Source organism: Embleya sp. NPDC005575, assembly GCF_040605455.1.
Lineage (GTDB): Bacteria > Actinomycetota > Actinomycetes > Streptomycetales > Streptomycetaceae > Embleya.
In genome coordinates, this window is record NZ_JBEXCV010000073.1 from 1 (window position 1) to 41,385 (window position 41,385).

The 41,385-nt window shown below is 71.0% G+C and carries 29 protein-coding genes and 3 pseudogenes; 15 read left to right on the forward strand and 17 right to left on the reverse strand.

All coding sequences use genetic code 11. From position 1 onward, the window contains the following. A pseudogene (locus ABZS54_RS23645) lies at positions 1–246 on the reverse strand (hypothetical protein); the annotation flags it as partial. Here ABZS54_RS23645 and ABZS54_RS23650 point away from each other — a divergent pair. The 3 genes and pseudogenes from ABZS54_RS23650 to ABZS54_RS23660 all read left to right on the forward strand — a co-directional run. Beyond that, positions 209–1,102, forward strand: a pseudogene (locus ABZS54_RS23650) (DNA translocase FtsK); the annotation flags it as partial. The pseudogenes ABZS54_RS23645 and ABZS54_RS23650 sit on opposite strands and share 38 nt — an antisense overlap. Further along, a pseudogene (sucB, locus tag ABZS54_RS23655) lies at positions 1,090–2,088 on the forward strand (2-oxoglutarate dehydrogenase, E2 component, dihydrolipoamide succinyltransferase); the annotation flags it as partial. The pseudogenes ABZS54_RS23650 and sucB, both read left to right, overlap by 13 nt. A 94-nt stretch (positions 2,089–2,182) precedes the next feature. After that, positions 2,183–3,076 carry a TIGR01777 family oxidoreductase gene (locus ABZS54_RS23660; protein WP_355539435.1) on the forward strand — a complete coding sequence of 298 codons (894 nt, stop codon included), beginning with the start codon at positions 2,183–2,185 and terminating at the stop codon, positions 3,074–3,076. 68 nt (positions 3,077–3,144) lie between these two features. On the opposite strand, the gene ABZS54_RS23665 is transcribed toward ABZS54_RS23660, so the two are convergent. Beyond that, positions 3,145–5,121 carry a serine/threonine-protein kinase gene (locus ABZS54_RS23665; protein ID WP_355539438.1) on the reverse strand — a complete coding sequence of 659 codons (1,977 nt, stop codon included), beginning with the start codon at positions 5,119–5,121 and terminating at the stop codon, positions 3,145–3,147. Positions 5,122–5,470: 349 nt separating this feature from the next. On the opposite strand from ABZS54_RS23665, the gene ABZS54_RS23670 reads away from it, so the two are divergent. Both ABZS54_RS23670 and ABZS54_RS23675 read left to right on the forward strand, forming a co-directional pair. Further along, positions 5,471–5,983 carry a hypothetical protein gene (locus ABZS54_RS23670; protein WP_355539441.1) on the forward strand — a complete coding sequence of 171 codons (513 nt, stop codon included), beginning with the start codon at positions 5,471–5,473 and terminating at the stop codon, positions 5,981–5,983. Next, positions 5,980–6,615, forward strand: a complete 636-nt coding sequence (locus tag ABZS54_RS23675; RefSeq protein ID WP_355539444.1) for an HAD-IA family hydrolase — start codon at positions 5,980–5,982, stop codon at positions 6,613–6,615. The genes ABZS54_RS23670 and ABZS54_RS23675 overlap by 4 nt, the downstream gene beginning before the upstream one ends. A gap of 197 nt (positions 6,616–6,812) precedes the next feature. Here ABZS54_RS23675 and glnA read toward each other — a convergent pair whose 3' ends face one another. Beyond that, positions 6,813–8,222 carry a type I glutamate--ammonia ligase gene (glnA, locus tag ABZS54_RS23680; protein WP_355539447.1) on the reverse strand — a complete coding sequence of 470 codons (1,410 nt, stop codon included), beginning with the start codon at positions 8,220–8,222 and terminating at the stop codon, positions 6,813–6,815. A 245-nt stretch (positions 8,223–8,467) separates the two neighbouring features. On the opposite strand from glnA, the gene ABZS54_RS23685 reads away from it, so the two are divergent. Then, entirely contained in the window at positions 8,468–8,926 is a 459-nt protein-coding gene (locus ABZS54_RS23685; protein WP_355539450.1) for an RDD family protein, read from the forward strand. Positions 8,927–9,102: 176 nt separating this feature from the next. Here the strand turns inward: ABZS54_RS23685 and ABZS54_RS23690 are convergent, their stop codons facing one another. From ABZS54_RS23690 to ABZS54_RS23710, 5 genes are all read right to left on the reverse strand, one after another. Then, positions 9,103–9,789, reverse strand: coding sequence for a DUF4191 domain-containing protein (locus tag ABZS54_RS23690; protein ID WP_355539453.1), 687 nt, complete (start codon positions 9,787–9,789; stop codon positions 9,103–9,105). A 140-nt stretch (positions 9,790–9,929) separates the two neighbouring features. Further along, on the reverse strand, positions 9,930–10,193 hold the full coding sequence (locus ABZS54_RS23695) for a hypothetical protein (RefSeq protein ID WP_355539456.1): 264 nt from the start codon (positions 10,191–10,193) through the stop codon (positions 9,930–9,932). A 90-nt stretch (positions 10,194–10,283) separates the two neighbouring features. After that, positions 10,284–11,255, reverse strand: coding sequence for a lipoyl synthase (lipA, locus tag ABZS54_RS23700; RefSeq protein WP_355539459.1), 972 nt, complete (start codon positions 11,253–11,255; stop codon positions 10,284–10,286). 266 nt (positions 11,256–11,521) lie between these two features. Beyond that, entirely contained in the window at positions 11,522–12,316 is a 795-nt protein-coding gene (gene lipB / locus ABZS54_RS23705) for a lipoyl(octanoyl) transferase LipB (RefSeq protein ID WP_355539462.1), read from the reverse strand. Positions 12,317–12,344: 28 nt separating this feature from the next. Continuing rightward, entirely contained in the window at positions 12,345–13,046 is a 702-nt protein-coding gene (locus ABZS54_RS23710; protein WP_355539465.1) for a hypothetical protein, read from the reverse strand. Positions 13,047–13,593: 547 nt separating this feature from the next. Between ABZS54_RS23710 and ABZS54_RS23715 the strand changes: the two genes are divergently transcribed. Continuing rightward, complete coding sequence (locus tag ABZS54_RS23715; RefSeq protein WP_355539468.1) at positions 13,594–14,964, forward strand: regulator; 1,371 nt, start codon at positions 13,594–13,596, stop codon at positions 14,962–14,964. Between the two features lie 175 nt (positions 14,965–15,139). Here the strand turns inward: ABZS54_RS23715 and ABZS54_RS23720 are convergent, their stop codons facing one another. Continuing rightward, positions 15,140–16,384 carry an NAD(P)/FAD-dependent oxidoreductase gene (locus ABZS54_RS23720; RefSeq protein ID WP_355539471.1) on the reverse strand — a complete coding sequence of 415 codons (1,245 nt, stop codon included), beginning with the start codon at positions 16,382–16,384 and terminating at the stop codon, positions 15,140–15,142. Between the two features lie 451 nt (positions 16,385–16,835). Here ABZS54_RS23720 and ABZS54_RS23725 point away from each other — a divergent pair, with 451 nt between their 5' ends. Next, positions 16,836–17,123: a hypothetical protein gene (locus tag ABZS54_RS23725; RefSeq protein WP_355539474.1), complete on the forward strand. Its 288-nt coding sequence runs from the start codon at positions 16,836–16,838 to the stop codon at positions 17,121–17,123. Positions 17,124–17,334: 211 nt separating this feature from the next. Here the strand turns inward: ABZS54_RS23725 and ABZS54_RS23730 are convergent, their stop codons facing one another. Further along, on the reverse strand, positions 17,335–19,197 hold the full coding sequence (locus ABZS54_RS23730; RefSeq protein ID WP_355539477.1) for a hypothetical protein: 1,863 nt from the start codon (positions 19,195–19,197) through the stop codon (positions 17,335–17,337). Between the two features lie 605 nt (positions 19,198–19,802). On the opposite strand from ABZS54_RS23730, the gene ABZS54_RS23735 reads away from it, so the two are divergent. Next, entirely contained in the window at positions 19,803–20,723 is a 921-nt protein-coding gene (locus ABZS54_RS23735; protein WP_355539480.1) for a phosphatase PAP2 family protein, read from the forward strand. Here ABZS54_RS23735 and ABZS54_RS23740 read toward each other — a convergent pair. Next, entirely contained in the window at positions 20,687–23,704 is a 3,018-nt protein-coding gene (locus tag ABZS54_RS23740; protein ID WP_355539483.1) for a bifunctional [glutamine synthetase] adenylyltransferase/[glutamine synthetase]-adenylyl-L-tyrosine phosphorylase, read from the reverse strand. The genes ABZS54_RS23735 and ABZS54_RS23740 overlap by 37 nt on opposite strands. A gap of 242 nt (positions 23,705–23,946) precedes the next feature. Between ABZS54_RS23740 and ABZS54_RS23745 the strand changes: the two genes are divergently transcribed. Continuing rightward, positions 23,947–24,573, forward strand: a complete 627-nt coding sequence (locus ABZS54_RS23745; RefSeq protein WP_355539486.1) for a TetR/AcrR family transcriptional regulator — start codon at positions 23,947–23,949, stop codon at positions 24,571–24,573. A gap of 81 nt (positions 24,574–24,654) precedes the next feature. On the opposite strand, the gene ABZS54_RS23750 is transcribed toward ABZS54_RS23745, so the two are convergent. Then, entirely contained in the window at positions 24,655–26,016 is a 1,362-nt protein-coding gene (locus ABZS54_RS23750; RefSeq protein WP_020553044.1) for a glutamine synthetase family protein, read from the reverse strand. A 469-nt stretch (positions 26,017–26,485) separates the two neighbouring features. Between ABZS54_RS23750 and ABZS54_RS23755 the strand changes: the two genes are divergently transcribed. Continuing rightward, a complete protein-coding gene (locus ABZS54_RS23755; RefSeq protein WP_355539489.1) occupies positions 26,486–28,252 on the forward strand; it encodes an NAD+ synthase in 1,767 nt (588 codons plus the stop codon). Positions 28,253–28,333: 81 nt separating this feature from the next. Here ABZS54_RS23755 and ABZS54_RS23760 read toward each other — a convergent pair whose 3' ends face one another. From ABZS54_RS23760 to ABZS54_RS23770, 3 genes are all read right to left on the reverse strand, one after another. Continuing rightward, on the reverse strand, positions 28,334–29,389 hold the full coding sequence (locus tag ABZS54_RS23760) for an endonuclease/exonuclease/phosphatase family protein (protein WP_355539492.1): 1,056 nt from the start codon (positions 29,387–29,389) through the stop codon (positions 28,334–28,336). Between the two features lie 114 nt (positions 29,390–29,503). Further along, a complete protein-coding gene (locus tag ABZS54_RS23765) occupies positions 29,504–30,112 on the reverse strand; it encodes a TetR/AcrR family transcriptional regulator (RefSeq protein ID WP_355539495.1) in 609 nt (202 codons plus the stop codon). Positions 30,113–30,305: 193 nt separating this feature from the next. Next, positions 30,306–31,889 carry an MFS transporter gene (locus ABZS54_RS23770; RefSeq protein ID WP_355539498.1) on the reverse strand — a complete coding sequence of 528 codons (1,584 nt, stop codon included), beginning with the start codon at positions 31,887–31,889 and terminating at the stop codon, positions 30,306–30,308. A 249-nt stretch (positions 31,890–32,138) separates the two neighbouring features. On the opposite strand from ABZS54_RS23770, the gene panB reads away from it, so the two are divergent. Both panB and ABZS54_RS23780 read left to right on the forward strand, forming a co-directional pair. Beyond that, positions 32,139–33,020, forward strand: coding sequence for a 3-methyl-2-oxobutanoate hydroxymethyltransferase (gene panB, locus ABZS54_RS23775; RefSeq protein WP_355539501.1), 882 nt, complete (start codon positions 32,139–32,141; stop codon positions 33,018–33,020). A gap of 62 nt (positions 33,021–33,082) precedes the next feature. Further along, positions 33,083–33,889 carry a site-2 protease family protein gene (locus ABZS54_RS23780; protein ID WP_355539504.1) on the forward strand — a complete coding sequence of 269 codons (807 nt, stop codon included), beginning with the start codon at positions 33,083–33,085 and terminating at the stop codon, positions 33,887–33,889. Here ABZS54_RS23780 and ABZS54_RS23785 read toward each other — a convergent pair. Both ABZS54_RS23785 and ABZS54_RS23790 read right to left on the reverse strand, forming a co-directional pair. Beyond that, a complete protein-coding gene (locus ABZS54_RS23785; RefSeq protein WP_355539507.1) occupies positions 33,862–35,067 on the reverse strand; it encodes an AI-2E family transporter in 1,206 nt (401 codons plus the stop codon). The genes ABZS54_RS23780 and ABZS54_RS23785 overlap by 28 nt on opposite strands. A 138-nt stretch (positions 35,068–35,205) precedes the next feature. Then, complete coding sequence (locus ABZS54_RS23790; RefSeq protein WP_355539510.1) at positions 35,206–35,403, reverse strand: DUF3046 domain-containing protein; 198 nt, start codon at positions 35,401–35,403, stop codon at positions 35,206–35,208. 88 nt (positions 35,404–35,491) lie between these two features. Here ABZS54_RS23790 and ABZS54_RS23795 point away from each other — a divergent pair, with 88 nt between their 5' ends. Beyond that, complete coding sequence (locus ABZS54_RS23795) at positions 35,492–40,096, forward strand: ATP-dependent helicase (protein WP_355539513.1); 4,605 nt, start codon at positions 35,492–35,494, stop codon at positions 40,094–40,096. 341 nt (positions 40,097–40,437) lie between these two features. Beyond that, the gene (locus ABZS54_RS23800; protein WP_355539516.1) at positions 40,438–41,271 is read left to right on the forward strand and encodes a DNA-formamidopyrimidine glycosylase family protein; all 834 of its coding nucleotides are present in this window, start codon (positions 40,438–40,440) and stop codon (positions 41,269–41,271) included. The last annotated feature ends 114 nt before the right edge of the window (positions 41,272–41,385 follow it).

Sequence of the window (41,385 nt, forward strand, 5' to 3'; positions counted from 1 at the left end):
GACGAGCACGTAGTACCCGTGCCCGGCCAGTTCGTGGGCCAACTCCCGCAGCACGGGCCGGATGCCGAAGCCGTCCGCGTACATCAGCACCCCTGCGAACGACGCGGGCCTGGTCGTACCGCCGGCGCGCTCGCGCAAGGCCGCCGCCGCCCGGGTGGTGACCGATCTGCGGGCCCGCGCCGCCGATGCGCCGGCGCACACCCCCGCGCCGCCGCGCAGCGAGCAGTTGAGGCTGTCCGGCGACATCACCTACCACCTGCCCGGCCCTTCGCTGCTCAAGAAGGGCCCGCCGGCCAAGGCCCGCAGCAAGGCCAACGACGACGTGGTCGCCGCGCTGTCCAAGGTGTTCGAACAGTTCAACGTGGACGCACAGGTCACCGGCTTCTCCCGGGGCCCGACGGTGACCCGCTACGTGATCGAGCTGGGCCCGGCGGTCAAGGTCGAGCGGATCACCGCACTCGCCAAGAACATCGCGTACGCGGTGGCCAGCCCGGACGTGCGGATCATCAGCCCGATCCCGGGCAAGTCCGCGGTCGGCATCGAGATCCCCAACACCGACCGCGAGATGGTCAGCCTGGGCGACATCCTGGCCTCGGAGACCGCGGCCGGCGACGCGCATCCGATGATCGCCGCGCTCGGCAAGGACGTCGAGGGCAACGACGTGGTGGCCAACCTGGCCAAGATGCCGCACCTGCTGGTGGCGGGTGCCACCGGCGCGGGCAAATCGAGCTGCATCAACGGCCTGATCACCTCGGTCATGATGCGCGCCACGCCCGAGGAGGTGCGGATGGTGCTGGTCGACCCCAAGCGGGTCGAACTGACCACCTACGAGGGCATCCCGCACCTGATCACGCCGATCATCACCAGCCCGAAGAAGGCCGCCGAGGCGCTCCAGTGGGTCGTGCGCGAGATGGACATGCGCTACGACGACCTGGCCAACTTCGGCTTCCGGCACGTGGACGACTTCAACGTCGCGGTGCGTGCGGGCAAGCTCAGGATGCCGCCGGGCAGCGAGCGCGAGGCGCAGCCGTACCCGTATCTGCTGGTGATCGTCGACGAGTTGGCCGACCTGATGATGGTTGCCCCGCGCGACGTCGAGGACCCGAGCGACCTGGTCGACACGACCCGCCGGCCGAGGCGGACGGCGCGTACGTCACGCCGCTGGTGCGCAAGCTGGCCGCCGAGCACAACGTGGACCTGGGCTCGATCGCGGGCACCGGCATCGGTGGTCGGATCCGCAAGCAGGACGTGCTGGAGACGGCCCGCAAGCAGCAGGCGGCCCAGGCCGCCGCCGCGGCATCGGCTCCGGCCGCCGCCCCGGCCGCGCCCGCCGCCAAGGCTTCGGCCGCGATCGAGCCGTCACCGCTGCGCGGTCGGACCGAGAAGCTCTCGCGCATGCGTACGGTGATCGCCAAGCGCATGGTCGAGTCGCTGCAGACCTCGGCCCAGCTGACCACGGTCGTGGAGGTGGACGTCACCAACATCGCCCGCCTGCGCGACCGGGCCAAGAACGACTTCGTGGCGCGCGAGGGCGTCAAGCTGTCGTTCATGCCGTTCTTCGCGAAGGCGGCCGTCGAGGCGCTCAAGATCCACCCGGTCCTGAACGCGTCGATGGACCTGGACGCCGGCACCGTGACCTACCACGACGCCGAGCACCTGGTGATCGCGGTGGACACCGACCGCGGCCTGATGGTCCCGGTCATCCACAACGCGGGCGACCTGAACATCGCGGGCCTCTCGCGCAAGATCTCCGACCTGGCCGAGCGCACCCGTACCAACAAGGTGAGCCCGGACGAGCTGGCGGGCGGCACGTTCACGCTGACCAACACCGGTTCGCGCGGCGCGCTGTTCGACACGCCGATCTTCCCGCAGCCGCAGGTCGCGATGCTCGGCACGGGCGCGGTCGTCAAGCGCCCGGTCGTGGTCAACGACCCGACGCTCGGCGAGGTCATCGCGGTCCGCTCGATGGTGTACCTGGCCCTGTCCTACGACCACCGCCTGGTGGACGGCGCGGACGCGGCCCGCTTCCTGCAGACGGTGAAGACCCGTCTCGAGGAAGGCGCCTTCGAGGGCGACCTCGGCCTGTAGGAAACACTGCGGTGGGCACGTTGCGAAGGCGGCCCGGACATCCCGTCCGGGCCGCCTTCGGCATTTCCGCGGCCCGGTGGGCAAGGATGGCGGTATGCGCATCGCCGTCACCGGTTCGTCCGGCCTCGTAGGGTCCGCCCTCGTCCGCTCGCTGACCGCCGACGGGCACCGGGTGGTCCGGCTCGTCCGCCGGGCCCCCGGCGGACCGGACGAGGTCCGCTGGGACCCGCACGCGGGCACCGTGGACACCGCCGCACTCGGCCCGGTGGACGCGGCGGTACACCTGGCCGGCGCGGGCATCGGCGACAAGCGCTGGACGGCCGCGTACAAGCGCGAACTGCGCGACAGCCGGGTCCTGGGCACCGCGGCCGTCTCACGCGCGTTGGCGGCCCTGGAACCCGCGCCGCGCGTACTCCTGTCCGGTTCCGCGATGGGCTTCTACGGCGACACCGGCGACCGCGAGGTGGACGAGTCCTCCCCGGCCGGCAGTGGCTTCCTGGCCGACCTGTGCACCGAATGGGAGGCCGCCACCGCACCCGCCGTGGAGGCCGGCATCCGGGTCGCCCACCTGCGCACCGGCCTGGTGATGTCCCGTTCCGGCGGCACGCTGAGCCGAATGATCCCGCTGGTCAAGGCCGGTCTGGGCGGCCGGCTCGGCTCGGGCCGGCAATACTGGAGCTTCATCTCGCTCGCCGACGAGGTGGCCGCGATCCGCCACGCCCTCGACCACCCCGAACTCGCCGGCCCGATCAACCTGACCGCACCGCACCCGGTCACCAATGCCGAGGCGACCAAGGCACTGGGCAAAGCCCTGCACCGCCCCACCGTCCTGGCCGTACCCGCCTTCGCCCTCCGCACCGCCCTCGGCGGCTTCGGCACCGAAATCCTCACCGGCCAACGCGTCCTCCCCAAGGCCCTCCTCACCTCCGGCTTCACCTTCCAGCACCCCACCATCGAAACAACCATCACCGCAGCCCTGGCCGACTGAGATCATCCTGACCAATCCCGTCGACCAGCTTCATGGTCCCGACCCTTGCAGCGATCAGGATGCGACTGTCAGGGCAGCTTCCACAGTCGGACGGCTTCCTGGGCGGCGCCGGGACCGCCACGGAGCGCGGACGTGGCTGCGGCGAGAGTCTTGCCGTCGGGACTGAACACCAGCGATGGCACGGACGCCATGTAGGCGGTGAGGGTGGCGGTCTTGGTCTGAGTGGAGGGCTTCCACAGCTCAAGGGCGCCGTTGTTGTCGCCGCTGGCGAGGGTCCTGCCGTCGGGGCTGAACGCCACCGACGTCACTCTGCGGGAGGAGGGGTTCGTGAAGATCACGGCTTTGGCGGACATGGTGCGGGCATCCCACAACTGGACGTTGGGAACAGTCGCGGTGGTGTAGTAGCGGGAGTCATCGCCGCTGCCGCAGGCCAGGGTCTTGCCGTCGGGGCTGAACGCCAACGAGAACACCTGCCCGGTGGAGCTGTGGAGCGTGGCGGTCGTGGTACGGGTCGCGACGTCCCAGAGGAGGACGTTCTCGTCGTATTTGCTGTCGCCGGACCTGCGACCGCCGCAACTGGCGAGGGCCTTGCCGTCGGGGCTGAACGCCACGGACGGCACGCCGCCGGTGTGACCGGTCAACGTGGCCGTGTTCGACCCTGTTGCGAGGTCCCACAGTCGGGCGGTGCTGTCGTCGCTGCCGCTGGCGAGTGTCCCGCCGTCGGGGCTGAACGCCAGGCAGTTCACCGTGTCGGTGTGCCCGGCGAGGGACCCGAGGGCTCTCTTGGTGTTGAGGTCCCACAGGTGGATGGCGCCGCTTCGGCCGCCGATCGCAAGGGACTTGCCGTCCGGGCCGAGTGCCACGCGGCCGAAGCCGTCGGGCTCGGAGACGGCGCCGGTGGAAGTTCCGGTCTTGAGGTCCCACAGTCGAATTTCGCCCGCGCTGCCGCCGATGACGGTCTTGCCGTCGGGAGTGAACGCCACTGACGACACGGATTCGGTGTAGCCGCCGAAGGTGCGCCAGGGGGACAGGTCGACCGGGTCGTCGTCGTCGGCGAGGTGTAGTGCCAGGAGTGATCCGCCTGTTGCCGCCACCAGGGTGGATATCCCGCCGAGAACGACGGCACGGCGGCTCGGTCGGCGGCCCGGCCGCCGTGTCGGTTCACGAGGGGGTTGACGGCGCGTACGCGTGGCGGTGGCGTCGGGTCCTTGGGTGCCGGTGTCGTGTAGGTCGAGCGTCGCGCGCAGGCGCCGGGCTGCGGTCGCCGCGTCCGGGCGTGCGGAAGGAAGCTTGGTCAGCAGGGCGGCGAGGAGTTCGCCCAGCGGTCCCGCGTGCGGTGCCGAGGGCGGCGGTCCCGTCCGGATGGCCTCGCTGATCTCGGTCCATGTCCGGCCGGGGTAGGGCGGATGTCCCTCCACGGCGGCGTACAGCGTCGCGCCGAGGGCCCACAGGTCGGCCGGCGCCTCCGCCTGGTCTCCGGCCAGTTGTTCCGGGGCCATGAACCGCGGGGTGCCCATGATGACGCCGACACTGGTCAACGGGCCCGAGGCGTCGAGGATCCGGGCTATGCCGAAGTCCGTGATGACGGTGCGATCCCCGTCCATCAGGACGTTGTCGGGCTTGAGATCCCGGTGGACGATCCCGGCGGCGTGCGCGTGCGCAAGCGCGTCCGCGACATCCGCGCCGAACGCGGCGACCCGTCCACGATCGAGCCGGCCCTCGTGGGCGATGAGCGCGGCGAGGGATGGCCCGGGCAGTAACTCCATGACGATCCACGGCACCCCCTCGTGCAGCGTCACGTCGTGGACGGTGACGATGCCGGGGTGACGCAGCCGGGCCGCGGCCTGTGCCTCGCGCACGGTCCGGGCGATCTGCCGCTCGCGCGCCGTGCTCGGCAGGTCGTCCGACAACAGGACTTCCTTTACCGCGACTTCGCGGTCGAGGCGCTCGTCGCGACCGCGCCAGACCCGGCCCATCGCGCCCGCTCCGACTGCTTCAAGCAGTCGGTAGCGTCCATCCACCAGCAATCCTGCGACCCCCGTCATGGCGATCACCCTACGACAATGCACCCCAGCCGACGGTCGACGACGACCTGCAGCCCGGGGCCGGCCGTCTGTCGACCGGCACGTGCCCAGCGGTCCAAGTCGGCACTCTGGCAGGGAGTCGGTCCGTGACGGGACCGGCTCCCGTGGCCGGTCCCGTCACCACACGTAGGTACCGGCGAACATTCCGTCGAAGCCGAGGCTAGCGAGGGTGGTGGCGAGTGCGGGCCAGGCGGGGTCGATGAGGATGCGTGTGGCGTGGGCGGGAAGGGTGTGGCGGACCGTGTCGGCGAACCGCTCGGCCGTGTCCGGGCCGGGGGTGCGTCGTGCCGCCTCGGCCAGGTGGCGACCTGTGCGTAGGCGGCGCGTAGCCGGGCGAGGGCCCACCGGCGGCTTCGGCCTGTTGTTCGTGTTCGCGTTGCTGGTGCCGGCGGACGGCCGGGACGGCGACCAGGACCATCGTCGACAGCAGGGTGCCCAGCACCGCGCCGTCGGCGGTTCCGGCGTGGGCGAGTTCCTTGACGATCGCGCGGAGCGTGGATGCCGTGCGCTGTTCGGCGCGTTGGCGACCATCGGAGCTCTGACCCCGTCCCCCTGGCTCTTCCCCGGCGGCCGACCCGGACGGCCGATCAGCACCGGGCAACCGACCAAGCGGCTCAACAACCTCGGGATCCACCCCAACCGGGCCCGCAACACCGCGCTGTTCCAACTCGCCACCGAGATCCCCGCCGCGATCCTCGCCCGTACCCTGGGCATCCACACCGATGTCGCCGTGGCCTGGCAACGACTTTCCGCGGGCGACTGGGCTACCTACGCAGCCCGAGTCAGCGCGCGGACAAGCGCCGCCAAGGAGTCCTCATCATGACCGCACGTCCCTACGACGCCGTGCTCTGCGACATCGACGGTGTCCTTCGGCACTGGCCCACCGCCGATGGCCTCGAAAGTATCCATGGACTCCCCGCAGGCGCACTCGCAGCAGCGGCCTTCGCGCCGGCCCGCCTGCACCCGGCGATCACCGGGGAGATCACCGACGAGCAATGGCGCTCTGCGGTGGCCACAGACCTCGCTGAAATCTGTGGGTCGATGGACCGGGCCCACGCCGTGGTCACCGCCTGGTCCGATCTGGTGCCACGCGTCGATCACGAGGCCGTATCCCTTCTCGCCCGGGCCCGCACGGTCGCAACCGTGGCCCTGGTCTCCAACGCGACAACCCGGCTGGAGCGGGATCTGGCTCGGCAAGGGCTCGCCGACCTCGCCGACACCGTGGTGAACACCTCCCGCATCGGCGTCATCAAGCCTGATCCGCGCGTCTACCTCATGGCCGCCGCACGGGCCGGCGCCCCCGTCCACCGCTGCCTGTTCGTCGACGACACCGCCGCCAACGTCAAGGCGGCCCGCGAGGTGGGGATGACTGCCCTCCACTACCGGCGGATCGAAGATCTCCGCGGTGCCCTCGCGCCACTCCTCAGCGCACCACCGGACACACAGCGCACATGATCGGCAGGGGCATTCGGACAGTTCCGATATCCGACGTCACCAGCACACCTCATGCCTGCCGGCGAAGAGCGCACGAAGAAGGCCGTCGACCGCGCTCTTGAAGCAGCGGTCGACGGCCTTGTCCTTCGGGGGAGTGCCCTCGTTGTGCCCTCTCGGGCCGCTTAAGGGGTAAACCCGCAGGTCAGCGCCACCTCGACTTAAATGTCGAAGTAGAGCTCGAACTCGTGCGGGTGGGGGCGGAGGCGGACCGGGTCGATTTCCTTGGTGCGCTTGTATTCGATCCAGGTGTCGATCAGGTCCTGGGTGAACACGCCGCCTTCGAGGAGGTATTCGTGGTCGGCTTCGAGGGCGTCGAGGACCTCGGCGAGGGTGCCGGGGACCTGGGGGACGGCCTGGTGCTCGTCGGGGGCCAGCTCGTACAGGTCCTTGTCGACCGGCTCAAGCGGCTCGATCTTGTTCTTGATGCCGTCGAGGCCGGCCATCAGCTGGGCGGCGAAGGCCAGGTACGGGTTGGCCGACGGGTCCGGGACGCGGAACTCGACGCGCTTGGCCTTCGGGTTGCTGCCCGTGATCGGGATACGGATGCAGGCCGAGCGGTTGCGCTGCGAGTAGACCAGGTTGACCGGTGCCTCGAAGCCCGGGACCAGACGGTGGTACGAGTTCACCGTCGGGTTGGTGAAGGCGAGCAGCGACGGGGCATGCTTGAGCAGGCCGCCGATGAAGTAGCGGGCGGTGTCGGACAGGCCCGCGTAGCCCTGCTCGTCGTAGAAGAGCGGCGTGCCGTCGGTCCACAGCGACATGTGGCAGTGCATGCCCGAGCCGTTGTCACCGAAGATCGGCTTCGGCATGAAGGTCGCGGTCTTGCCGTTGCGCCACGCGACGTTCTTGACGATGTACTTGAACAGCATCAGGTCGTCGGCCGCGGCCAGCAGCGTGTTGAACTTGTAGTTGATCTCGGCCTGGCCGGCGGTGCCCACCTCGTGGTGCTGGCGCTCGATCTCCAGGCCCGCGGCCTCGAGCTCCAAAGAGATCTCCGCGCGCAGGTCGGCGAAGTGGTCGACCGGCGGGGTCGGGAAGTAGCCGCCCTTGTAGCGCACCTTGTAGCCGCGGTTGTTCTCCTCCGCACCGGTGTTCCAGGCGCCCGCCTCGGAGTCGATGTGGTAGAAGGACTCGTTCGCGCCGGTCGCGAAGCGCACACTGTCGAACACGTAGAACTCGGCCTCGGGGCCGAAGTACGCCGTGTCGGCGATGCCGGTGCCGGCGAGGTAGCGCTCGGCCTTCTTCGCGACGTTGCGCGGGTCGCGGCTGTACTCCTCATCCGTCAGCGGGTCGTGGATGAAGAAGTTGATGTTGAGCGTCTTGTCCTTGCGGAACGGGTCGAGTCGCGCCGTGGACAGGTCGGGGCGAAGCGCCATGTCCGACTCGTGGATCGCCTGGAAGCCGCGGATCGAGGATCCGTCGAACGCCAGCGTCTCACTCGGGTCGAACGTCTTCGCCGGGACCGTGAAGTGCTGCATCACGCCAGGCAGGTCGCAAAAACGAACGTCGACGAACTTGACGTCGTTGTCGGCGATGTATCGCGACACCTCATCGGCGTTGTTGAACATCAATCCTCCTCGACCCGGCGCCAGGCGCGGGTAGTTGCGTTCGCGGGGAGCGGCCTCCTCCCCGGTGGCCACTAGGCCTCGAAGGTAGGCGGGAGCGGTTTCCCGTCGGTGTCCCTCGTGTTTCCGGGATGTTACGCACGCACCCGTACGGTCTAGCCCGTCTTGCCTGGATGCATGCCCATGATCAACGTGCTCACGCACACCCCGGGGCGGGTGAATCGGCCCGGCTCGTCTACTTTGGAAGGGTGGACGAGAACACGACCGCATCGCGGAACCAGGCCCCCGGGACGGCGGGCGAAGACTTCGGCTACCGCGGCAAGCGTCTCGGGCTGCCCGAGGACGGGCCCAACTCGCCGGCGCCGACCGGGCGCAGGCTGATCGCCCTGCTCATCGACTGGGGCATCTGCTACATCATCGCGCTGTCGTTCCTGGGCGGCGGCGACCTCAACGACCCCGGGACGAGCTGGGGCACCCTCGTCCTGTTCGCCGCCGAGAACCTGCTCCTGGTGAGCACGATCGGCTGGACCTTCGGCAAGCGCATCATGGGCATCCGGGTGGTTTCGGTCACCCGCGACACCCTGTTGCCGCTCGCGGTCGTGGTGCGCACGTTCCTGCTGTGCCTGGTGATCCCGCCGGCGATCTACGACCGGGACGGGCGCGGCTTCCACGACAAGGCGGTCGGCACCGCAGTGGTGCTCGCGTAGGCGGCAGGCACCGCGGTGGCGCGTGCGCAGTTCGTAACACGACGAGTGCGGGTGACGCACAACGAAAGACAACGGAAAGAGCGGCGGCGATCCGGTTCGGATCGCCGCCGCTCTCGTGATCGGGTGGGGACGGGTGTTGCGGTCGCGTCGCGCGCGGTGGGTGTACCGCCGGAGGGTCAGCCGCGCGGGCCGCGCGGCATGCGCGCGCCCTTGGGCATCGGGCCCTTGGGCACCGGCATGTTCTTCATCAGATCGCCGACCGCGCGCAGGCGGTCGTTGACCACCGCGACCTCGGGCTTGGCCATGGTCGGCGTCAGCTTCATGATGTGCCGTTGCAGCTTGAGCAGCGGGACCTGACCCTCGTCGTTGCCGACGATGATCGTGTGCACCACGGTGCTCGCCACCAGGCGGGACATACGCTTCTTCTCATCGGCCAGCAGTCGCGTCACGCGACCGGGCTGGCCCTCGCCCACCAGGATGATGCCGGGGCGACCCACGGCGCGGTGAACGACATCCTGCTGGCGGGTGATGGCCACGGTGGGGGTCACGACCCAGCCACGCTTGAGTGACTGCATGACCGCCAACGCGGCGCCGGGCTGGCCCTCCATCTGGCCGAGCACCGACTTCTCGGCTCGTCGTCCGAAGATGAAGGCCGCCGCGAGCAGACCCACGAGGGCACCGAGGATGCCCAGGTAGATCGGATGTCCCCACCAGAAGCCGATGGCCAGGAGTACTGCGAATACGCCCAGGCCCCAGGCCGCCACAATCAAGCCGACCCACGGATCGGCCTTCTTCGTCTGCTGGTAGGCGAGCCGGATCTGCTTCAGCCGGCCGCTCTTCTCGGATGGTTCCTTGCTCGCCATATGAAAAGGATACTGGCGTGTCGTCCACCCCGGACAATGGCTGCCGACAGCTTGTCCGAACCTTCATGCGAGCGGCGCAACGGTACGGCCGTCCGACCGAAGGTGAACCTGCGGTGAACGGCCGTACGGCGCAACGCGTGTCAGTGCGAGCCGGTACCCGGGGCCGGGTTGACCGGGGCGAGCCGGGCCAGGATGTCGGAGGCCTCGGCGCGGGCGCGGGCACGATTGCGGTCGGCACAGACAGCCGCCCACGCGTTGCGTCGTGCGGTGCGCTGACCGCCCTCGAACATCAGCACGGTCTCGACGGCCCGGAAAACTCGGCCCACGGTCGCCCGGCGGACCGCGAAGCCGCGATCGAACGCGCCTCGCAGCACCGAGGCGTTGCCCTGCTGCGTGTCCTGCATGACGTCGTCCCCCTACCTGTTCTGGTGCGAACGTTCAGCGCACTGCGGTCGACTCTCGCAACAATGTGTTACCAAATGATGACGTCAAGGTCAAACCGACGTGAAAGTCTGCATACCTTCACCCGAAGCGGAGCGGGATTCGCGCACCTCGAGTGCCTGGCGGTACAGCCGGCCCGCGCGGTACGAGGAGCGGACCAGGGGGCCGGAGAGCACGCCCGCGAAGCCGATCTCCTCGGCCTCCTCGTTCAGCTCGACGAACTCCTCCGGGCGCGCCCAGCGCTCGACGGGGTGGTGCCGCACGCTCGGCCGCAGGTATTGCGTGATGGTCAGCAGCTCGCAGCCGGCGTCGTACAGGTCCTGCATGGCCTGGCTGATCTCGGCGCGCTCCTCGCCCATGCCCAGGATCAGGTTGGACTTGGTGACCAGGCCGTCGGCCCGGGCCTGGGTGATCACGTCGAGCGAACGCTCGTAGCGAAAGCCCGGTCGGATGCGCTTGAAGATGCGCGGCACCGTCTCGATGTTGTGCGCGAGCACCTCGGGACGGGACGAGAACACCTCGGCCAGTTGGTCCGGCTGCGCGGTGAAGTCCGGGATCAGCAGCTCCACCCCGGTGCCCGGGTTCAGCTCCTTGATCCGGCGGACCGTCTCCGCGTACAGCCACGCGCCGCCGTCCGGCAGGTCGTCGCGGGCGACGCCGGTGACGGTCGCGTACTTCAGGCCCATCGCCTGGACCGACTCCGCGACGCGGCGCGGCTCGTCACGGTCGAGCTCGGCCGGCTTGCCGGTGTCGATCTGGCAGAAGTCGCAGCGCCGGGTGCACTGGTCGCCGCCGATCAGGAAGGTCGCCTCGCGGTCTTCCCAGCACTCGTAGATGTTGGGACACCCGGCCTCCTCGCACACCGTGTGCAGCCCCTCGCGCTTCACGAGTTGCTTGAGCTCGGTGTACTCGGGGCCCATCTTCGCCCGGGTCTTGATCCACGAAGGCTTGCGCTCGATGGGAGTCTCGGCGTTGCGGACTTCCAGGCGAAGCAGCTTGCGGCCGTCGGGTGCGACAGCGGACACGCGCGACTCCCTATGCTCGGGGCAGCCTGCGGGGCGGGACAGACTGCGATGGGCCCGACAGGATGATCCGGGCCCGTGGTGGGGCGGTACGTCCAGAGTACGCCGAGGGATTCGGGCCTTCGGACGGCCCATCCGGTGGCAACCGGGACGAACCCGGGTGGATTCCCCGGATGTCGGATTCGGCTGTGAGGCGTGCGTCACGCGGGCGGCGCGGTCCGCATCACGCGGAGCGCGAGGCGGGCGTCACGCGGTCCGCGACCGGCGCCTCACACGGACACGTGCGCGAACACGTCGGCCAGGTGCTTCTCGGCCAGCGGCAGCACCTCGGTGACGGTGACCTCGCGGCCCAGTTCGCGGCTCAGCGAGGTGACGCCGGCGTCCTTGATGCCGCACGGCACGATCCGGTCGTAGTACGTCATGTCCGCGTCGCAGTTGATCGCGAAGCCGTGCATGGTCACCTTGCGCGAGACCCGGACGCCGATCGCCGCGAGCTTGCGGTCGTCGCCGCGCTGGCCCGCGTTGGACGGGGCGTACTCCGGCCCGGCCAGGCGCGGGTCGAACTCCGGGTGCAGGCGCGGGTCGGGACCGGCCGCCAGGCGGCTGTCCAGGCGCAGGTCGAGCCCACCGACCGGGGCCGGACTCGGCGACACCGCGTCGCCCAGCACCCAGACGCCGCTGCGACCCTCGATCCGGGTGGTCTCCAGGCCCAGATCGGCGCAGAGCCGGATCAGCGCCTCCTCCATCCGGCGCACGTGCGCGACCACGTCCACCGGCTCGGGCAGCCGCACGATCGGGTAGCCGACGAGTTGGCCGGGGCCGTGCCAGGTGATCTTGCCGCCCCGGTCCACGTCGACCACGGGGGTGCCGTCCATCGGGCGCTCGGAGGGGTCCGTGCGGCGACCGGCCGTGTACACCGCGGGGTGTTCGAGGAGCAGACACGTGTCTGGGGATTCGCCGCTCACCACCTGCTCGTGGACGCGGCGCTGCTCCTCCCAGGCGGCCTCGTACGGAACGGCGGCGTCGCCGAGGCCCAAGTGCACGAATCGCAAGAAGCTGGTCACGTCCGACAGCGTACGACGGGCTCGAACGTCACCGACGGCCGGCGTCGAGCCCGCGGACCGTGCAGGTGACGCCGGTGAAGGTGCAGCCGATCGACTCGACCCGGCCGTACAGCCCGAACTCGATCACCGCGCTGGCTCCGGGGGCCAACGGGCCGCTGCCGCGCGCGGTCGCGATGCCGCGATCGGTGCTGGTGCGCATGTCCTCGCCCCAGAGCATGGTGAAGCCGCTCCCCCGGCCGGACGCGGTGAGGGTGAGATCCCAGGCCGGGAGCGGACGCGCGGTGCGGTTGGTGATGATCACCGTGCCGTCGGCGCCCCAGCCGGAGTCGGTCACGGTGGCGTCGACGGAGATGTCCTTGGGCCCGGTGGTGGCCGGCGGAGGCGGGACGGGCGGCGCGGTCGAGCGGGGCGGCGCGGTGGTGCGGGCCGCCGTGGGGCCGGTACTCGCGGTCGCGCTCGCCGAGGCGGACGGGGAGCGGCCGGCCGACCTGGTCGGGCTCGCGGTCGTCGACGTGGTCGCCCCCGGGCTTGCCGGGGCGGTGCCGGGCAGCGGGTACGCGGGCGCGGGCAGCGGCAGGTTCAGGTCGTTCGGGAGCGAGCGATGGCGGCCCTTGTCGTCGTCCGAGCCGGAGAACAGGAAGACCCCGCTGGTGAGCAGCAGGCACACGAGCGCGACGACGGCCAGGGGGATCACGATCCCGCGAGCGGTGTTGTCGGGCTGCCGGGTCACGCGTGCGCTTCCTTCGAGTCGGGGCGAGGCCGGGGGCGGTCCGTGGGAGCGGGGTCGTCGGCCGGTTCGGCCGATTGCGAGATTCGCTCGCGCGGTTCGGCTCGGGTGCGGTTGCGGCCGAGTGGTTCGGATTCGCTTCCGGCGGCGTGGTTCGGGTTCGGTTCGGCCGTGTGATTCGGATTCGGTTTTCGCCCTGCGATTCGGCTTCGGTTCGGCCGTGTGATTCGGGTTCGGCCACGTGGGTGTCGATCACCCCATCGGGTGAACTGCCTCGCGCATGTTCCACCACGGCCCCGCACACCGCAAGCGACGCGCGGGTGGTGATGCCGCATCGAATCCGTCCCGAGGGTTCGGCAGGTTCTGCCGAACTCGGCCATGGCGGACCGCCGTCGGCGCGGATTCGCCACCCGATCGCCGGGCCCGGCCCGGTAACTCGAAAGGGTCATTGTTGCGAGCGTTCGGGTTGTAGCGCTCCAGAAATCGCTAGATTCTCGCGCGATCACCCACCCACACCGAACCACCGCACCAGCGGGAGGCGTTCATCACCATGGCAGCCAGGGTCGAGCGGCGCCCCAACCATCGGCTGGCGGCGCTTGTCGAGGAAGCCGGCTTCTCGCATGCCGGTCTGGCCCGACGCGTTGACCAACTCGGTGCGGAACAGGGCATCGATCTCCGGTACGACAAGACCTCCGTGGCGCGCTGGCTGCGTGGCCAACATCCGCGCGGAATCGTGCCGATACTGCTTGCCGAGGTCTTCACCCAACGACTCGGCCGCAAGCTCAGCGCCGAGGATCTGGGCATGGCCGGGTGCCGGCCGGACTATGCCGGACTCGAATACGCGTCGGGGCCGCCCGAGGCGGTCGAGATCGTCACGGGCATGTGGCAGGCCGACTCGGCACAGCGATCCGCGCTGGTGGAGGCCGCGTTCACGCCCGGGGCGCTGGTGGTGCCCAGTCGGGACTGGCTGATCGGCGCCGGCGACGAGCGGCCGGCCCGGCAGGACGGCGATCGGGTCGGGCTCGGCGACGTGGCCGCGGTGCGTGCGGTCGGCGAGGCGTTCCGACGGTTGGACAACTCGTTCGGCGGCGGGCACGGCAGACAGGCGCTGGTGCGCTACCTCGACACGGAGGTGACCGCGATACTGCGCGGGACCTACGACTCGCGCACCGGCAGCGCGCTGTTCGGCGCGGCGGCCACGCTCACCCGGCTGGTCGGCTGGATGGCGTACGACGTGGGCGTGCACGGGATGGCGCAGCGCTACTTCGTCCAGGCACTGCGGCTGGCCCAGGCGTCCGGGGATCGGGCGCTGGGCGGGTTCGTGTTGTCCACGATGAGTCGACAGGCGGTCTACCTCGGCCACGGGCGTGAGGCGGTACAGCTGGCGCGGGTCGCCCAGCAGGGTGCCTCGGGGGTGGCCACGCCCCGGGTCCGGGCGTTGTTCCACGCGGTCGAGGCGCGCGGGCACGGGCTGCTCGGGGACGCGCGCGCGTGCGGGGCGGCGCTGCTGCGCGCGGAGCAGGCGTTGGAGTGCGTGGCGCCCGGGGACGAGGAGCCGGAGTGGGTCGCGTTCATGAACGAGGCGCAGCTGACCGACGATCACGCGCACTGCTACCGGGACCTGGAGGAGTACGACAAGGCCCGCGAATATGCCGAACGATCGCTGCTGTTGCGCGGTAGCGAGTACACCCGCAGTCGGCTGTTCTGCCAGACGATCCTGGCCACCGCGTTGTTGGAGTTGGGCGAGGTCGAACAGGCGTGCCGGGTCGAGGCGGAGGCGACGGAGCAGGCGGAGGGCCTGCGGTCGTCGCGGGCGGTGGACTACGTGCGCGAGTTCACGCATCGGTTGGCGCCGTATCGGGATGTGCCGGCGGTGCGCGAGTTCGAGGCGCGGTCGGGGTGCTTTGTGCGGACGGCTTGATGGGTTTTGTGTGGACCGCTTGAGCCTGGGCTGCGGGTGCGTCTTGGTCGGCTTGGCTTTTGTGCTCGCCCGCCCACCGCCGATGGCTCGACCCTTGCGGGATTCGGGCCTCGGGTGGGCGTGGTGGGGCCTGTGGGCCTTCCGACTTCCCGGTCGTCAGGTTTTCGGGCCGTTGTCAGGCCGCCAGAACGCCCAGGTCGGCGAGGGCCGATCTGGCGGCTCGGCGGCCGGAGGCCAGGGCGCCCTGGATAGAGCTGGAATCGCGATGGTCACCGCAGACGTACAGGCCGCCGATCAGCCGGACCGGGCGGCGGAAGTTGTGACCGGGCTCGACCACCGGGACGGCCCGCGCGATGTGACAGGTGGTCAGGTGCGCCCACTCACTGGTGGGCGTGTCGTATACGACGGCCAGCCGTTCGCGGACCCGGAGTTCGAGCTTGGTCGGCTCCGCACCGTCGTGGCCCAGGACGGTGGTGGCGATCAGGGCCCGCCGGTCCGGCGCGTACGTGGGCGCGACCTGGCTGACCACTGTGGTGTGGGTGAACGGGCTGCGGGCGTCGGCCTCCACGAGCAGTGACGCGTCGGGCCGGGGGGCGCCGCGGGCCACGTGATACAGCGTGGTCACCGGGTGGAACTCGGGCATCCGCAGACCCGGCAGCAGGGCCACCGCCGTGGTCGGATCGGTGGCCACGATCACCGCGCCGGCGCGGATCTCGCCCGCCACGTCGGTGAGTACCCGGTCGGCGGAAACGGACAACACCCGCACGCCGTGGCGCACCACGCCGGCGGGCAGCCCGGCCGCGAGTTGCGCCGGCACGGCCGCCATGCCGCGGGCGGGCAGTGCCACCCGGCCGCGCAGGAACGAACGCAGCATCAACTCGGCGAACCGGCTGGACGAACGCAGCGCGGGATCGTGCAACAGCATGGCCAGCAGCGGGCGCAGCGTACGCCGGGCCAGCTCGGGCGGCAGCGCTCGCATCGTCGGCGCGTCGGCGATAGCCACCTCGGGAGCGCCCATCACCCGGGCCACCGGAGCGGACGCGGTCCGGGCGAGCAACGCGGCCACCCGAGCACGGTCGGTGCCGTTGCCGTTGCGTAGCCCGCCGATCGCGTCCCGCACCCGGCGGACGTCGCCCACCCGATGGGTGCGGCCGTCCTCGTGGAGCAGTACACCCGCCTGGAAGGAGCGCAACCCGAGTGCGGCGACGTCCAGTTGCCGGCTCACCTGCGGCCACGAGGTGGTCAGCGACTGGAAGCCGTGATCGACCCGGAATCCGTCCACGAGATCGGTGCGTACCCGCCCACCGGGTCGCTCCGCGGCCTCCAGAACGGTCACCGGAACCCCCGCCGCCGCGACGCTCCGCGCCGCGCTCAAGCCGGCCAGACCGGCTCCCACCACGATCACCTCGGTTCGACGCACGTTGACCACGGTCGTCCTCCCGTCCCCCTGCCCACGGCCGCAGGCGCCGCGGAGTCGGTTTCGTCGCCTACTGGTCATACCCAGGGAAATCGCCGTAAGCGCCTCGTCACGCACGGGAGTTGACCCGGAGTGGACCGGGCGACGGCAGGTCGGCGATCGCACGCGGGTCGCCCACCGCCCGTGCGCGACGCGCGCCACGCGGGGCCGGGCGCGGGGACCGGGTGCTTCCGCATGCGCCGAAGCGGCGCGCGGGACCGCTGCTCACCCACTGCTGCCGCTGTCCGTGCCGGCGACCGGGGAGGCGGGGGCCGTTTCGTCGTCTCGACCCGACAGCCGGGCACCCTGGGTACCCCCATGAGGTATTTCCGCGCAACCTCTGGGCTTCGATACCCCCCTAGGGTATGTTCCTGATCGCTCGATACCCCCTATGCGTATCCACGGAGTGATCGCGATGCCCCGACCCCAGGCCCGACCCAACCCCGCCCCACGCCGGTGGTCCGCCCTCGCGCTCATCGCGCTCGCCCAGTTCATGGTCATCATGGCCCGGGAGGTCGGCGATGCCGCAGCGCTCACCGACGGCTTCTCCGCCGCCTTCCTCGGCGCCGCCGCGATCGCCGCCGCCGGCGCCCTGATCGCCGCCGTCACCCTGCGCAAGCCCACAGCCGCTCCGACCGCACCCGCGGCAACCCCGGCCACGACATCCGTCGACCGGCCCTCCGAGTCGCTTCCGACCACCTGACCCCGGCCCGCCTGCGAATGCACGACCGTCCGCGGGAGCCGCCGAGCCACCCGAGTCGGCGATCCCGCCGGCCGAACCCGTCCACAACGCACGGTGCCGCCCTCTCGACGAATCCGAGAGGGCGGCACCCGTTCATCCGCGTCCCGCACCCGCAGCCCCCGACGGGGCGGCGGAAATCCCACAGCACACCCCGGCCGGCGGCCGGGGGCGTTCAGCGCTTGACCGGCCCAGCGGGAATCGGGCCCGAGGTGGGCAGGTCGACGCCGCAGATCTTCTTCGCGGCCGCGAACGGATCGTTGGGGAAGCGGAAGGACGTCCGTGACACCGAGCCGGTGAGGTTCTTCGTGAAGCGGCTCCACGACATCGGCTCGCGCACCGAGTCCTGCAACTCCTTGATCTTGCCGCGGTTCTCGGTACCACAGGTCAGGGTGTAGCGGGCGGCCTGCACTCGGATCGGGTCGATCCCGGGCGGCAGTTCCGCGGCGGGATCCGCGAACTCCGCGAAGATCCACGCCGGATCGATCTCCTTCTCGTGCCCGGGCCGACCACGCGTGGTCAGTTCGACGTGCGCGGCCAGCGGATAGGAGAGGCCGAGGATGTCGACCGAGGTGCCGTCGAGCGGGGTGGCCGCGCCGTTCATCCCGAGCTGCGGCGAGACGGTCGCCATCCTGGTCGCCAGGTCGGCGCGCAGCGGGACCTCGTAGGTGCCCCCGCTCGAGAAGTAGACGACCACGTGCCGGTTGCCCTTCTTGGCCGACACGAGCGGCCCGGACAGACCCGGGTAGTGCTTGACGTACGCATCGGCGGTGACCGGGTTCTCGATCTCGAGCGCGTTCGTGTAGAAGCCGCGTTCGTCCGCGATGCCCCGGGGGCCGACGTCGTCGTAGGGGATCCGGAACGTGATGGCACACACGAGCGCCCACCCGACGAGCAGGGTTGCCGCCGGTACCGCCACCTTGCTCGCGGGCACCACCAGGATCGGGAGGAGCAGCATCAACAACCCCGGCAGCAACATCCGGCCGTGCATGAAGTCGCCGCCGACCCGGACGACGTACAGCAACATCGCGCCGCCGCACAGTACGGGCACGGCGTGCACGGTGATCCGCGTCCAGCCCTCCCGGTCGATGGCCTTCAGGTTGGGCCGCAGGGCGCCCGGACCGGACAACCGGGATCCGAGTACGACGGCCACGAACGCCGCCACCACCAACAGCGGAATCCACAGCTGGTACGGGTCGACCAGGTCACGGACGTAGCCCCAGCCGCGGGACCAGTCGGAGGCGGACGCCTCCTTCGTCACGGCGGGCAGGGGCAGCAGCACCCCGTAGTACCCCATCCGGAAGATCTCGTACCCGACCGGCGCGGCCAGCGCCGCGCCCAGCAGCCCGAGCACCTGCAGGGGGCGGGGACGCCGAATGACGGCGATGGCCAGCAGGAAGCCGACGGAGGCGATGCCCATGTCCGGACGGATCGTCGGGCCGAGCCCGGCGAGGAACGCGAGCACGTAGGCGACCCGACGACGCGCGTCGGTCGACATCCGTACCAGCAGCCACCAGCAGCACGCCGTCCACAGCGTGGTCAGGCCGGTCTCCAGACCGGAGGTGGCGAAGTCCCACACCGGCGGCAACGCGATCAACACGAGCACGCCGACCGGGACCAGGAAGGCGTCCCCGAACCCGGGCAGCCGCAGCCGCCTGGTCGCGTCCAGCGCGACGCCGTATCCGACGACGCTGCACAGCAACCCGAAGTACACGGCGAAGGGCGCCGCCTCCATGCCGGAGATCCAGGATCCCGCGACCAGGATCCACTGCCACAGGGTGCTGGTGGAGGACTCCGCCCGCTCGCCGAGGTTGAACACCGGGCCGTGCCCGGCGAGCACCTGGCGGGCGGGGCGGGTGAAGATCAGGCCGTCGTCGCTTATCCAGCGGCGTTGCCAGCCGAACGCACCCAGGACCAGCAGGGGCAGCGCGAGCATCGCGACGTTCCAGTACACGACGACACGCGGCCTGGGACCGGCCGACGCGCCGTCCTCGGTCGTCGGCCGTCTGCGCCCGGACAGCGCGGTCACAAGGCTCATGGTGAGCGGACTCCAGTCAAGGTGGCGGGATCGATGACGTCATCGGCCCCGGACGCCCGCCGCATCGGTGGCGCGCCAGTACAGGAATGTGGATGTGCCCGCGATCGGGCACGGGTCGAACGGCACGGATCACGCCGCTCGGGCATCGACCCCGGGGATTCTTCCAGAAGGTCCACGACAGCGGTTGCCCTTCAACACACGCGAAAGAACCCACGGATCGGGAAAAATTGGACAGGGGTTGTTCAACCTCACACTCGAACCCGCCGCCGAATGTGATCCGAAAGGTACCGGATCGATCACCGAACGTTATTATCCGACGAATCGGCGCGCGGCAAGTCCGGATATCCGCACTCATCGCGTCTTTCTCCTCGTCCCGCGCAAGGCGCCGTGCGTCCCCTTCGGCCCTGCGCCGCCCCGTACGAGCCCGTCGCGATACATCCCGTTTCCTCCCCCTGAAGAAGGAGAAGATCGCTCTCGGATGGCCCTACAGGGTGATCGGCGAAAGGGTGGGCTCTGGCAGACTTGAACTCATGGGGGGCATTCCGAGCCGAGAGACCATGCCGCCGTCGGGGCGACGGGTGACCGACGAAGCCGGACGGACAACCATGCAGCCAATCCCCACGAAGACCCGGTTGCGTGCCTATCTGAGCACGCCGCGTCGGCCGCGATTCGTGGTCGAACTCGCGTTGATCGCGTTGAGTTACTGGGTCTACTCACTCATCCGCAACGCGGTGCCCGAGCGGGAACATCTCGCCGTGGACCGCGCCAGGCAGCTGCTCGATCTCGAGAAGACGCTGCACATCGACTTCGAACACAGCGTCAACCACGCCGTCAACGGCGTCACCTGGTTGATCGTGTCGATGAACTACTACTACGCGACGCTGCACTTCGTGGTGACCATCGGCGTCCTGGTGTGGCTCTTCCACAGCCATCCCGGCCGCTACCGAGCCGTGCGCACGGTGCTGTTCCTGACCACCGGCCTGGCGCTGTTCGGCTATTTCCTCTTCGCCCTGGCCCCACCACGACTGCTGCCGGACGCGGGCTACATCGACACCGTCCTGGTTCACCACACGTGGGGCTCGATGGCGTCCGGGGACATGAAGAACGTCTCCAACCAGTACGCCGCGATGCCGTCGATGCACATCGGCTGGTCGACGTGGTGCGCGATGGCGATCGTGATGTTCGCGCGGCCGATGTGGGTCAAGGTGCTCGGGGTGCTGTACCCGATGGTGACCCTGTTGGTGATCGTGGCGACCGGCAACCACTTCGTGCTCGACGCGGTCGGCGGCTGGATCACCCTGGCCGCGGCCTTCGGCCTGCAGTGTCTGGTCAACGGGCGCTCCGCGTACCGCTTCCCGCAGTACCCGCCGGACGACCCGCGCGCCGCGACCGAGCCGAGGGATCGCCCCGCCGAGCCCGACCGCGCGCACGTGGGCGCGGCCGGCCGGGGTCGGCACGACGACGATGACGACAGCCGGCGCGAGCGGCCTCAGCGCGAGCCGGTCGAAGTCTCGTCCTCGCCGTAGAACACCCGCTCCACCACGACACGGGCGAGCCGGGTCACCCGCCGATAGTCCTCGATCAGGCTGCCGGTCTCGTCGGAAGGGTGGCCGAGCAGTCGGGCCACCCCGCCCAGCTCGCGCACATCGGTCGGGAAGCTGTCCGAGGACCGGCCGCGCACGATCATCACCGCGTTGCGCACCCGGGTGGCCTCGACCCACGCGTCGTCCAGGATCCGTGCGTCGTGCGCGTCGAGCAATCCCGCGTCCCGGGCCGCCGCGAGCCCCTGCCGGGTGCCGGTCACCCGCAGCGCGGGCACCGCGTCCGCGTGCCGCAGTTGCAACAGCTGGACCACCCATTCCACATCGGCGAGCCCGCCCCGCCCGAGCTTGGTGTGCAGGGTCGGGTCGGCGCCGCGCGGCAGCCGCTCGGACTCGATCCGGGCCTTCATCCGGCGGATCTCCCGCACCTGGGTGTCGTCGATCCCGCCCCACGGGTGGCGCAGCGGATCGACCATCGCCAGGAACCGCCGACCCAGGTCGGCGTCCCCGGAGGTGAAGTCGGCGCGCAGCAGCGCCTGGCTCTCCCACAGCTTGGACCAGCGCTCGTAGTAGGCCCGGTAGGACGCCAACGTGCGCACCAGCGGGCCCTGCCGCCCCTCGGGTCGCAGGTCGGCGTCGATCAACAGCGGCGGATCCGTGGACGGGATCTGCAACAGCCGGCGCACCTCGTTGCCCACCCACTGCGCCGCCTTGGTCGCGGCCTGCTCCTCGGCGCCCTCGCTCGGCTCGTGCACGAACATCACGTCCGCGTCGCTGCCGTAGCCCTGCTCGTAACCGCCGAACCGACCCATCGCGATGATCGCGATCCGGGTCGGGATCGGCCCCCGGGTGCGCTCGCACGCGTCGATCGCGGCCCGGAGCGCGCCGGTCAGCGTCGCCGCGTTGACATCGGTGAGCGCCTTGCCCGTGGCGTCCACGTCCAGCAGGCCCAGCACGTCTGCCGCGACGATCCGGAACAACTCGCGGCGACGCACGCTGCGCGCCGTCTGCACCGCGCTCTCCGGTCCCGGCGCACGCCCCACCGCGGCCAGGATCTCGGTCTCCAGCGCCGCCCGCGAGCGCGGCCGCAGCCCGTCCACGTCGCCCAGCATCGCCACCGCCTCGGGCGCCCGCAGCAACAGATCCGGCGCCAACCGTCCGGACGCGAGAACCCGGGCCATGTACTCGGCCGCCGCGCCCGACGAGCCCGCCCCCGAGTCACGCAGCAGCCGCAGATACCAGTGCGTGTTGCCCAGCGCTTCGGAGACCTGCCGGAAGGCGAGCAGCCCGGCGTCGGGGTCCGCCGAGTCGGCGAACCAGCTCAGCATCACCGGCAGCAGCGTGCGCTGGATCGAGGCGCGCCGGCTGACCCCGGAGGCGAGCGCCTCCAGGTGGCGCAGCGCGGCCGCCGGGTCGGCGTACCCCAGGGCCTCGAAGCGGGCCCGCGCGGCCTCCGGGGTCAGCCGCTGCTCGCCCGCCTTGAGCCGGGCGACCGCGTCCAGGAGCGGCCGATAGAACAACTTCTCGTGCAGTCGGCGAACCTCCACCGTCTGCTGCTTCCAGGCCTTCTCCAACTCGCCCACCGGGTTCGCGCGCATGCCCATCGAGCGGCCGATCCGGCGCAGTTCGCCCGGATCGGTCGGCATCAGGTGGGTGCGGCGCAGCCGGAAGAGCTGGATCCGGTGCTCCAACGTGCGCAGGAAGCGGTACGCGGCGTCCAGCGCGGCGCCGTCGTCGCGCCCCACGTAGCCGGCCGCGGACAGCGCGGCGAGCGCGTCCAGGGTGGAGCCGCTGCGCAGAGCCGGGTCGGACTTGCCGTGCACCAGTTGGAGGAGTTGGACCGCGAACTCGATGTCGCGCAGACCGCCGGGACCGAGTTTGACCTCGCGCTCCACCTCGCGCGCGGGGATGCTGTCCACGACTCGGCGGCGCATCGCCTGCACGTCGGCGACGAAGTTCTCCCGGCGGGCGGCGGTCCACACGAGCGGGGACACGCTGTCCAGGTACTTGCGGCCCAGCGCCGGGTCGCCGGCCACCGGGCGGGCCTTGAGCAGGGCCTGGAACTCCCAGGTCTTGGCCCAGCGTTCGTAGTAGGCGAGGTGGCTGGCCAGGGTGCGGGTGAGCGGGCCGTTGCGGCCCTCCGGGCGCAGGTTGGCGTCCACCTCCCAGATCGAGCCCTCGACGGTGGTCGCCGAGCAGGCCCGCATCAGCGCGCCGGCCAGCCGATTGGCCGCGGCGACCGCGACGCCCTCGGGCACGCCGGGGGGTGCCTCGGCGACGAAGACCACGTCCACGTCGCTGATGTAGTTGAGTTCGCGTCCGCCGCACTTGCCCATGCCGATCACCGCGAGTCGGCACTGTTCGGCCTCGGCCGGGTGTTCGCGCCGGACCAGGTCGAGCGCGGCGTCCAGGGTGGCGCCGGCCAGGTCGGCGAGTTCGGTGGCGACGGTCGGCTCGTCGGTGCTGCCGCACACGTCGCGAGCGGCGATCGAGAGCAGACAGCGCCGGTAGCCGATCCGCAGCGCGTCCAGCGCCGGGTCGCCGCGCAGGCCGGCGGTGGCGGTGGTGAGCACGGCGTGGAAGTAGGCCGGGGTGGGCCGGGCGTCCTGAACGTCGTAGGTGACCAGCGTGCGCCAGTCCTCGGGGTGGCGCGCGAGGTGGTCGCCCAATGCCGCGCTCACGCCCAAGACGCCCAGTATGCGGTCCCGGAAGGGCTTCGCCGAGGCGAGCGTGGACAACAGGACGGAGCGGTCGGCGGCGGCCTCGGCGAGCCGGACCAGGCCGAGCAGCGCGAGGTCGGGGTCGGCGGTGGCGGCGAGCGCGTCCAGGAAGAGCGAGTCGTCCCCGGCGCCGAGCAGTGCCGGATCGCGCAGATTGCGCGCGGCGGCCGCGACGTCCGTGAAGCCGAGCCGGACCAGGCGCCCGTCGGTGGCCGCCGGTTCGCGAGGCTGATCCACAGAGGTCACCGGCCGAGCGTATCCGGTGAAACGGCTGATCGATCAAGAACGGAACTGGGAATGTGGACGCGCCGCATGGGGCTCGCCGAGCCCCCCGACCGCGGCGAACTTGAATGCGGCGCGCCCTCGCCCGATGGCGGATGCCAGTTCCACTCTGCGAGCCGTCCGTCCCACGGCCCGAAGAGGCCTCCGTAGCGACGAGCTGCCATACGCCACCGTACGGGACGTCACCCTACGTTAGCGTAGGTGCCATGCGCAACGGTGTTCCCTCGGAGAGGGTGCAATCAGACGACGAACCGGAACGGTCCGCTCGCCCCGGCCGCCGTACCCTCAGCCGAGAGGACTGGGCTCGGGCGGCCCTGGAGGCGATGCGAGAAGGCGGCCTGGGCGCGGTCGCGGTGGAACCCCTCGCGGAAAGCCTCGGCACCACCAAGGGCAGCTTCTACTGGCACTTCAAGGATCGCGACTCGCTCATCCAGGCCGCCCTGGAGCGCTGGGTGGCCGAGTCCGAGGAGTTGATGGCCGCGGCCGAACGCATCGAGGATCCGGTCGAACGCGGCCGCCGACTCACCGAGTACGCGTTCACCGCGCCCAGCGGCGCGGACATCACCACCACACTGCTGATCCACGCCCAGCACCCGGTGGTGGGCCCGATCCTGGAGCAGGTCACCCGCCGCCGCCTGGAGTTCGGCGCCCGCCTCACCGAGGAACTCGGGCTGCCCGCCGACGCCGCCTACCGCCACGCGCTGACCGCGCTGACGATGACTGTCGGCATCGCGTTGATCCGCCGGGGCGCGCCGCAACTGCTGCCCCAGGGCGAGGACAAGGACGCCTACGTGCGTTACATCCTGGAACTGCTCGGCCCACCGATGACGTGAGCACCCGCGCCGCCCGACGACGAACGGCCCGGCCCCGGGTCGGGCCGTTCGTCGTCGCGCTCGGACGCCGGCGGCGGGTGCTCAGAGCACCGGCAGGTAGCGCTTCAGCTCGAAGGGGGTCACCTGCTGGCGGTACTCCTCCCACTCGTGCCGCTTGTTGCGCAGGAAGAACTCGAAGACGTGCTCGCCGAGGATCTCCGGCAGCAGTTCGCTGCGCTCCATCAGCGCGATCGCCTCGGCCAGGTTCTGCGGCAGCGGCGCGATGCCCAGCGCGCGGCGCTCGGCGTCGGTCAGCGCCCACACGTCGTCCTCGGCGCCGGCGGGCAGTTCGTAGCCCTCCTCGACGCCCTTGAGCCCGGCGCCGAGCAGCACCGCGTAGGCCAGGTAGGGGTTGCACGCCGAGTCGATCTGGCGCACCTCGATCCGGGTGGACTGCCCCTTGGTGGGCTTGTACATCGGCACCCGCACCAGTGCCGAGCGGTTGTTGTGACCCCAGCAGATGTACGAGGGGGCCTCGCCGCCCATGCCCGCGGTGCGCGCCGACGCGCCCCACAGCCGCTTGTACGAGTTGACCCACTGGTTCGTGATCGCGGCCATCTCGCCCGCGTGCATGAGCAGGCCCGCGATGAACGAACGGCCGACCTTGGAGAGTTGGTACTCGGCACCGGCCTCGTAGAACGCGTTGCGGTCGCCCTCGAACAGCGACAGGTGGGTGTGCATGCCCGAGCCCGGGTGCTCGGAGAACGGCTTGGGCATGAAGGACGCGTGCACGCCCTGCTCCAGCGCGACCTCCTTGACCACCAGGCGGAAGGTCATGATGTTGTCCGCCGTGCTCAGCGCGTCCGCGTAGCGCAGGTCGATCTCCTGTTGGCCCGGCGCGCCCTCGTGGTGGCTGAACTCGACCGAGATGCCCATGTTCTCGAGCATCGTGATCGCCTGCCGGCGAAAGTCCTGGCCGACCGGCTGCGGAGTGTGGTCGAAGTAGCCGCTGTGGTCCACCGGAGTCGGCGGGCGCCCGTCGACCGGCTTCTCCTTGAACAGGAAGAACTCGATCTCGGGGTGCGTGTAGAAGGTGAAGCCCTTCTCCGACGCCCGCTCCAGGGTGCGCTTGAGCACGTAGCGCGGATCCGCGAAGGACGGTGAGCCGTCGGGCATCAGGATGTCGCAGAACATCCGCGCGGTGCCGGGTGCCTCGGCCCGCCACGGCAGTATCTGGAACGTGGCCGGATCCGGCTTCGCCAACATGTCGGATTCGTGCACACGCGCGAATCCCTCGATCGCCGAGCCGTCGAACCCGATGCCCTCCGCGAAGGCCTGTTCCAGCTCGGCCGGAGCCACCGCGACCGACTTCAGGAAGCCGAGCACATCGGTGAACCACAGCCGCACGAACCGGATGTCGCGCTCCTCCAGGGTGCGGAGCACGAACTCCTGCTGCTTATCCATAATTCCCTATCCTTGCAGGTCGGACGGCCTGTGAGCGATCGGCAGGGGCACTGCGGGGCACACGAGTATCCCGCTCCAGGGTTTCGGGCACATTACGTACCCTTTGCGTTGCACCCCTGCTCGCGCACGGGTACCGCCGTGCTCGCGTGACTCCCGTGGTCCTGTACCCCGAGAACCGCTCCATGGGCGACCTGCGGGATACCTTCTTCGCGCGGCATCGCACCCTCCGGGGATTCCGTCGGGCGAGCCGTCGGGGCCCGGTGGTAACTGTGCCCAGGGTATCGCCCGAGTGCTTTACCGCCGAGCCCCGGGCCTGCTCGAACAAACGGCTTTCGTCCGCCGTTCGCCTGCGGTTTTCCGGCCGGCCGAGCGGCGGTCATCGCCCCCACGACCGGGTCCGTACGGCGCGGTGTCGACACTCGCACACTATTCGTCACTTTGACATCAAGAGCCGGGTACATTGAGTCGGGTGACCCGGATTCGCATCGCGCTCAGCCAGATCAACCCCACGGTCGGCGACCTCGACGGCAACGCCGAACTGATCCTCGGCCGCACCCGACAGGCCGCCGGCCGCGGCGCGTCGCTCGTGGCCTTCCCCGAGATGGCACTCACCGGTTACCCCGTCGAGGACCTGGCCCTGCGCTCGTCCTTCGTGCAGGCGTCCCGACTCGCGCTGGAGGCGCTCGCGGCCCGGTTGGCCGCCGAGGGTCTGGGCGAGGTCGCGGTCGTGGTGGGCCATCTGGACCGGTGCGGCGTGTCCACGCCGCGGTTGGGCCGCCCGGCCGGCGCCCCGCAGAACGCGGTCGCGGTGCTGCACGGCGGCCGGATCGTGGCCCGCTCGGCCAAGCACCACCTGCCCAACTACGGCGTCTTCGACGAGTATCGCTACTTCGTCCCGGGCGACCGGCTCCTGGTCGTCCGGGTCGGCGGGGTCGACATCGCGATCGCGGTCTGCGAGGACCTGTGGCAGGAGGGTGGCCCGGTGGCCGCCGCGCGCGCCGCGCGGGTGGGCCTGCTGCTGTCGATCAACGCTTCGCCGTACGAGGTCAGCAAGGACGACTCGCGCCTGGAACTGGTCCGCCGCCGCGCCCGCGAGGCCGAGTGCGCGCTCGCCTACGTCAACGCCTTCGGCGGCCAGGACGAACTGGTCTTCGACGGCGACTCGCTGATCGTGGACGCCGAGGGGCGGGTGCTCTCGCGCGCGGCGCAGTTCCGCGAGGAGTTGCTGATCGCCGATCTGGACCTGCCCGAGCGCACCGTCGACGACAGCGTGTACAGCGCGGGCGACGTGGTGGCCGACGGCCTGACCATCCAACAGGTGATCGTCACCGAGCACGCCGCGCCGGTGCCCGCGCCCGCCGTCGAGCCCTCGATCGCGCCCGCCCTGTCGGACGACGCGGAGATCTACGGCGCGCTGGTCCTCGGGCTGCGCGACTACGTGGCCAAGAACGGCTTCCAGTCGGTGCTGCTGGGCCTGTCCGGGGGAATCGACTCGGCCCTGGTCGCGGCGATCGCAGCGGACGCGGTGGGCGGCGCCAACGTGTACGGCGTCTCGATGCCGAGCAGCTACTCCTCCGAGCACTCCAAGGACGACGCGGCCGACACCGCCGAGCGGATCGGGCTCGACTATCGCCAGGTGCCGATCGCGCCGATGGTGGACGCCTACCTGGGTGCGCTCGGGCTGACCGGTCTGGCCGAGGAGAACCTCCAGGCCAGGGTGCGCGGCACCACCTTGATGGGCCTGTCCAACCAGGAGGGCCACCTGGTCCTGGCCACCGGCAACAAGAGCGAGCTGGCCTGCGGATACTCCACGCTGTACGGCGACGCGGTGGGCGGTTTCGCACCGATCAAGGACGTACCCAAGACGGTGGTGTGGCGGTTGTCGCGCTGGCGCAACGCGGAGGCCGAGCGGCGCGGCGAAGTGGCACCGATCCCGGTGAACTCGATCACCAAGCCGCCGAGCGCCGAGTTGCGCCCGGGCCAGGTCGACTCCGACTCGTTGCCGCCGTACGAACTGCTCGACGACATCCTGGACGACTACGTCGAGCGGGACATCGGTCGCGACGCGATCGTGGCCGCGGGCTTCGAACCGGCGATGGTGGACCGCATCCTCAAGCTGGTGGACACCGCCGAGTACAAGCGTCGGCAGTATCCGCCGGGCACCAAGATCTCGCTCAAGGCGTTCGGCCGGGACCGGCGGCTGCCGATCACCAACCGGTGGCGCGAGGGCGGCTGAACACGGCCCGGACCTGCGGCCGGGCGTACACCGGGCATACGAAAGGGCCCGACCGATGGTCGGGCCCTTTCGCGCGTCGGCTCAGCGCAGTCGCAGGTCCGCCAGGACCGGCATGTGGTCGCTCGGCGTGCTGCCCAGCACCTTGGCGTCCGCGGCGGCCATCCCGCGGTACATGATGTGGTCGATCGCGGCCATCGGGAACGACTCGGGCCAGGTGTAGCCCATCCCGGTGCCCGCCGCGTCCTGCGCGTCCCGCAGATAGCGGGTGACCGGCTGCAGCGCGCGGTCGTCGGTGGTCCCGTTCAGGTCACCGGCCAGCACCACGTGCGGCGCCGTCTCGACCGCGAGCGACTGGGCCAGTCGGTCGATCGTGTGGTTGCGGTCGCCGACCGTGAAGCCGCTCGCGCCGAAGCGCACCGACGCCAGGTGCACGGCGTAGAACGCGACGTCGCCCTTGGGCGTCTTGATCAAGGTGCGCAGCGCGCGGGTGAAGCCCATCCCGACGTCGACCGCCTCGGCCTTGCTCATCGGGAAGTCGGCCGTGGTCCACACCGCGACCGTACCCTCGTGCTGCACGTTCGGGTACCGGTCCTTGAGCACCGTGTTGTACAGCTTCCAGGCGCCCTCGGGCAGTTCCTCCAGCGCGATCACGTCCGCGTTCGCGCCCAGCAGCGAGCGGGCGGTGCGGGCCGGGTCCGGGTTGCCCGCGTTCACGTTGTGGCTGACCACCCGCAGATCGTGCGGGCCGCCGCCGCGACCGGGCATGAAGAATCCGCCGAACATGGTCACCCAGACCAGGATCGGCAGCATGGTCGCGGCGACCGCGGTCCACGAGCGACGGATCGCCGCGCAGGCCAGCAGCACCGGGACGACCAGACCCGCCCAGGGCAGGAAGGTCTCCACGAAGCTGCCCCAGTTGCCCGGGGTGTTGGGCACCAGCCGGTGGAAGGCGAGCGGGAGGGTGGCCGGCACCGCGAACACCGCGATCACCCGGCCGCGACGCCACGGCGGGGTGCGCCAGACACGGACCGCGTCCTCCCGGATCCGCTGCCACGACCATCGTGACCCGCGCCGCGGACTCCCGTCGCCGGCCGGTTGCGGCTCGGCTCCGGTATCCGTCGTGGTGGGCCACGTCATGCTGCCTCCTGAAGTCCCAGGTTCGAGTCCCGGCTGTGTCCACGTCAACGTACGAACAAAACGTCGCCTACGTCGAAACGGACGCCGGAAAGCGACCGATAGGTTCCCTATGGCTCAGGAACGAGCGCGAATCCCGCCGAGCAGCGCGTCCGCGATCTGGCCCGGCAGCTCCGGCTCCAGGCTTGCGTTCTCCCGTACCAGCTTGCGCACCAGTATGGGCCCCGTAACCAGGTCCATCAGGACCTCCATCGGCAGGTCGGCCCGCAGCTCGCCGGAATCCACCCCGCGCTGCAGCAGGCCGCGCAGGATCGCCCGGCGCTTCTCCACGACCACCTCGTGATAGCGCCGGTACAACTCGGGATGGCTGCGCATCTCGCCGGTGAGCATCCCCATCAGTCCGTCGCCGCGCTTGTCGACGGCCTGCAGGCGCATGTGCTCCAGGACCAGGACCAAGTCCTCGCGCAGCGACCGACCCTTGAGTACCGCCGGCATCGCCTCGGCGGCCTCCACCGCCGCGACGATCAGCGCCTCCTTGCCGGGCCAGCGGCGATAGATGGTGGCCTTGCCCACCCCCGCCTCCTGGGCCACCGCCTCGACGGAGATGGCGGCGATGCTGCGGTGCTCGTCGAGTAGGCGCAGCGTCGCGTGCAGGATCGCCCGTTCGGCCTCCTCGCTGCGCGGCCGGCCCCGGCGCGGCTTGTCCGCCGCGCCGGGGTCGGTCATCGGGTCGACCGGGGATTCGGCCGGGGATTCGGCCGGGGATTCGGCCGGGGATTCGGCCGGGGATTCGACCGGGGATTCGACCGGGGATTCGACCGGGGATTCGACCGGGGATTCGACCGGGGATTCGACCGGGGATTCGACCGGGGATTCGGCCGGGGATTCGGCCGCTGATGCGGATGTCGCAGGCTGCATGTCAGACCTTCGCGGAGCGCTGTTCCTCTGCGGACGCTTCGACTCGGTCCGCTTCGGAGGCAGTCTGCCCGGCGTCGCGGCGCGGCATCCACAGGAACACCACGACCGCCCCGATCAGACCCACCACGGCGGATCCGGTGGAGGCCGCGTGCATGGCCTCGATGAAACCGTCCTTGGCCGGGTCCACGAGCGCCGCGCCCTTGTCGCCGAGTCGGCCGGCCACCGCGAGCGTGGCCTCGACCGAGTCGCCGGCCGGGCCCTTGGGCACGTTCGGCGGGAGCTTGTCCAGGTCGCCGGAGATCCGGTCCCGGTAGACCGAGGACAACACCGAGCCCAGGATCGCCACGCCGAGCGCGCCGCCGACCTGGCGCACCGTGTTGCTGACCGCGGAGCCGGCGCCGGCCTTCTCGCGCGGCAGCGAGGACATGATCGAGTTGGTGGCCGGCGGCATCACGTGGGCCATGCCGGCGCCCTGGAAGAAGAACACCACGCACAGGATCCAGATCGGCGAGGTGCGGTCCATCCACAGGAAGGACAGGAAGCTCAGGCCGACCACGAGCATGCCGCCGGTGGTGACCGCGCGCACGCCGAACCGCTTGACCATCCCCGAACTGCGCGCCGAGAACATCAGCTGCGCGATCGCCAGCGGAAGCAGCAGCAGACCGGTCTGCAGCGGGGTGTAGCCGCGCACGCTCTGTAGGTAGAAGGCCATGAAGAAGGTCACGCCCATGAGCGCGAAGAACACCAGGCCGATCGCTCCGGCCGCGGCGGAGAAGGCCGGGTCGCGGAAGAACTTGACGTCCAGGGCCGGGTGGTCGCTGCGCTTTTCGAACCACACGAAGAAGCCGAGGATGAGCAGGCCGAGCACGATGGTGCCGAGCACCTCCACGCTGCCCCAGCCCGCGTCGCCGCCGCGGATGATGCCGTAGACCAGCGAGACCAGTCCCGCGATGGACAGCGCGACGCCGATCGGGTCGAGCCGGCCGGGCCTGGGATCGCGCGAGTCCGGCACCAGGAGCAGCATCGCGACGATGCCGACCAGCACGATCGGGACGTTGATCAGGAAGACCGAGCCCCACCAGAAGTGATCGAGCAGCACACCGCCGGTGATCGGGCCGATCGCGATCGCCAGACCGACCGCGCCGGACCAGATGCCGATCGCCTTGGCCCGCTCCTGCGGTTCGAACACGTTGCTGATGATGGACAGCGTGGCCGGCATCACGAACGCGCCGCCGAAGCCCATCACCGCGCGGGCGGCGATCAGTTGCCCGGGGCTTTGCGAGTAGGCCGAGAGCAGCGACGCGAGGCCGAAGACCACCATGCCGAACAGGAGGGTGCGCTTGCGACCGAAGCGATCGCCCAGGATGCCGGCGGTGAACAGCAGGCCGGCGAACACCAGGGTGTAGGAGTTGATCGACCACTGGAGCTCGCTCTGGGTGGCGCCCAGGCCCTTCTCCGGGTCGGCGATCGTCTTGATCGCGACATTGAGGATCGAGTTGTCGAGGACGACGACCAGCAGGCTGATCACCAGGACGCCGAGGATGGCCCAGCGGCGGCGATGTATGTGCTCGTCGACCGTGCGCACAGGGGGAACGTTCGCTGAAGTCACGGGTGAAGCTCGATTCGTCAAACACGTGGGACCTGTATGGGATGCCTTACAGACTAGGGCCGATTTACGAAACGAGACCGTCTCGTATTGCAAAGCCTCGGCAAATGCCGGCCCGGTCGATCGCGCGGAATCCGGCGCTCGACTCCCCTGTTGTCCTGTTACGGCGCGTGTCACCATGGCGTTGTCCGGGGACGCCGTCCGAGCGCCTCGAGTCGGGAGAACACCATGTCCAGCAACAACTCCGCGCAGTCGTCAGCCGCTTCGGCCGAGGGTCCGGGACTGACTCTGTACGGCGGCGAGGGCACCGGGCGCCGGGTCACCGTGCGCGACCTCGCCCGCGCGAAGCGAGCCGGCGAGCGCTGGCCGATGCTCACCGCGTACGACGCGACGATCGCCTCCGTATTCGACGACGCGGGCATCCCGGTGCTCCTGGTCGGCGACTCGGCGGGCAACAACCATCTCGGCTACGAGAACACCGTGCCCGTCACCCTGGACCAATTGGTGATGCTCACCGGTGCGGTCGTGCGCGGCACCAAGCGTGCGCTGATCGTGGCCGACCTGCCGTTCGGCTCGTACCAGGAATCCCCCGAGCAGGCCCTGCGCAACGGCGTGCGGCTGCTCAAGGAGGCCGGCGCCGGCGCGGTCAAGCTGGAGGGCGGGCAACGCTCCGCGCGCCAGGTCGAGGCGCTGGTCGCCGCGGGCGTGCCGGTGATGGCCCACCTCGGGCTCACCCCGCAGTCGGTGCACGCCTTCGGCGGCTACCGGGTGCAGGGCCGGGACGCGGAGAGCGCCGAGCAGTTGATCGCGGACGCCAAGACGATGCAGGCCGCGGGCGCGTTCGCGCTGGTCCTGGAGTGTGTGCCGGAGGAACTGGCCGCGCGGGTGACCGACCTGCTGGAGATACCCACCGTCGGCATCGGCGCGGGCGTGCAGTGTGACGCCCAGGTGCTGGTGTGGACCGACATGGCCGGCATGAACACCGGCCACACGGCCAAGTTTGTCAAGCAGTACGCCGACCTGCGTGCCGCTCTCGGCGACGCGGCGAAGGCGTTCGCGGGCGAAGTGGTCGGCGGCGTCTACCCGGGTCCGGAGCACACGTTCCACTGAGTGCCCAAAGGGGCCGTACGATCGAACGGCCGTACGGCCCTTTCCCGCACCTGGAGCAGTTCGTGACGCACCCCTACGGAGATTTCGGTCGCCGCCCCGCGGCCGGCTCGCTGCGCCACGTGCGGCCGAGTCCGATCTTCCTCGCGATCGTCGCGGTCTGCGCCGCCTCGACCTGGTACACGTGGCACGACGACGGCTCCTCGGAGTCGGCCACCCGTACCGGGGTTTTCCTACTGGTGATGTCGGGCTGGCTGGTGTCGCTGTGCCTGCACGAGTTCGCGCACGCGTTCGCCGCGCTGCGCTCGGGTGACAACAGCGTGGTGGGCAAGGGCTACCTGACCCTGGACCCGCTCAAGTACAGCGATCCGCTGCTGTCCTTCATCCTGCCGACGATCTTCGTGTTGCTCGGCGGCATCCCGCTCAGCGGCGGTGCGGTCTACCTGGACCGCTCGGCGATTCGCGGCCGGGCCCGCAACAGCCTGGTGTCGGCGGTCGGACCGCTGACCAACGCGGCACTGGCGATCGCCCTCGCACTGCTGCTGTCCTCCGGCGCGGTGGACGGCGCGAGCCCGACCTTCACCGCCGCGTTCTCGTTCCTGATCCAGCTCCAGGTGATCGCGGCGGTGCTCAACCTGCTGCCGGTGCCCGGTCTGGACGGCTACGGGGTGATCGAGCCCTGGCTGCCCTACGACTTCCGCCGGGCGATCGCACCGTACGCGCCCTACGCGATCCTGTTCCTGTTCGCGCTGCTGTGGTCGCCGTCGGTCAACGGCTGGTTCTACGACGTGATCGACCACATCACCGACGCGCTGGACGTGTCGCCGTTCCTGGCGGCCGACGGCTACCGGCTGTTCCGCTTCTGGTCCTGAGGGTGCGCGCGGCGCCTCCCGTCCCGGGCGCGCCGCCACATCCGGGTGAGCGGACCCCGGCCACGCCGGGGCCGGGTCTCGTCCGGCGTCAGGCGGTGCTCCGGGATCTCGTAGCGGTGCAGATAGCTGCCCACGAAGGCTTGCCCGGTGGCCGCGATCGGGATCGCGATCAGCGCGCCCACCGCGCCGAGCAGCGCGGCGCCGCCGATCACCGCGCCGAACGCGACCGCCGGGTGGATCTCCACCGTGCGCGCGGTGATCCGCGGATGCAGCAGGTAGTTCTCGAACTGCTGGTAGGCGGTGGCGAACAGCACCACCCACACCGCGGTCACCGGGCTCACCGTCAGCGCGATCAGCGCGGGCAGCACGATGGCGATGTAGGTGCCCACGGTCGGCACGAACTGCGAGATCAGCCCGACCCACAGCGCGAGCGGGACCGCGTACGGCAGGCCGAGCACCAGGAAGGCGACATAGTGCGCGAACGCCGAGATCAGCGCGAGCGCCGCGCGCGAGTACAGATACCCGCCGGTCTTGTCGATCGCGATCTCCCACCCGCGTAGCACCTCGGCCTGCCGCTCCGGCGGCAGCAGGGAGCACACCGCGCGGCGCATCCGCGGGCCCTCGGCGGTGAAGTAGAAGGTGAACAGCGCGATGGTGAACAACTCGAACAGGCCCGCCGCGATCTTGGCGGACAGGCCCAGCGCGTTGTTCGCCACCCGCTCGGCGTAGCCCTGGACGGTGCCGGAGTCCTTGAAGACGTTGCCCTGGATCTTCTCCACGGTCAGATCGGTGCCGAACGTGCGATTGACCCACGCGACCAGGTCGTCGAGGTAGTCGGGCAGGTGGTGCGCGAACGCGACCACCTGGTCCACCAGCAGCGAGCCCACCACCGCCAGGAAACCGGCGCAGGCCAGGAAGACCACCACGAACGCCAGGCCGGTGGCCGCCCCGCGCCGCATCCCGCGCCGGGCCATCCGGTCCACGGCCGGCTCGAAGGCCAGCGCGAGGAAGAAGGCCAGCAGCAGGTCGATCAGCAGCGAGCGCAGATGGGCCAGCGTCCAGCCGAGCAGCCGAAAGCCCGCGGTCATCGCCAGGATCAGGAACACGGCCCGCGGCAACCACGACGGCATCCGATCGCCCGAGGCGACCCGCGCGGCGGGTGTGTCGGGTGTGGTCACATGGGCTCCCTGTGCTCTCCCGCACCACTGTGTCGCGATGCATGTGGAATGACAGGAAGAGACTAGAGCGTCACGCTATGTCCGCTTGGGTGTGTCGGCGAGTGCCCCGGTGGTGCCCGGGTGATGCGGCAGGCCGGATCAGGCCCGCTTGGTCGTCGGCAGGTCCATCGAGACGCACACGCCGCGCCAGACGTCCTTGGCCTCGACGCCCGCGGCCAAGGCCTCGTGCACGGTCCGCCCGCCCAGCTCGGACATCACGTGGTCGCGGGCGAAGGACTCGGCGTACGAGTCGCCGAAGTGGGCGCGCATGCGTCGCCAGAAGTCGGTGAGTCCCATGCGACCAGTATCCCGGTAGCGCCGACTCGCCGGTCGCCCGCTCGGCGCCGAGCACGAATGTCGGAGCCACGCGGCACCATGGGGAGTTATGCCACACGACGACCCCGCCTCGTTTCCGGCCGGCTTCTCCTCCGCCACCCGGGAGTGGTTCACCGGCGCCTTCCACGCGCCGACCCGGGCCCAGGAGGGTGCCTGGCGAGCCATCGCCGAGGGCAAGGACGCGCTGGTGGTCGCGCCGACGGGGTCCGGCAAGACGCTCGCGGCGTTCCTGTCCGCGCTGGACCGGCTCGCCGCCGAACCGGTGCCGGCCGATCCGCGCCGGCGCTGTCGGGTGTTGTACATCTCGCCGCTCAAGGCGCTCGCGGTCGACGTCGAGCGCAACCTGCGCAGCCCGCTCACCGGTATCCGGCAGGCGTCCGTGCGGCTGGGCCTGCCCGAGCCCGAGGTCACCGTGGGCGTGCGCTCCGGCGACACCCCGGCGGCCGATCGACGCCGCTTCGCCACGAAGCCGCCGGACATCCTGATCACCACGCCCGAGTCGCTTTTCCTGATCCTCACCTCACAGGCCCGCGAGGCGCTGCGCGGGGTGGACACGGTGATCGTGGACGAGGTGCACGCGGTCGCCGGCACCAAGCGCGGCGCGCACCTGGCGCTGAGCCTGGAGCGGCTGGACGAACTCCTGGAACGCCCCGCGCGCCGGATCGGCCTGTCCGCGACCGTGCGCCCGGTCGAGGAGGTGGCCCGATGGATGCGCTCGACCGGCGACGTGCACGTGGTCCAGCCGCAGGCCACCAAGACGTTCGAGCTCTCGGTCGTGGTCCCGGTCGAGGACATGGGCGAACTCGGCTCCGGCAGCGGCGACTTCGACGAGGCCGGCAACGAGCGCAAGACCTCGGTGTGGCCGCACGTCGAGGAACGCATCGTCGACCTGATCCAGGCCCACCGCTCGACCATCGTGTTCGCCAACTCGCGGCGCCTGGCCGAGCGGCTGTGCGGCCGGCTGAACGAGATCGCCTACGAGCGGGCCACCGGTGAGGAACTGCCCAAGGACTCGTCACCGGCCGAGCTGATGGCGCAGGCGGGCAGCAATCGTGGTGCCCCCGCGCTGCTCGCACGCGCCCACCACGGCTCGGTGTCCAAGGAGCAGCGGGCCCAGGTGGAGGAGGACCTCAAGGCGGGTCGCCTGCCCGCCGTGGTGGCCACCTCCAGCCTGGAACTGGGCATCGACATGGGTGCCGTGGACCTGGTCGTCCAGGTCGAGTCGCCGCCCTCGGTGGCCTCCGGCCTGCAACGGGTGGGCCGGGCCGGGCACCAGGTCGGCGCGATCTCGCGAGGCGTGATCTTCCCCAAGTTCCGCGGCGACCTGGTGCAGACCGCGGTGGTCACCGAGCGCATGCGCGAGGGCGCGATCGAGTCGGTGCGCGGGCCGCGCAACCCGCTGGACGTGCTCGCCCAGCAGATCGTCTCGATGGTGTCGATCGAGGACCGCGACGTGGACGCGCTGCTCGCGCTGATCCGCCGGGCCGCGCCGTTCACCGCGCTGCCCGCCTCGGCCTACGAGGCGACCCTGGACATGCTCGCGGGCCGCTATCCCTCGGACGCGTTCGCCGAACTGCGCCCGCGCATCGTGTGGGACCGGGTGGGCGGCGTGCTCTCCGCCCGCCCGGGCGCCCAGCGCCTGGCGGTCACCTCCGGCGGCACCATCCCCGACCGCGGCCTGTTCGGCGTGTTCCTGGTGTCCGGCGACGCGAAATCGCGGGTCGGCGAGCTGGACGAGGAGATGGTCTACGAGTCGCGCGTGGGCGATGTGTTCACGCTGGGCACCTCGTCGTGGCGGATCGAGGACATCACCCACGACAAGGTGCTGGTCTCGCCCGCCCCCGGGGTGCCGGGCAAGCTGCCGTTCTGGCACGGCGACGCGCTGGGGCGGCCGGTGGAACTGGGCCGCGCGCTCGGCGCCTTCGTTCGCGAGGTGGGCGCTCTGCCGGCGAAGCGGGCGCGCGAGCGGGTGGCCGCCGCGGGTCTGGATCCGTGGGCGGTGGACAACCTGCTGGGCTACCTGGGCGAGCAGCGCGAGGCGTGCGGCCACATCCCGGACGACCGCACGATCGTGGTCGAGCGCTTTCGCGACGAGCTGGGCGACTGGCGGGTGGTGGTGCACTCGCCGTTCGGTGCCCAGGTGCACGCGCCGTGGGCGCTGGCCATCTCGGCCCGGCTGCGCGAGCGCACCGGTCTGGACGTGCAGACCATGCACGGCGACGACGGGATCGTGCTGCGGCTGCCGGACTCGGGCGACCCGTTCGGCGAGGCGCCCGACGACCTCGCGGCCGGTGCGCTGCCACCGGACTTCGCGGTGTTCGAGGAGGCCGAGGTGGAGCCGCTGGTGACCGCCGAGGTGGGCGGCTCGGCGCTGTTCGCGTCCCGCTTCCGCGAGTGCGCGGCCCGGGCACTGCTGCTACCGCGCCGGATGCCGGGTCGCCGTACCCCGCTGTGGCAGCAGCGCCAACGCTCGGCCCAACTGCTCGCGGTGGCCAGTGAGTACGGCTCGTTCCCGATCGTCCTGGAGACGATGCGCGAGTGCCTCCAGGACGTGTTCGACGTGCCCGGGTTGACCGGACTGATGCGCGACATCGCCACCCGCGCGGTGCGCATCGTCGAGGTCACCACGACCGAGCCGTCGCCGTTCGCCCGCTCGCTGCTGTTCGGCTACGTAGCGCAGTTTATGTACGAGGGCGACTCGCCGCTCGCGGAACGGCGTGCGGCGGCGCTCGCGCTGGACTCGCGGCTGTTGGCCGAGTTGCTCGGCCAGGCCGAATTGCGCGAACTGCTCGACCCGGAGGTGCTGGCGCGCACCGAGGCCGAGTTGCAGCGGCTCGCCGAGGACCGTCGGGTGCGCGACGCCGAGGGGGTCGCGGACCTGTTGCGGCTGCTCGGGCCGCTGACCGCGGCCGAGGTCGCGGCGCGCTCCACGGACGCGTTCGAGGCCGGTTGGCTGACCGGCCTGGAGGACTCCCGCCGGGCGATCCGGGTGCGGATCGCGGGCGAGGAGCGCTGGGCGGGCATCGAGGACGCCGGCCGGCTGCGCGACGCGCTGGGCACACCCCTGCCGGTCGGCGTGCCCGAGGCGTTCACCGAACCCGTCAAGGACCCGCTGGGCGATCTGCTGGCCCGGCACGCGCGCACGCACGGGCCGTTTCGGGCGGGCGAGGCCGCCGCCCGGTTCGGCCTGGGGGTCGCGGTGACCACGGGCACGCTGGAGCGGCTGGCCGCGGGCGGACAGGTGGTCTCCGGCGAGTTCCGCCCGGGCGGCTCCGGTCTGGAATGGTGCGGCGCGGAGGTGCTGCGGATGTTGCGCCGGCGCTCGCTGGCGGCGCTGCGGCACGAGGTGGAGCCGGTGCCGCCGGTCGCGCTGGCCCGGTTCCTGACCGTGTGGCAGGGCGTGGGTGCGAGCGGAGTGCGCGGCCCGGACGGTCTGATCCGGGTGATCGAACAGCTCCAGGGCGCGAGCGTGCCGGCCTCCGCGCTGGAGAAGCTGGTGCTGCCCTCACGGGTGGTCGACTACCGCCCCGCGATGCTGGACGAGCTGTGTGCGGCCGGTGAGGTGGTGTGGGCCGGACACGGCGCGCTGCCCGGCAAGGACGGTTGGCTCTCGCTCTATCTCGCGGATGCCGCGCCCTACCTGCTCCCGCCGCCGGTGCCGCTGGAGACGACATCGCTGCACACCGCGATCCTGACCGCGTTGACGGGCGGCTACGCATTGTTCTTCCGGCAGCTGACCGAGCGGCTGGAGCTGCCGACGCCGGCGTCCGAGGCGGCGATCGCCGAGGCGCTGTGGGACCTGGTGTGGTCCGGGCGGGTCACCGGCGACACGCTCACCCCGCTGCGCGCGCTGCTCGGCTCGGGCCGCACGTCCGGCTCGACCGCGCACCGGGCCCGGCGGACGACCCCACGCGGGCGGTACGCGGGGCTGAGCCGGGGGCGGCCGGTGGCGCCCGGTCGCGGCGGGCCGCCGACCGTGGCTGGTCGCTGGTCGCTGGCTCCCGCGCCCGAGCCCGACCCGACCCGGCGGGCCCACGCGCTGGCCGAGACGCTCCTGGACCGGCACGGCGTGGTCACCCGCGGCGCGGTGGTCGCCGAGGGCAGCCCCGGTGGCTTCGCCGCGGCCTACAAGGTGCTGAGCGTGTTCGAGGACGGCGGCCGGGTCCGCCGGGGCTACTTCGTCGAGGGTTTGGGCGCCGCCCAGTTCGCCGCCGACGGCGCGGTGGACCGGCTGCGCGCGTTGCAGGGTGCGAGCGAGCGCCGTGAGCCGCACGAGGTGCCCGGCGCGGTGGTGCTGGCCGCCGCCGACCCGGCCAACCCGTACGGCGCCGCGCTGGCGTGGCCGGACCGGCCCGGGGAGAGCGCGGGTGGTCATCGGCCGGGTCGCAAGGCCGGTGCGCTCGTCATCCTGCTCGACGGCGAGCCGATCCTGTACATCGAACGCGGCGGACGCACGCTGTTGTCCTGGACCGACGACCCGGACCGAGTCGGCCCGGCGGCCGAGGCGCTGGCCGCCGCGGTGCGCGCGGGCGCGCTGGGCAAGCTGACCGTGGAGAAGGCCGACGGCGCCGAGGTGCTGACATCTTCGCTGGGCAAGGCCCTGGAAGCGGCCGGGTTCCACGCCACCCCCAGGGGGCTGCGCCTCCGAGGGTGACACCGTTTCGTTACACGAGCGCCCGGTCCGCGAAACACCCCGGTCATGTACGTCGCGCAGGATCGTGGTCACGGAAGGCGACGCCGGGAGCGATCCCGGCGGAGTCGACCGGCACCATCCGCCCGTGGCGACCCTGCACGCGTCACGGTCGGAAGTACATGGATCCGGCGTCGCGAACGTGTTCCTGGCCGCGCGCTCGCGACGTCGGTCCCTGTGCCGCTGTACCTGTGGCGCCGCGACCCCCGGGGTTCGGCCGCACCGACGGGTCCGGGGGGACTCGGAGGGCCGGCCCCGGGCTCGGTCCCCGCCTCGGGACGACGGGCACCCGGGACAATGGGGGAATGCCCGAAGGCGACAGCGTGTATCAGGCGGCGCGCCGGCTGCGTGCGGCCCTGGTGGACCGCCCGCTGACCGTGACCGACTTCCGCGTGCCCGGGCTGGCGACCGTGGATCTGACCGGGCGCTCGGTACTGGCGGTGCTCCCGCGCGGCAAACATCTGCTGACCCGGTTCGAGGGCGACCTGACGCTGCACACGCATCTGCGGATGGACGGCACGTGGGAGATCCATCGCACCGGCACGCGCCCGCTCCCCCGCCCCTGGCACGCGATCCGACTGGTGCTGGCCAACGCGACGCAGACCGCCGTCGGGATGCGCATGCCCGTGGTGGAACTGCTGCGCACCGCCGACGAGTCGACCGTGGTCGGCCACCTGGGGCCGGATCTGCTCGGCCCGGACTGGGATCCGGCCGAGGCCGCCCGCCGCCTGAGCGGCCGCCCGGACCGGCCGATCGGCGAGGCGCTGCTGGACCAGCGCAACCTGGCCGGGATCGGCAACGTGTACCGGGCGGAATTGTGCTTCCTGCGCGGCGTCGCCCCCTGGACCCCGGTGGCCGCGGCCGGCGATCCGCACGCGTGGGTGACCCTGGCGCACCGTCTCCTGGACGCCAACCGCGACCGGGTCGGGCACATCACCACGGGCGATACCCGGCCGGGTCGGCGGCACTGGGTCTACGGGCGCGCCGGTCGCCCGTGCGCGCGTTGCGGCAGCTTGATCCGGCGCGCCGATCGGGGTGACCCGCCACGTGTGACGTTCTGGTGCCCGCGCTGCCAGCCGTCACCCGATGGGAGTACACCCGGTGACCGACGGCCGGGCGGTTCGTCGTATAGGGCATGACCCCGTCCCGGATCGTGCCCGCTCTGGTGTTGCCCGTCCTGTTGTTGGCCTCGGCCGGCTGCACCAGGGCAACTCCGGCGGACCGCTGATCTCTCCGGGCGGCAAGGTCGCCGG

Excerpts from the sequence above, each read along its gene's own strand:
- ABZS54_RS23660 (WP_355539435.1), top strand. The coding sequence starts at position 2,183 with ATGCGCATCGCCGTCACCGGTTCGTCCGGCCTCGTAGGGTCCGCCCTC.
- ABZS54_RS23665 (WP_355539438.1), bottom strand. The coding sequence starts at position 5,121 with ATGACGGGGGTCGCAGGATTGCTGGTGGATGGACGCTACCGACTGCTT.
- ABZS54_RS23675 (WP_355539444.1), top strand. The coding sequence starts at position 5,980 with ATGACCGCACGTCCCTACGACGCCGTGCTCTGCGACATCGACGGTGTC.
- glnA (WP_355539447.1), bottom strand. The coding sequence starts at position 8,222 with ATGTTCAACAACGCCGATGAGGTGTCGCGATACATCGCCGACAACGAC.
- ABZS54_RS23690 (WP_355539453.1), bottom strand. The coding sequence starts at position 9,789 with ATGGCGAGCAAGGAACCATCCGAGAAGAGCGGCCGGCTGAAGCAGATC.
- ABZS54_RS23695 (WP_355539456.1), bottom strand. The coding sequence starts at position 10,193 with ATGCAGGACACGCAGCAGGGCAACGCCTCGGTGCTGCGAGGCGCGTTC.
- ABZS54_RS23715 (WP_355539468.1), top strand. The coding sequence starts at position 13,594 with ATGGCAGCCAGGGTCGAGCGGCGCCCCAACCATCGGCTGGCGGCGCTT.
- ABZS54_RS23725 (WP_355539474.1), top strand. The coding sequence starts at position 16,836 with ATGCCCCGACCCCAGGCCCGACCCAACCCCGCCCCACGCCGGTGGTCC.
- ABZS54_RS23730 (WP_355539477.1), bottom strand. The coding sequence starts at position 19,197 with ATGAGCCTTGTGACCGCGCTGTCCGGGCGCAGACGGCCGACGACCGAG.
- ABZS54_RS23735 (WP_355539480.1), top strand. The coding sequence starts at position 19,803 with ATGCAGCCAATCCCCACGAAGACCCGGTTGCGTGCCTATCTGAGCACG.
- ABZS54_RS23745 (WP_355539486.1), top strand. The coding sequence starts at position 23,947 with ATGCGCAACGGTGTTCCCTCGGAGAGGGTGCAATCAGACGACGAACCG.
- ABZS54_RS23750 (WP_020553044.1), bottom strand. The coding sequence starts at position 26,016 with ATGGATAAGCAGCAGGAGTTCGTGCTCCGCACCCTGGAGGAGCGCGAC.
- ABZS54_RS23760 (WP_355539492.1), bottom strand. The coding sequence starts at position 29,389 with ATGACGTGGCCCACCACGACGGATACCGGAGCCGAGCCGCAACCGGCC.
- ABZS54_RS23765 (WP_355539495.1), bottom strand. The coding sequence starts at position 30,112 with ATGACCGACCCCGGCGCGGCGGACAAGCCGCGCCGGGGCCGGCCGCGC.
- panB (WP_355539501.1), top strand. The coding sequence starts at position 32,139 with ATGTCCAGCAACAACTCCGCGCAGTCGTCAGCCGCTTCGGCCGAGGGT.
- ABZS54_RS23790 (WP_355539510.1), bottom strand. The coding sequence starts at position 35,403 with ATGGGACTCACCGACTTCTGGCGACGCATGCGCGCCCACTTCGGCGAC.
- ABZS54_RS23795 (WP_355539513.1), top strand. The coding sequence starts at position 35,492 with ATGCCACACGACGACCCCGCCTCGTTTCCGGCCGGCTTCTCCTCCGCC.
- ABZS54_RS23800 (WP_355539516.1), top strand. The coding sequence starts at position 40,438 with ATGCCCGAAGGCGACAGCGTGTATCAGGCGGCGCGCCGGCTGCGTGCG.